This is a genomic window from Chryseobacterium sp. MYb328 (assembly GCF_037572595.1).
In the GTDB taxonomy this organism is placed as follows: Bacteria; Bacteroidota; Bacteroidia; order Flavobacteriales; family Weeksellaceae; genus Chryseobacterium; species Chryseobacterium pennae.
Genome location: NZ_JBBGZQ010000016.1, coordinates 1 through 57,671, shown reverse-complemented (window position 1 = coordinate 57,671; position 57,671 = coordinate 1). Strand labels below are relative to the sequence as shown.

The window sequence follows — 57,671 nt, the reverse complement described above, 5'->3', positions numbered from 1 at the left end:
AATTCTCAGCTTTGATCATACTATAGGCATTCGTAAACGCTTTATTATGATTTTTAGAAACCGGATTTGAGGATGCACCATCAGCAACCTTCGCTGTTCCGCAACTCATCATCAGAGTAAGGGCAAATAACGGAATAAGTAGTTTTTTCATACAGACATAAATTTCTTAAAAATAACATTTTTTATTGAATCTGAAACATATAATGCAATATCACGATAAAGAATACCGGTTTTTCAGGTATCGTTAATAAAATTCCCGTCTATTATTAAATGCTTCCCTGCCAATAGGAAATATTTAAAAAACCAAAACAAACATTAACATATTTTAAAATATACATCCAATACGATATCAATTTTTTATTACATTTGAACAAAAACAAAATAAATGAAAGAAATTTTCGGATTTACTCATTATTCCTTTTTTACAGAAATGTCTGAACTGGCTTTAAAACATGAGAGCTTTGATCTTTCTTTAGGCCTGCCTGATTTTGATATTGATGAACGCTTAAAATCCTTTTTAAAAGAATCTGCAGATCTGGACACTCATAACTACGAGCCTCTTGCAGGAAATCCTTTGCTGATTACAAATATTATCGGTTTTAATACAAAACGGAAAAACAGTATTCCCTTACAATCAAATGAAATTACTATTGTACCCTGCGCAACCTTTGCTTTATATACCGCACTCAAATCTATTTTAAATCAACATGATGAAGTTATCATCATCCAACCTTCCTATTACACTTATGCACCGGCCGTTGTGATGAACGGTGGCATTCCTGTTTATTATGACCTGGAGCCTGACTTTACCATAAACTGGGACCTCTTGAAGACCTGCATTTCTGAAAAAACGAAAGCAATTATCGTCAATTCTCCACAGAATCCAACCGGTAAAATATGGAAGCAGGAGGACTGGAATCGGTTATATGAACTGATAAAAGACCGGGATGCCTATCTGATTTCAGAAGAAATATATGACACGTATTGTTATGATGATGCTGAGCATTACAGTTCATTTATTCATCCTGAGCTCAAAGAAAGAACATTTTGCATTTTTTCTTTTGGTAAAATGTTTCACACCTCAGGATGGAAAGCCAGTTATATGCTTGCCTCTGAAAAATTAACTGCTTTATTCAGAATCCACCAGCAATATATTTCCTATAGTGCTAATGCTCCCGCTCAGTATGCACTGGCAAAGTATCTTGAAGTATTTGATCCTTCGGAAAATAAAGCAATGATGCAGAAAAAACGGGATATCTTTGATGAAATGCTTAAAGAAACCCCCTTACAAATTGAAAAACAAGCTGAAGGAAGTGTTTTTCAGGTAGTCAACTTCAGAAATGTTTCCAAAACAATGACTGATGTGGAGTTTTCAAAATGGCTGACCATTGATAAAAAAGTAGCCTGCCTCCCACTTTCTGCCTTCTATAACTCCAGACAGAATTCAGATTACATCCGGTTCAGCTTTGCTAAAAAGGATGAAGTGATCATCCAGGCACTGGAACATCTTAAAAAAAATCTATAATAATAAACTAACTTTTTTGGGCTGGACATATCCTAGGGATAAAAAGGTTCTCAGTAAAGGACACAATATATTTTTGCCAAGAATACCAAATAAAAAATTAGTGAATCCGTGGCAAATAAAATGATCATGTTAAAATTCAGGTTGTAATGACCTAAATCTTTGTCCAAAAAGCATAAAAAAAGCATCGCTCATGCGATGCTTTACTATTATCTATATTGACATTAAAGAGCCAGAACCCTTACATCAATTCTTCTATTTTTAGCCTTACATTCGTCAGTATCATTAGCTTCACAAACCGGATGTAGGGATCCATACCCTTCAGCTTCTATTCTATCTGCAGATACTCCCAATTCCAATAGCTTAAGTTTAGCTGTTTGTGCTCTCAGATTAGATAATTTTTGGTTACTTTCTTCATTACCACTATTATCAGTATATCCTCCTAATTTTATTTTCAGATCAGGATAAGCGTTCAGAATTTCTGTCAGATTATTCAGCTGTAGCTCGTACCCTGCTTTCAGGTCACTTGATCCTGTTTCAAAATAGAGGTTTTCAATCGTATACCATTTATTAGGATCCAGAACAGTTTTGTCTTTCTGATTAACAGCATTGTAAAGTTGATACAGCTGGCTGGTTTCTCCCAGTTCTATTATTTTCCCACCTTTCAGTTTTACTTTTTGCAGATTTCCGGTTTCATATACAAAGTCTCCGTTTTCATTTAAATGCCCTTTCACCTCACCGGGAGCTGCGGGAACTTTAAGATCTGAAGCTGTTCCAGCTGCTGCTGAAACTCCTGTTAAACTTTCTATTTTAGCTTTTCTGTTCGCTTCAATTTTATCTTTATGTAAAACGGCTAAAGTAGGTGCAATAACCAAGGAAACAATTGACATCAGCTTAATCAGAATATTCATTGACGGTCCTGAAGTATCTTTAAACGGATCTCCCACCGTATCTCCTGTTACTGAAGCTTTATGAGGCTCAGAACCTTTGTAATAGGTCTGACCATTGATATCAACACCTTTTTCAAATGATTTTTTCGCATTATCCCAAGCGCCACCCGCATTATTCTGGAACATTCCCATCAATACACCACACACGGTAGCTCCGGCAAGAAATCCACCAAGCACTTCAGGTCCAAAGATAAATCCGATCAATAATGGTGAAATAATGGCAATAGCTCCCGGTAGCATCATCTTCCGGATGGATGCATCGGTAGAAATGGCAACACATTTTTCGTATTCAGGCTGGGCTTTTCCTTCTAAAATTCCAGGGATTTCACGGAACTGTCTTCTTACTTCTTCCACCATGGCCATAGCCGCCTGTCCCACTGCAGTAATGGCTAATGAAGAGAATATAAACGGAATCATTCCACCAACGAACAGCCCTGCCAAAACATCTGCTCTGTAGATATCAATACCGTCAATACCTGCAATTCCAACAAAGGCTGCAAATAAGGCCAGAGCTGTTAATGCTGCAGAAGCAATCGCAAACCCTTTTCCCGTAGCAGCTGTTGTATTTCCTACAGCATCCAGGATATCTGTTCTTTCACGGACTTCTTTTGGGAGTTCACTCATTTCGGCAATACCTCCTGCATTATCTGCAATAGGTCCAAAGGCATCAATTGCCAGCTGCATGGCTGTTGTTGCCATCATTCCTGCTGCTGCAATAGCAACTCCGTAAAGCCCGGCACATAAATAAGATCCGTAGATTCCACCTGCCAGTACAATAATCGGAAGTAATGTTGATTCCATTCCCACGGAAAGTCCACCGATAATATTGGTAGCATGTCCGGTTGAAGACTGTCTCACAATACTGGAAACCGGTCTTTTTCCCATAGCGGTATAATATTCGGTGATAATACTCATGAGGGTTCCAACAACCAGACCAACCATTATGGCCCCAAACACACCCATTTTAGTAAATTCATGACCTCTTAGAATCATTTTTTCAGGGAGAATATAAGTAACCAGAAAATAAGAGGATATAGCTGTAATGACAATACTACCCCAGTTTCCTAAATTCAATGCATTCTGTACACTGGAAGTAGATGACCCTTCATTATCATTGATCTTCACAAATAAAGTTCCTATCATTGAAAAGATAATTCCTGTTCCTGCAATAAGCATAGGCAGAAGAATTGGAGCAAAACCTCCGAATGAATCATCAGAAATTGTTTCCCTTCCCAATACCATTGTTGCCAGCACGGTAGCTACATAAGATCCGAAAAGATCGGCTCCCATTCCTGCAACATCCCCTACATTATCTCCTACGTTGTCTGCAATAGTAGCAGGGTTTCTTGGATCATCCTCCGGAATTCCTGCTTCTACTTTTCCTACCAGGTCAGCTCCAACGTCTGCTGCTTTTGTATAAATACCACCACCTACTCTTGCAAAAAGAGCAATGGATTCAGCTCCAAGGGAAAATCCTGTAAGAATCTCTATGGTTGTTTCCATTTCGTGAGAGTCTACTGTGGCTTCCGGTGCAAAGATCTGTTTAATAATTAAAAACAAAGCTCCTAACCCTAACACCGCAAGTCCTGCAACTCCCATTCCCATAACGGAACCTCCTGTAAAAGAAACTTTAAGAGCCTTTGATAGCGAAGTTCTTGCTGCTTCTGCAGTTCTTACATTGGCTTTAGTCGCGATTTTCATCCCTATAAAACCAGCTGCTGCAGAAAAAATAGCTCCCATCACAAAGGCAAGCCCTATACTCCAGTGAGAATTGGCATTGCTTGATCCCATTACTGCCAAAAGAATGGCGACAATGACGACAAAATAGGCTAAGACTTTATATTCAGCTTTTAAGAAAGCCATGGCACCATCAGCAATATGTCCGCTGATTGTTTTCATTTTTTCATTTCCGGCATTCTGTTTACTTACCCAGTTGCTCTGAAGAAATGTATACACCAAAGCTACGACACCAAAAATTGGCACTAACACAAATAGATCCATAGTTTAATATTTTTTTGGTAATAGAAAATTAAATATAATAAATAATTACCATCAAAGCATCAAAAAAAACATGGACTTATCATTATCAATCAAAAGAATTTTAAATATGAATATTGATTTCTCTTAAAAATATGCAATATGAGAATCAATATAAAAGCTTATAGAATGAGGACTGAAAATGGTTTTGATTTTGTAAACAATTAAGGTTTAAGCAATAAAAAGCACTTCAAAGGGACAGCCTTTCATCATTAAATCCTTCAATAACTTCCTTCTTCCAGCCCCCAGTTTTCTTAATTAACAAAAAAGGATAAACAGTTTCCCGTTTATCCTTCTTGTATTATTTACATCAGAGAATCTTATCCTCCGAATTTATCTGCATAGTCTGTTTGAGAAGCTTTGATTACTTTTCTAGCATGCTCAGCACCGTAAACCTCCTGAATTCTGCATTTTGCAGGCTCGTCCGGCAGGTTTTTATAGGTTAGGAAATAGTGCATCAATCTTTTTACTTCTGCTTCCGGTAACTCAGTAATATCTCTGAAGTGTCCGAAAGCATGGTCATTGATCATTACAGCAACAATTTTATCATCAGCTTCACCACCGTCAATCATTTTAAAACCACCGATTGGAATAGCTTCCATCAATAAACCTCCAGCGTGGATATTGTGAGAACTTAAAACACAAATATCAAGCGGGTCATGATCTCCCATTGTTACATCAGTAGCCCCTGCTTCTACAGCAAGTCTCATCACTTCTTTATCACAATATGTTCTTGGAACAAAACCATACAAAGCCGGGATGATGTTAGAGAATTTCTGAGGCCTGTCTACTTTTAAATATCCTGTTTCTTTATCTACTTCATATTTAATAGTATCTGAAGGAACAATTTCCACAAATACGTTTACAACATTTGGCGCATCTTCTCCTGCAGAAATTCCATGCCATGGATGTGCTTTAAAATTTGGAATCATTATTTATCTGTTATTTTTAAGTTATTATTAAAATTTCTTTTCTTAAATCTTCAATTGTTTCAGCAACGTAATCATTGCTTTCCATATAATTCATGATGAAAATGGTTTTGAACTCATCCAGTTTCACTTCACCCTTCAACCCATCATAAGTCTTATGAAGAAGGTCAATAATGGCATTTTTAGAGTCTACAATATTCTTCCAGGAATTCTTCGTTATATAAAGCTGCTGAGAGGAATTGTATTCAAATTCTTCATTAATTGCTTTTTCTGTAAGGAAAATAAACTCATGAACCGCCAATCCTTTATCAAATCGCTGAATCAGGTTGGAAGGCTTTATCCTGTCCAGAAATAAAGTCATCCTCTCATAAGAGTGAGCTTTGTTTTCTGAATTAGATTTCACAGTAAGTAATTTGAGTTCCTGGTTTTTAAGAGTAATATACGAGTGTACAAATTGTCTCAGCAAAACCAGAAAAGGAATTGCAATAATTAATGCAAATGCATACGGTAGATATCCTGAAAGACTCGTCATAATTTTAGGATGCAAAATTACTAATATTTTCTGATATTACAGTTCAAATAATGCGGGTCTTTGTGTAACTTCATGGTAGCATACACTGTTTTCGTCAAAAAAGTGATATACCAGGCTTTTCCGGGTTCTGTTTTTATCAGTATGTGGCTCTCCCCCGTGAAGAATATTAGCATGCCAGATCAGCATATCTCCTTTTTTCGCCCTGAAAATTTCTTTTTTCAAACCCAATTCTTTGACTTTATTTTCAAGAAATTCTTCATATGCCTTATAGCTTTTCTTCCCTATTTTTAAAGCAGTTCCTTCATTATCATAGTCCGAGTTCAGGAAATAAGGCAGTTTATGGCTTCCCGGAATATAATGCAATGCGCCATTGGTTTCATCTACATCTTCTAATGCAATCCATACTCCTAAAAGTCCTCCCAAAGGAAATGTTGTCATGTGAATACTGTCGGAATGGGTCTTCTGCTGGCTTCCGTTAATAAAATTGATACTTTGAAACAATTTAGCCTTACCATCAAGCAAAACAGATAGAAATTCAAGGAAATTTTTATCGCTTCCGATATTTCTGAGAATTTCCGAATGGTGAATTGCAAACATCAGTTTCCCACCGTAACGAAATTTTAAGGTTCCGTCTTTCATCAGCTTTTCAATCTCAAGATTGATATTTTCTGCTGTTTCCGGGGTAATAAAGTTTCTCAGAATCATGTAGCCGTTATCATCATAATGAAGAGCACTTTCTTTATTTTCTTCTGATAGTTTTTTAAAAAAGGCAGTAGAAGAAAGCTTTTCTTCAGCAATACTTCTTTCTGTCTGCGGAAGGTGTGAAAAATCTTTACTTGAAATGCTCGAAAAATAGCTTTTGCTGATCCCGTATTTTTTATATAATGGAATATTATGCTTTAATTTACTTTTTTTAAAGAAATTATAAAGCATATAGGATAATTTATAATTACGAATTTGTTGTAACATGACGGTTATATAACTGTTATAAAGGTACGGAATAATACTACATTAGAACCAATCTAAACAATGCTTTTTATCATTAAAAAATCCTTCCTTTTAAAAATAAAGATCCTAATTTTTTAAAAAGGTCTTTTTTGGAACGCTCAATAATGGCATAAGGTTTCAGCTCTGGGCGAAATCCTCTGAAAAACTCTTCTATATTTGGAATATCTCCCCCTTCAAAATCAAAGATATGGGTTGCAATGGTTTCTTTAATCATCCGGTCAATCAGAACAGAAGCTCCGGATAGCTTTACATATTCTTTATCACTGAAATTCCCTAAAAGCGCCACCATACCACAGTCTGAATAAGTAGCAATAACATTGATGATTTTCCCTTGATAGTAGAAAGCTAGAAACTTCAGATATTTCAGACTGTAGAAAGTTTCATAGATATCCATAAATCCGGCTAGATCACTTTCTTTACTCAATCCTATAATATTGGATTCTATAAAAGGTTTCACTTCACCATAAGAAACGCTTCTCAGTTCCGAATGATCCCAAACTTCCTGATCCAGCCTCAGTTTTCTCTTCCTTTTGGGTGAATATCTTGTATAGACATCCTCATAGGCATCAGGATAAATCAAAAAATTTTTCTTTATTCTGAAAGGTGTACGAAGTTCATTGCCATCATTAAAAGGATATGCTCTTATCAGATAGTGACTTTCCAGATAATCTAAAAATTTCTCATTAAGATTCACATCATCCTTTTCGGAAAAAACTCCTAGCTGTTGACAAAGCTTAGGATTATGAACTATTTTGACACCATATTTCCTCACAAAAGGAATGGGCATTACTGCTTCATAATCGTTATATACAAGTATTTCCCACTGTTTCGGTGCAGTGGTATCCAAAAAGTCTTTTGCAGCAGAGTATTTTCTTTGTTCAGAACGGTCTAAACACTGAGAATATTTCACAAAATCAATTTCATTGTATTTCAATCTTCTAATCATAATAATCCTGCGTCTGAAAAGCTAAAATAGGAATTCTGTGTAATGATAATATGGTCTAAAAGCTGGATGCTTAATACTTTTCCCGCTTCTTTTATTTTTTGTGTAATGTTAATATCTTCTTTGCTTGGTTTAAGGCTTCCTGAAGGATGATTATGGGCGATAATTACTCCTGTTGAAAAATGTTCAAGGGCTGTTTTAAACAGCACCCTTACGTCTACAATAGACTGACTGATTCCTCCCTGGGTAAGCTGCGAAATATGTATCACCTTATTGCTGTTATTCAGAAAAATGGCCCAAAATTCTTCAGTTCTTAAATCTGATAATTGGTTTTTCAGAATTGCATAAGCATCATGACTGTTACCGATAATTGATTTTTCAGGAATTTCCTGTCCGGCTCTTCTTCTTCCGATTTCAAGCGCTGTAATAATAGAAATAGCTTTTGCCTCTCCTATGCCTTTGAATTTCATCAGATCCTGAACAGAAAGTAAGCTTAGCTGATGCCAGTTATTATTGACGGATGCTAAAATTTTCCTTGACAGTTCCAAAACGCTCTCTTCCCTATTTCCGCTTCCCATAATAATGGCTAAAAGTTCAGAATCGGAAAGTGCACTCTTACCTTTTTGCAAGAATTTTTCCCGGGGTCTGTCGTCTTCTGCCAAAAATTTCAAGGACATAGAATTAAGATAAATTATAGGTTAATAGAAAGTGTATAAGATAATAGGTTTCTCTGATTTGTCAATATATTTTGCTGTTTCTTTAAAAGCATTGATTGAAAGCATTGGGCATCCCAGGCTCAAAGTGGCAGGTTTTTCCGATTCTACATCAGAAACACTGCTAAAGGAATGCAGGACAATAGCTCTTAGCATCGCATTATCATTGGTAGGATCCAGTCCTTTTAAGCGGTAAGCTTTTCCAAATTGTCCAACATAGCTTCCTCCAACTGCATATTTCCCAAGGGAAGACTGATAAGACCCCTCAATATTACTGAATTTCAAAGCATTTGATCCGGAAATTACAGAACCGGAGCCATGAGCAACAATTGCTTTTTGTACTATTTTATTATTTTTCAGGTCGTAAATGAAGTAACGGTATTTTCCGGATGGAATTTTAAAGTTAATAAAAATGGCCAGATCCTGATTGTAGGCTTTATCTTTAATAAAAGTTTTAATTTCTGAAATTCTGGATTGGGGTATACCCAATACTTCTATCTGCTGAGATTCAGCTTTTGAGCAGGAAACTAAAAGTATAAAAAGAAAAATAAAGTGTTTCATCATATGTGTAAGAAGGCTATTCTATAATCATTCCATCTTTCATAACGAGTTTACGGTCGGTAATTTCAGCCAGATTCGGGTTGTGGGTTACAATCACAAAGGTTTGATTATACTTATCTCTAAGGTCAAAAAACAGCCTGTGAAGGTCATCCGCATTTTTTGAGTCCAGGTTTCCCGTAGGTTCATCAGCAAAGATAATTTTTGGTGAATTGATTAAAGCTCTTGCTACAGCTACCCTTTGTGCTTCTCCACCGGAAAGCTGATTGGGTTTATGATTCAGTCGTTGTTCAATTTTAAGATCCTCAAATAGGGCATATGCCTTCTCCATAGCCTCTCTTTCATTAGCTCCCGCAATTCTGGTAGGAAGTAAAACATTTTCCAAAGCAGTAAACTCAGGAAGCAGCTGATGAAACTGAAATACAAAGCCAATATTCTGGTTTCTGAATTTCGATAACTGTTTGTCATTCATATTGATAAATGATTCTCCTGCGATCTCAATTTCGGTATCATATTTCCCGGATTGAGTAGGATGATCCAAAGTTCCCAGAATCTGCAGCAATGTTGATTTACCTGCACCGGATTCTCCTACAATAGAAACCACTTCCCCTACTTTGATGTGAATATCAACTCCTTTCAGTACTTCTAAATTCCCATAAGATTTATGGATATTTCTCGCTTTAATCATGAGTCAAAAATAGTAACATATTGTTGATTTTACAACAAATTGTCATAACATTATTTGTATTAAAACAAAAAACCTCCCAAATTGGGAGGTTTTATTATTTTCATTCTAGAAATTACAGTAACAAAGTTAATGGATTTTCTAAATATGTTCTTAAAGTTTGTAAGAATTGAGCCCCTGTAGCTCCATCTACCACTCTGTGGTCACACGCTAATGAAAGCTTCATTGTGTTACCCACTACAATCTGACCATCCTTAACGATTGGCTTCTCAATGATTGCTCCTACTGAAAGGATTGCAGAGTTTGGTTGGTTAATGATACTTGTAAACGTTTCAATTCCGAACATTCCAAGGTTAGAGATAGAGAATGTAGATCCTTCCATTTCATTAGCCTTAAGACCTTTGCTCTTAGCTCTTGAAGCCATATCTTTTACAGATGCAGAGATCTGAGTGTAAGACATCTGGTCAGTATTCTTCAATACAGGAACTACCAGTCCATCAGGAATAGCTACAGCCACTCCAACGTTAATATTTCCTCTGTGAATGATCTTATCACCTGCCCAGCTTGAATTTACCTGAGGGTGCTTTCTTAAAGCAATAGCTGTTGCTTTAATGATCATATCGTTGAATGAAATCTTCGTATCTGGAATAGAATTGATCTCTTTTCTAGCTTCGATCGCTTTATCCATGTTGATTTCAACCATAAGATAATAGTGCGGAGCAGAGAACTTACTTTCAGAAAGACGTTTTGCAATAATATTTCTTACCTGAGAGTTTTGAGTCTCTGTATCTTCTCCCTGTACGAAGTTTACCGCAACCTGAGCAGCAGCGCTTGCAGCCGGAGCTGAAGCAGCTGGTTTTGCAACTGGCTGATAGTTTTCAATATCTTTTTTAACGATTCTTCCATTTTCACCTGAGCCTTGAACAGCATTGATGTCAACTCCTTTATCCTGAGCCATTTTCTTAGCCAATGGAGAAATTGCCACTCTGTCAGAAGATGAAGTGTTAGCAGCCGGAGCAGCTTTTTCTTCGGTTTTAGCTTCCGCTTTCTGTTCAGCTGGTTTTTCTGATGCCGGAGCTGCTGCTTTAGGAGCTCCTACTGCTGAAACATCTGTTCCTGCAGGGCCAATAATTGCCAATACTGCATCAACCGGAGAAGCACCACCTTCTTCCACACCTTGCTTCAATAGTACTCCATTGAACTCAGATTCGAAATCCTGTACTGCTTTATCTGTTTCGATTTCAGCAAGAAGATCACCTTCTTTTACTGTATCTCCAACATTTTTGTGCCATTTAGCAACCTTCCCTTCTGTCATAGTATCAGAAAGTCTAGGCATTGTAATCACTTCTACTCCTGCCGGAACTTCTGCGGAAACAGTTTCCACAGCTTCTGCTTTAGGCTGTTCTTCTGATTTTGTTTCTTCAGCACCTGCAGCCGGAGCAGCAGCTCCACCTGTTAATCCTGAAATATCTTCTCCTTCATTACCGATAATTGCTAAAACTGAATCTACAGCAGCTGCAGCACCTTCTTCTACACCAATGTATAAAAGGGTTCCTTCTATTTCAGATTCGAAATCCTGAACTGCTTTGTCAGTTTCAATTTCAGCTAAAATATCTCCTTCCTTTATTTTATCTCCTACTTTTTTATGCCATTTCGCCACCTTACCTTCCGTCATAGTGTCGGAAAGGCGGGGCATCGTAATTACTTCTGCCATAATCTATATTGATTTGAGATTCGAGATTTGAGATTTGAGATTTCAGAAATTTCAAACTTCAAATTTCAAATTAATTTTATTTTTTAGTTTTCTAATTTGTCTAAGAATGGATAATCTTCCTGAGCATACACGTACTCATAAATTTTCTCAGCATCCGGATATGGAGAATTTTCCATGAATTCGATGCACTCTTCAACAAAGTCTCTTGACTTGTTATCCATAACTTCCAATTCAGCTTCTGTAGCCCATCCGTTTTCAAGAATTCTGTGTTTCACCAATTCGATTGGGTCATCATTCTTGTGAACAGCTACTTCTTCTTTAGATCTATAAGGCTCAGCGTCAGACATAGAGTGTCCTCTGTAACGGTAAGTTCTTGCTTCGATAAACGTTGGTCCGTCTCCTCTTCTTGCTCTTTCGATAGCTTCGTAAGCAGCTTCCGCTACTTTTACAGGATCCATTGCATCTACAGCAAGACAAGGCATTTCGTATCCTAATCCTAATTTATAGATATCTTCGTGGTTGGCTGTTCTTTTTACAGAAGTTCCCATGGCGTATTGGTTGTTTTCTACCACAAATACTACAGGAAGCTTCCAGTTCATTGCCATGTTGAATGTTTCATGTAATGAACCTTGTCTTGCAGCACCATCTCCGAAGAAACAGATATTTACAGCTTTTCTGTCAAAATATTTATCTGCAAAAGCAATACCTGCTCCCAAAGGAATTTGTCCTCCAACAATACCATGACCTCCGTAGAAACGGTGCTCTTTACTGAAAATGTGCATAGATCCACCCATACCTCCGGATGTCCCTGTAGCTTTACCACAAAGTTCAGCCATGATTCTCTTAGGATCTACTCCCATCGCCATTGGATGAATGTGACATCTGTAAGCAGTAATCATACTGTCTTTAGTAAGGTCCATTGCATGTGTAAATCCGGCAGGGATTGCTTCCTGACCATTATACAAATGTAAAAATCCTCTGATCTTTTGTTTTAGGTAAAGAGAACGGCATTTGTCTTCAAACCTTCTCCACATTGTCATATCTTCATACCACTTCAGGTATACCTCTTTAGAAAATTCTTTCATGTGTTAGCTCTTGCTTTTTTATGATGAAATAGTTGAGCAAAATTATGAAAAAAACTTTGTTTTTATTGTATGCATAAGTAACTTTTCCTTTTTTCTCTAAAATCTATTTGCAGGCGGAACAGATTATTCTTAATTTTCGACCCTTAGAACCCCCCATAAAACAGCAATTTGTCTGTTATTTTCTTATTGCAATACATAAGAAATCAGCCTGTCAGTATAGTCTTCCGGGCATCATGAATGAAACAGACTATCAAAAAACCACTTGATTTTATTCTCTTCCTCTTTCCTCTTTAATTATTGTTAACATATCTTTTGGTTATTTCAACAGCTTCTTTTCCGGTGAAAAATCTGTAAGCTTCAGTGTTCTGTCTTCAATATTATTGACAAAATCACCATGTAGTTTTGCAGTCTGAGCCTTAATCTCTTTCCATTCTTTATCTGCCATAAAACCCTTCCATGCTATTTTCATTGTGTTTTCATCCTTCCATTCCAGCAAATAGACAAACTCTGTTTTTTTTTCAGACTCTGACTCCCAGATTGACACAATATTGAATCCATACTTTTTCATAATTCTCAAGGCATGATCTCTGAACCGGTCTAAAAACACCTGTCTGTTTTCTTTTGGAATTTCATAAATTCTCAACTGGTGAACAGGAAGTAGTGAGGGCGGAGAATCTGTTGAAGAATAAGTTTGTCCGAAAACAAATCCACCCAGAACAAATATGAATAATGTAAATAGTTGTTTCATTATATATATAAGTATTGATATTAGTTTATTAATCCTTTGTATCAGCCTTTATTATATCTGATATTTCAAAAAATATTCAATGAAAAATCATTCCTTTTATCTTCAAAAACAGAAGTGATTAAAATTAAATATTTCCGGAAATAAAGCGGATTATTTTCAAAAAAAAACAAAAAAAACATTCTGTATAATAAGAAGCGTCAGCACTTATCTGCATTTTCAGTATCTCAAAAACGTAATCATCATCCGGTCTTCGTTTGTTTTTTGGGCTTATAATCTTATATTTGGTCTTTAAACTTAAATATGGAAGAAAAAAAGTCTTCGCTTCTTCACAAAATCTCAAAGGTTATCTCAGATTTCTTCAATCCACTGGTTTCTCTGATTATCTTTTTTGTGTATATGAGCACCAGGGAGTATACTTTTAAGGAATCTCTGCTTTATTTTCTGCCTATATTATTAATGATTATTGCTCCAGTTGTTATCTGGCTGATATGGAATGTGAAAACCGGAAGATACACCAATATGGATGTTTCTAACCGGGTACAGCGAAAAACACTGTATGTATTTATTGCTGCCTGTGTTGTTGTTTATCTTATTTTCCATTATATCAGAAACGGGTATATTGATCTGGTAATGCTTTTTATTTTAATCCTGCTTTTTGCCCTTCAGATCAGCAATTTTTTCATTAAAAGTTCGATGCACACTGCATTTAATATATTTGTAGCTGCATTATTTTTCACTTTAGACTGGAAAATGGGTCTTGTATGGTTAGGGATCGCCAGCCTGGTGGGACTCACCAGAATTATTTTAAAAAGGCATACGGTAAAAGAAGTATTTATGGGAGCTGGAATAGCTTTTATGGTATCTTTTATTTATCTTTATTGCAATATACAATTTCAACATTAGAAGAATATATGAAAATCAATCATCTTACTGCCGCAGAAGAAAACTTTATGAAGCTGTTTTGGACAATGGAATCTTTCTATCTGAAGGACGTTATGGAGCAGCACCCGGAACCCAAACCACACCAAAATACGGTTTCCACATATTTGAAAATATTGGTTGAAAAGGGCTATTTATCTACTGTAAAAGAAGGGAGAATCTTCAAGTATACGGTACTTGTTCCGTCTGAGGAATACAGGAAGTTTTTATTAAAAGAACTTACACACAATTTTTTCAATGATTCAGGAAAGGAAATCCTTGAGTTTTTGTTCAGTGAGAAGCTGCTTACACAGAACGATCTTAAGGGTTATTTTGATCTTAAAATTGAAATCAAACCTGCGAAAGTTGAAGAACCGAAATTTGAGGTTGCTGACGAGATATTAAATCCGAAGAAAGAAAAAGACAAAAAGGCAAAAATCAGCAAAGAAAAAGATAAGGATAAAGAAAAGAAGAAAAAGAAAAAGAAACCATAAAAAAAGCGGCTTAAAAAGCCGCTTCATATTTTTTACCAACGATTTCCGCCGCCGTTACCACCACGGTTTCCACCGCCGTAGCCACCGCCACCATTTCCACGGTTGTTACCACCGTAACCTCCGCCTCTGTTGTTATCGAAGCTTCTTCTTGGCTTCTCTTCTCTTGGCTTAGCTTCAGATACGTTTAATGTTTTTCCGTTGAATTCTTTTTGATTAAGAGCTTCAATAGCCTGCTGTCCTTCTTCATCACCCATCTCGATGAAACCAAAACCTCTAGAACGGCCAGTTTCTCTGTCTGTTACGATTTTAGCTGATGATACATCACCAAATTCTGCAAATAGATCGTGCAACTCATACTCTTTAGTTGCGTAATTGATGTTTGAAACAAAAATGTTCATTTTAAAATAAATTAAAAAATTAATAAAAATTTGGTATATAAAAGAAAAGCAACATAAATTAATGAACAAATATTGATTCCAAATATAAACGTATGCAAGATACAATTAAAAACGTTAAATCAAAGCTTTTTTTATCTCTTTCTCACATTGGTTTGAATTTAATGTTTAAATTCTAATAAAATTAAACATTAAAAAACTGATTATCAATAAATTAACTCTGAAACATGTTAAAAAGTTAAAGTTAGTTAACATAATAAAATTCTTTTAGTATTATATATAAATAAGGTGTAATTGTTTGGAATAATCACATCCCATATAAGACTCATTGGCTGCCGGCAACCTATATTTTAGAATACAAACATATATTAGTATATTTATAATCCTTTTTTAACATTACATTCATGAAGCCTTTAATGGGATTTTATTATGAAACAACATAGCACCAATTACACGAATACTTTCATAGAAGTTGCCGAAGACTGCCCCGTCTCCCATGCACAGGTTCCCCCTGATAAGAAAGAAAAAACCCTGGCGAACCTTCAATATGAAAAGATCAGTAATCATCCTTATCAATATTCATCAGATGATATTGTTTTTGATGGCTATGCCTTTAAAAATGATATTTCAGAAAATGAAAAACAGAAAGTAAGAGAGCAATTCTTTTCCAAAGGTCAAGCCTGCCTCCGCTCTTCTCCCCTCGCCAAAAGATATGGATTCGGGTTTCATCATAATAAGGAGGGGAAAGTAGCAATATTCCCCGTAGAAAGTGAAGAATACCAAAAATTCTTAAACGATCCCCACATCGCAAAAACGAAAGCAATGCGCTCCAAAAGAAAATAATTGAGAAAATGAATAATTCTCTTCAGATCCATAAATGCAATTCTTTTGATAACACCAGCTTTTAACACTAAATTTGTACTGTAAATTATTAAGAATATGAACTACCATACAAGAAAATGGGTAAAACCCGAAGATTTAAATCCTAATCATTCACTATTCGGAGGAAGACTATTACAATGGATTGATGAAGAAGCAGCATTATATGCAATCATCCAGCTTGAAAACACCAAAGTAGTAACTAAATTTATTTCTGAGATCAACTTTGTAAGTTCCGCAAAACAGGGAGACATTATAGAAATTGGTATTGAAGCCAATCACTTTGGATCCTCCTCTATTACTTTAAGATGTGATGTCCGTAATAAAATGACCCATCAGACAATCATTACCGTAGATAAAATCGTCATGGTTAATCTAGACAGTGACGGAAACCCAGCTCCTCATGGCAAAACCAAGATTGAGTTTGTAAAAGACAGGTTAAACAGCGAACTATGAAGATATTCATAAAGAATATGGTCTGCAGCAGATGTATTTCCGCTGTAGAAACCATCTTCAATAATGCAAATGTAAACACAAGTTCTGTTATCTTGGGAGAAGTAGAAACAGAGTCGGATGTTTCTGCAACGATCATGCGGTCTATTGAAGAAAAACTGCTTGAAACCGGTTTTGAAAGAATCATGGATTCTGCCCATCAACTTATTGAGAAAATTAAAAATCTTATTATTATAAAAGTCAGTGACCTTGACATTGATGAGAATTTTCTTCTTTCTGAATTTTTAAGTTCAAAACTTCATAAAGATTACAGTTCCCTTTCAAAAACATTCTCCCAGAATGAAAACATCACACTGGAACAGTTTTTTATTCTTCAAAAAATAGAAAAGGTAAAGGAACTTCTTTTATATAATGAATTTAATCTTACGGAAATTGCAGGAAAACTTGGCTATAAAAGTGTTCAGCATCTTTCTACCCAATTCCGTAACGTTACCGGATTCACACCTACTGAGTTTAAAAAATTAAAAGACCATCATAGAAAACCCCTCGATACTCTTTAATTGAGTTGGAGAGTATTTGAGTATGAGTGTCAGAATATTTGATATTATAATAATGTATCAATTCCCTGCTCCTCTAATACTCTCCCACTCTCAAACCTAAATTCTATAACTATTATCCTTAAATTTATAACAGCCTTAGATTTTCATTTTGGAAATTTGTAGTATAAATTTAAGAATCATGGACCAACAGTATAAAATACTCGGAATGACCTGTTCCGGTTGCCAGAAAAAGATCTCTAACCAACTGAACAGTATTGAAGGCGTTACTGCCGATGTAAATCTGGAAAACAACACGGCTACGATCACTTCTGATCACGCAATTGCCCTTTCAGTTTTAAACGATTCCCTGACAGAAATAGGAAAGTACAGACTTGAAGACCCAAACAATCCTGAAAAAGCTTTTGTAAAACCTCAGGATCGTGTATCCCCATCTTCAGTATATTATTGTCCTATGGAATGTGAAGGGGATAAAGTATATTTCAAACAGGGAGAAAGATGTCCTGACTGCAATATGTATCTGGTTCCGATTGAAGAAAAACTTGCAAAAGATCCTAATCATAAGCCCACTTACTCATCTACCCATCTTCCTGAAAGCTTTAAAGACAGTATTGGCAAATACTATTGCCCGATGTTCTGCGAAGGAGATAAAGTATATGATGAAAAAGGAGATTGCCCTGTATGTCATATGCGTTTAGAGGAAATCTCCGATGACATGGCTAAAAACGCAGTTTCACACCACAATCATTCACACTCACATTCACATAATCACAACCATCATGAAGCCCCTAAGGTCACTGATGAAATGGCAGGAAGATACTACTGTCCGATGTACTGTGAAGGAGACAAAACCTATGATTCCAACGTGGGATGTCCGGTTTGTGGAATGGACCTGGTAAAATACCCGGAGAAGAAAACCGCAAAATACACTTGTCCGATGCATCCTGAAATCATCAGTGATGAACCGGGAAGCTGCTCAATTTGTGGAATGGATCTGGTAAGAATGCCCGACAGTGGAGAAGATGATGAAGATGAAACCTACAACATTCTGAAAAGAAAATTTCTGATTTCACTGGCATTCACCATTCCTGTTTTCATTCTCTCTATGGGTGGAATGTTTATAGACTTTCCGTTTTCACATCAGATACAGGGATTTATTGAGCTTGCCTTAACACTTCCTGTGATGTTTTATTCCGGTTGGTTTCTGTTAAAAAGAGGTTGGGTTTCCTTCAAAACCTGGAATCTGAATATGTTTAGCTTAATTGCACTGGGTGTGGCTGCTGCCTTTATTTTCAGTATTGCGGCATTAGCTTTCCCTGACATTATCCCTCATGAAATTCGTGGACATAATCATGAAATCCCACTGTATTTTGAAGCAGTCTGTGTGATTCTTACCCTTGTTATTCTTGGACAGCTGATGGAAGCCGCTGCACATAAAAAAACAGGAAATGCCATCAAGGAATTGATGAACCTTTCACCGGATGAAGCGAATCTTATCGTGAATGGCGAAGAAAAAAAAGTATTGCTTTCTCAGGTAAAAATCGGAGATCTTTTAAAGGTAAAACCGGGTGAAAAAATTCCGGTTGACGGAAAAATTACAGAAGGAAACTCTATCGTAGATGAAAGTATGATTACAGGCGAGCCTGTTCCCGTTGAAAAAACCGTTGATGACAAAGTTTCTTCAGGAACAATTAACGGAAATCAGGTATTCATCATGAAAGCCGAAAAAGTAGGTGATGAAACATTGCTTTCACAAATCATTAAAATGGTGAATGAAGCCAGCCGAAGCAGAGCACCTATCCAAAAACTGACAGATAAAGTATCAAAGGTTTTTGTTCCCGTAGTAATCCTTATTGCTGTTCTTACTTTTGTTTTATGGCAGTTCTTTGGCCCGGAAGGGAAAAGAAGTTTATTCGCTTTCGTGAATGCTGTAGCAGTTCTAATTGTAGCATGTCCCTGTGCTTTAGGACTGGCTACTCCAATGTCCTTGATGGTAGGCATCGGAAAAGGAGCTAAAAACGGTATTCTGATCAAAAACGCAGAAGCTCTTGAACAAATGAATAAGGTAAACGTTCTGATCACCGACAAAACGGGAACTTTAACGGAAGGAAAACCTTCTGTAGAGCATATAGAGACAGTAAATAACGAAGATAAAAATCATATTTTAAAACTTGCCTTTTCACTGAATCAAAATTCGGAACACCCACTTTCAAACGCTGTTATCAAGAAAGCAAAGGATGAAAATGTATCCGCTGAAAAAGTAGATCAGTTTGAAAACATTTCAGGAAAAGGGGTAAAAGGAAACGTCAATGGGAAAACAGCCTATCTTGGAAATGAAAATCTATTAATCTCCCATCAGATCCAGATTCCTGCAACATTAAAGCAGAAAGCTACAGAAGTACAGTCAAAAGCACATACTATTTCTTATATTGCTCAGGATCAGAAAGTATTAGGGTTCATCAGCTTTACGGATAAAATTAAAGCAAGTTCAAAAAAAGCAATAGATAGATTAATGAGCGAAGGTGTTGACATTATTATGATGACCGGAGATAATGAACATACCGCCAAAGCTGTTGCTGAAGAATTAGGAATCAAACATTTTAAAGCCAATTGCCTTCCTGAAGATAAGCTGAATGAAGTAAAAAAACTACAGCAACAAGGTAAAGTTGTAGCGATGACCGGTGATGGAATCAACGACTCCCCTGCCCTTGCCCAGTCGGATATAGGAATTGCTATGGGAACCGGTACCGATGTTGCTATTGAAAGCGCTGAAATCACCTTATTAAAAGGAGATATTTTAGGAGTAGCAAAAGCAAAATTATTAAGTGAAAAACTTCTTAAAAATATTAAAGAGAATCTGTTCTTTGCCTTTATTTATAATGTTCTGGGAATTCCGGTTGCGGCAGGATTATTGTATCCATTTTTTGGAATCCTCTTATCACCGATGATTGCAGCAGCAGCAATGAGCGTAAGTTCATTATCCGTGATTTTAAATTCATTAAGATTAAATTCGGTGGATCTGGATATAAAATAACAGCATGAAAAAAGAAAATCTTTACATAGGATGCTCAGGGTTTTATAATAATGACTGGAAAGGGTCTTTATATCCTGAGAATACCCCCGGTAAAGATTTTCTTTCCTTATATACCAGAACTTTTAATGCCGTAGAGATCAATTCTACATTCTATAGAATACCCACTGCCAAGACACTCTTAAAATGGCATAACGAAACACACGGATCGTTCAGGTTTTTTATTAAAATTCCTAAAACAATTACCCATCAAAAACGTCTTGCAGATTCAAAAGATGAGATCACCGTCTTCTGCAGACATATTCATAAACATCTTCAACAAAAACTTTCCGGCTTCCTTTATCAGTTTCCACCCTCTTTTAAACATACTCAGGAAAATATAGATTTGATCATTAACAATATTGACAATCGATTTTTAAATGTTATTGAGTTTCGTCACGAATCCTGGTGGGAGAAGGAGATTTTTGATCTTTTAAAAAGCAATAATATTGTATTCTCAGGAGTAAGTTTTCCCGGAAATCTTCCTGAAGACATTATCATTAATCATTCTGAGGTAATATACTATAGACTTCATGGAAAACCAGTTCTCTACAAATCTGCTTATACCGAAGGTTTTCTTAATCATCTTGCAGAAAGTACAGCAAGTACCCAACAGACTGTATTTATATTCTTTAATAATACATGGGGAACTGCTGCCATTGAAAATGCTTTGTACCTGAAAAGCATTTTAAAATAAATATCATACTGTCAAAATCGTTCTCATAATATGTCTTACGTTTGTTAAAATAAAATAATTCCCAAGTAAAGGAAGAATATTATTACTTCAACATAAATAGAAAAAGACTATCGCTTTAATATTTATAAATGTTAAGAATTACAGAAAACAAAACCATCTCACAACAATCAGTAATTTTACGGAAATCACCTTTAAAATAAAGTTCTTAAAATAAACTTAAAAAGAAAAATTACTGAGAAATATGGCATATAATTTGTTAACATTCTACCGTTATTTTTAACGATTTTTAACAATTTAAATTTCCATTACCTTTATGAGAAAAATTTTTGCGGGAAAGTCAAAAAACAGGACTTTTCTCGGGATGTTTGCATTGATGAGTGCAACTTCAGTAGTATTAAACAGCTGTAATTTTAAAAGTGACGTGAACGACACTATGAGTTCACCGGAACATCCTACCGCAAAAACAGTTCCCACGATGGACGATGAAAACGTAGATCCGGATAAAAGAGTGATCTACCTTACCTTCGACGATGGCCCCAATCAGGGAACAGAAAATCTTTTAAAGATCCTTGATAAAAGAAATGTATGTGCCACAGCTTTTTTAGTGGGAAAACACGCCTATGGAAGCACAAAACAAAAAAATGACTTTACCCTTTTAAAGGAAAATCCTAGGATTGAGCTGGCCAATCACAGTTTTACCCATGCCCATAACAAATACAGTGATTTTTATAAGAATGCTGATGCCGTGGTTCATGATTTTGATATTGCCAAAGACAGTCTGAAACTTCATGATAAAATAGCAAGAACTCCGGGAAGAAATATCTGGAGACTGAACAATATTAATGTAACGGATATTAAAAGTTCCACTGCAGCAGCAGATGGTCTTAAAAGAGCAGGTTATAAAGTCATTGGTTGGGATCTTGAATGGAGACCTTCTCAAAAAATGACCTTAAAAGGAAGCCATGAAGCCATGCTGAAAAAAGTAGACAGCATCTTTCTGAACGATCTTGAAAAAACATCAAGACATCTGGTTTTCCTTACTCATGACCAATACCTTAGAGACACTGATTCTATCAATGAGCTGGATCTGTTTATTGAGAAACTACAGAAAAGCAACAAGTTTGTTTTCAGAAAGATCTCTCAGTATCCGAAGATCAATGAGATCCTGAATTAATTCAGGCATTAAAGTGAAGCCAAAAAAATTCGTAAAAAGCATATACCTATAGGAAAACATCTGTTTTTCCACCACTTTCAACTTAAAGCTTTGAACCTTGAACTAAATTTCGGAAATTTGCATGTATGAGTATTAAGGAAAATTATAAAGCAATACAAGGTCAGCTTACATCAGATGTTCAACTGGTTGCCGTTTCAAAAACGCATCCGGTTGCTTCTATTCAGGAGGTGTATGATCTTGGGCAAAGAGTTTTTGGAGAAAACAAAGTTCAGGAACTGATGGAAAAGGCTCCTCTCATGCCTGAAGATATCCAATGGCATCTGATCGGACACCTACAGACCAATAAAGTAAAATACATCGCTCCGTTTATAGATACCATCCAAAGTGTGGATTCAGAAAAATTATTGACTGAAATCAATAAGGAAGCTGGTAAAAACAATAGAAGCATTAAAGTTTTGCTTCAGGTAAAAATTGCTGCAGAGGAAAGTAAATTTGGGCTTGAAATTTCTGAAGCCAAAGCGCTTTTCCAACAGTATATTGATGGAAATTATCCACATATTGCAATTACCGGTTTGATGGGAATGGCTACTTTTACGGATAATGAGTCCCAGATCAGAAAAGAATTTTTAACTCTAAAAGTGCTTTTTGATGAATTAAATCAACTAAAATCTTTAAAAACCTTATCAATGGGAATGAGTGATGATTTCCCTGTGGCTATTGAATGTGGTGCCAACTCTGTGAGAGTGGGATCTGCAATTTTTGGAAGAAGAGACTATTCTCAATAGAATATTTAGGTATGGTTTTTGCTAATAATTGAAACAAAAAATTTAAATTTGCAACTATGCAAAAAATCCTTATAGTAGAAGACGAAAAAGCAATCTCAGGAGTACTTCACAGTATTCTTTCTGACGAACTTACAGATTATGAATTTGTTATTGCCGAAGACGGCCTTGAAGGTTACAAACAGGTAGAAAAAGAAGATTTCGCGTTGGTGATTTCTGATATCAAAATGCCTAAACTTTCAGGAACCGAGCTTTTGAAGCAGAGTCTGTTATTAAAGCCTGAAACTACTTTTATCATGATTTCAGGTCACGCAGACATTGATTCTGCCGTTTCCTGCCTGAAAGAAGGTGCATACGACTTTATCTCTAAGCCAATTGATATCAACAGGCTTATTACAAGTGTAAAGAATGCTTTAGTAAAAGAAACCCTGAAGAAAGAAAACAAAAACCTTCAGACAGAAAATAAAACGCTAAAGAGAAAAGTAAATAAAAAATACCAGATGATCGGAAATTCTCCTGCTTTGCAGAAGATTCAGGATATGATCGAAAAGGTAGCTGTTTCTGATGCCAGAGTTCTGATTACAGGGCCTAACGGTGCGGGAAAAGAATTGGTAGCTCATGCTATTCACAATCAAAGTGAGCGTGCAAGAGGACCAATGATAGAGGTAAACTGCGCGGCGATCCCATCTGAACTTATTGAATCTGAACTTTTCGGACACGTAAAAGGTTCTTTTACAGGTGCAATTAAAGATAAGCAGGGAAAATTTGAACAGGCTAACGGAGGAACTATTTTCCTTGATGAGATCGGAGACATGAGCCTTATCGCTCAGGCTAAGGTATTAAGAGCACTTCAGGAAAGTAAAGTATCTCCTGTAGGAAGCGATAAAGAAATAAAAGTTGATGTGAGAGTAATTGCAGCAACGAATAAAAATATGCAGAAAGAGATCGAAGAAGGGAAATTCAGAGAAGACCTTTACCACAGACTTTCTGTAATTGAAATCTATGTTCCGCCATTGGATGACAGAAAAGACGATATCAAATTGCTGGTTGAGCATTTCTCTGGTATGATTGCTGATGAGCATGGTACTGCTATGAAAAAGTTTGAAGATAAAGCTATTGACGCTTTAAAAGCTCTTTCGTGGACTGGAAATATCAGGGAGTTAAGGAATGTTGTGGAAAGATTGATTATTCTTGGTGGAAATACTGTTTCTGAAAGTGACGTTGCAAGTTTTGTAAGGAAATAATAAAGCTATTATTACAATATTATAAAAATTTGCAGTACACTACTGCAAATTTTTTTTTTGGACTATTTTGAATGATAAACTATATGAATCTTAAAATATTATGAAATTTTTAAACAAAAACTACACAAAAGAATGCCTGACTTTGGCTCTACCTGTAATGCTTACCCAGGTAGGGCAAGTTTCAGTGAATTTATTTGACAATATTATTGTTGGAAAACTTTTAGGCGCTGATGCATTAGCGTCCGTTTCATTAGGTAATGCAGTGTTCTTCTCTATATTTGTATTGGCTCTTGGATTTTCATTTGCGATACCACCATTGGTTTCGGAAGCACATTCAAAGGAGGATCATGCTACTATTAATTCTGTTTTTAGTCATGGTTTTATCATCAATATGGCTGTGGGTGTTATTCTTATGTTGGTATTATTCGCAGTAATGCCACTACTCTATCATTCCGGGCAGCCAGAGAAGATCATTCCTGATACGATAGGCTTTTTAAGTATTATGGTGGTCAGTATGATACCTATTATGGCTTTTCAGACACTTCGTGAGGTTTCAGAAGGCTTATCTTATACAATTGGAGTTACCAAGGCTACCATTATTGCTAACATCATCAATATTGTTCTAAACTACGTTTTTATCAAAGGACTTTGGGGAATTCCGCCAATGGGAGTACAAGGTTCTGCTTTAGCAACTTTAATCTCTAGAATCTTCATGGTAGTTTTCCTTTATTTTGTATTGTTGAAGGAAAAGAGAACGAGACGTTATATCAAGGATTTTTCATTAAAAATCCAAAGTTTCTCAAAAGCGATGTTTGATAAAATGGTAAGACTGGGACTGCCTACCGCATTACAGATGTTTTTCGAAGTAACAGCTTTTGCAGGAGCAGCATTTATCTGCGGATTAATTTCGGCACACGATATTGCCTCTCACCAGATTGCTTTGAGTATGGCTTCATTCACCTTCAACCTTTGTGTTGGATTCAGTGTAGCTTCTACCGTAATGATCGGAAGAAAACTGGGTGAACAAAACTTTGTGGAACTCAGAAAAGTAGGGATCAATAATTTAAAGATCGCTTTTATTTTCATGTGCATCTGTGGATTGGTCTTCATTCTTGGAAGAAATATACTGCCTACTTTCTTTACGAAAAAAGAAGAAGTAGAAGTGATCACCCTGGCTTCAAAGCTGATGATCATTGCAGCTTTATTCCAGCTTTCTGATGGAATCCAGGTAACAGCTTTAGGAATGCTGAGAGGGTTACAGGATGTGAAAATTCCATCAATCTACACCTTTATTGCCTATTGGGTGATTACCATTCCACTGGGATATTTCTTCTGTGTAACATTGGAAATGGGAGCTTTCGGAATGTGGATCGCTCTAGGATTGGGATTAACGATTTCAGCCGTATTCCTTGTTAAACGGTTCTTAAATATGTCAGCAAAGAGAATCAAACAAAATATTGAGGTTAAAGCATAATAATAAAAAAACGCAGAGATAAAAACTCTGCGTTTTTTTATTATTTTTGACGACATTAATTAATAAGCATGAAAAAAACACTGATCATCTTCGCTCTGTATGCAGGTGCTCTATATCAATCTCAAACGAACAGATTCACTTACGAACTTCGATACCGAAACGATTCTTCCCAGGAATACATCACCAACCTGATGAATCTGGATGTAAGCCCCAGATCTGTTAAATTTTATGATAAAAGTTTTGCCGACTATGATGTAAAAAATAAAGAAAACAACCAATCAATATCGCATTACAGTACAAGAACAGACCAGGTAATTGAAAGAAAACCCGAATCTTTCAAAAATAATTGGTACAGAGATTTTTTTGACTATTTTGTGGTAAAAACAAATGATGAAATGAAATGGCAGGTCATCCCTGAAACCAAAGAATACAATGGTTATAAACTTCAAAAAGCTACCACAGAATTTGGAGGCAGAAGCTGGATTGCATGGTTTTCTAATGAGATCAACATCAAAGAAGGCCCCTATAAATTCAGAGGACTTCCCGGCCTCATCTTTATGCTGGAAGATCTAGATCAGAATTTTGTGTATAAGCTTATCAACAATGAAAAACTAAGTTCAGATTATGATACTCAGGATTTCGTAGAAACCCATTATGGAAAACAGGCTATTCCTATCACCAATGAGAAGTTCAATAAGTATATCGAAGATATTTATCAAAACCCTACAAGGATGTTTTCGGAAGGAATAAAGAACGGGCAAAAATCAACCTTTAAGAATGAAACGATAGAATCTATTGAAGCTCTTAACAGTAAAAAAGAAATGCTTCAGAAAGGAATCAAAGGCCGATATGTTTATATTGAAAAAGATAAGCAGCCTGCCTTCTGAGACTCAATGTAATACTAATCATAAAAGCGATCCTAACAAGGTCGCTTTTTATTTAAAAATCTTTTTCCCCAATATTACAAGGCTTCTTTCTATTCCATCCAGAACGGCTACATTAGGAAGGTTTCCCCAATCTTCAAATCCAAAGTACCTGAACAGCTTTAAACTCGGTTTATTATGAAGAAAAATAAGTGCAACCAGGTTATTCACCCCAAATTTTCCTGCATTATCTATACAATATTGAAGAATCATTTTGCCATACCCTTTTCCTCTACAGCTCTCATCCAGATAAATACTCACTTCCACAGTACCACTGTAAGCCGACCTTTCATGGAACGAACTGAAACTCACCCAGCCTATCATTTGACCATCTGTATCTTCTACAACCCAAAGTGGTCTTGTTTCAGTATTATGCTCACTGAACCATTGTACTTTACTTTCTACAGAAACTTCTTCAACGTCTGCAGTCACCATTCTCGAAGCAATTGTTGAGTTGTAAATCGCTACAATTTTATTTAAATCGGCTAATTCTGCATTTCTGAATTTTAAATTCCCCATTGGTATTGTATTCAATTTTATTATGCAAAAATAATAAATTTAAAAACACCCCCTATTTAATTAAACAGTTTATTTAAATTTAATTAATAAAAACCACCCAACCCCTATAAAAACCAACAAAAACAATAGACTGACCTTATTTTTCATAATAGAATACGAAAAGGCACAATAAAATGTAAGACTGGATATTTTTTAAGGTATAATGATTTTATCTTCAATACAATTATGTACTGCTAAAATATATTGTTAGAATGAATAGTTTTATGGATTAATAAAAACTATAAGCTGATGTACTTAAAATCCATTTTAAAGTTCCATAGAGACTTAGAATATTGTAATAGAAAAAAAAGTTGAAAGTATTTTTCCTGCTGAGAATCTTTGATTCTCTTGCCTCTTAAATAGATATAAAGTTGGTTTAAAATCTTTGCACTTACCAACAACTATTTATTTCAAATCTTTCAAAATTCTGTTCAGGCTTCGTACTGTGATCCCTAAATATGCAGCCATATCTTCTTTGGAAATCTGAATATTCTGTTTAGACTGCATTTTAAGTAACTGCGTCAATGTGTGTTCTACAGTATAAAGCTGCTGATATGAAGCTCTGCTGGAAGTATTGATAATACGTTCTGCAAAGGAATTCAATAATAGGTTATTTAAAATAAGATCTTTTTGAATCAACTCATTAAAATATGACAGGCTGATCGTATATACCACAACTTCCGTTAATGCTTCAATACCGCATAGACAAGGGATATTTTTAATCAGTTCCACTTCTCCCATGATTTCACCACTTCCCAGAAATTCAACAATGTATTCTTTTCCATTTTCTTCTTCAAAGTAGCATTTCGTAATTCCTTCTTTAATAAGCATTACTTTAGAAACAGAGTGATCCTGGATTAATAATTTCTGACCTATGAAGAATGATTCCAGAACTATATTTTCTCCGGATTGTTTTTGATAAAGTGTTTCCAGATGGCTTAAAAAAGATTGATTTGTTCGTAACATAGGTCTTCGGGACAATTGTCCTTTGCTGATTTATTTTTTATACAGAAATTTGAACCAGAAATTTACAAAACAAAAATGAATAATCATATTACAACAATAGCTTTCGATGCGGATGATACACTTTGGATCAATGAGCCTTATTTTCAGGAAGCCGAAAAAGAATTCTGTATACTGCTTGAAGACTATCTTCCTCAGCATTCTGTCTCTCAGGAATTGTTTAAAACAGAGATGAAAAATCTCCATTTATATGGTTATGGAGTCAAAGGATTTATGCTGTGTATGGTTGAAACTATCGGAAGAGTGTCTGACAATACTGCTTCTCTCCGACTGGTCAACAAAGCTATTGAATTGGGACAGGAGCTTCTTCAGAAACCGATTGAGCTTTTAGACGGAGTAACAGAAACCCTGGAAAGTCTAAAGGGAAAATACAGGCTGGTTGTTGCCACCAAAGGAGACCTTCTGGATCAGGAACGCAAGCTTAAAAATTCAGGATTACAGGAGTATTTCCACCATATTGAGATCATGAGTGATAAAAAGGAAAATGATTACAAAAAATTACTGAAGCATCTTGACTGCCAGCCGGAAAATTTCCTTATGCTCGGAAATTCAATTAAGTCTGATATTCTGCCTGTATTGGAAATCGGAGGATCAGCAGCTCATATTCCTTACCATGTGACCTGGAGTCATGAACAACATGATCCAAACCTTGAACATGACCGTTTTATGGAATTAAAAAATATTGATGAGATCTTAGAATTTCTTTAATCCTCCAATTAACTTTCATTGTCATTCTGTAAAAATAAAGGCTGTCCCAGAAATGGGACAGCCTTTAATATTATTTTTTCAGACATTTTTCTAGGAACTGATCCTGTTCCCATAAAACGTGAAATATATTCTCTTTAGCCTGATATCCGTGTGATTCTTTCGGAAGAAGAACCATTCTTACTGATGCTCCAAGGTTTTTCAAAGCCTGGAAATACCTTTCCGTCTGCAATGTAAAAGTTCCCGGATTGTTATCTGCATCACCATGAATCAGAAGCAATGGAGTTTTCATTTTATCTGCGTTCATAAACGGAGACATGGTATTATAGATCTCCGGAACATCCCAATAGTTTCTTTGCTCAGTTTGGAATCCAAATGGGGTAAGTGTTCTGTTGTAAGCACCACTTCTTGCAATTCCACATGCAAAAAGATTAGAGTGTGTCAATAAGTTAGCCGTCATAAATGCCCCATATGAGTGACCTCCAACAGCAGCTTTCTTTTTATCGATATACCCTAACTTATCTACTGCATTAATCGCAGCATCAGCATCAGCTACCAATTGCGTAATAAAGGTATCATTGGGTTCTGTTTTTCCTTCTCCGATGATCGGGAATGCAGCATTATCTAAAACAGCATATCCTTTAGTCACCCAGTACACGAAAGAGCCATAATAAGGGAAAGTAAAGTCATTATCATTCTGAGTACTCTGCCCTGCTGTATTCTTATCCTTAAATTCTCTTGGATAAGCCCAGATCAATAAAGGTAATTTTTCTTTCTTCGCCTTTCTGTCATAGTTTGCCGGCAGATAAAGAGTTCCCGTTAATGTAACACCATCATTTCTTTTGTAAGTAATTACTTCTTTGTGAACATCTTTGATACTTTCAAAAGGATTGGTAAAATGAGTTACCGCTTCAGCTTTGCTAGATTTGATATTCTTTTTGAAAAAGTTCGGATATTGACTTGAAGATTCCTGCGTTGTTAAGATTTCTCCTTTTGACGGATTTAAAATATCTACAATATTTTCTTTAGCGCCTTTAAGATTAGAGGTGTATAACCTTTTCTTTTTCAAAGATTTAATATCCATCTCATCAATAAACGGATGCTGACCTTCTTTGGTAAATCCTTCTCCTATCAGAAAAGCTTTACCTCCTTTCATATCAACAACAGATCTACCATATTGGTTTTTCACTGTATTGAATTTTCCCGGATCGCTGTAAACGTCCTGAGAATTTCTGTCATCAATTATCTTTGATTCACCATTGTTAAGATCAACCAGGAATGTTTTGGTATTTCTTGTATCATACCATTCTTCAGACACTAAGGCATAGTGGTCATTCGTCCAATCTACATCCTCAAATCTCTGTTTGATTTTGAAGAATGATTTAGGAGCAGCTGTAAATGGTGCATCCCAGGTAAAAATTTCATCTCTGTATTCTGAAGTTTTATATTGATCTCCACCATCAAGAGCTTCTGTAAAGACTAATGTAGCCGGAGCATCATTTCTCCAGGACATTTCTCTCTTTCCTGTTCTTACTGATGAAAAGCCTTTAGGCATAATTTCATTCAGAGGAATTTCATTGACAACTTTTACCGTATTTCCTTTTGTATCAGATACCGTTGTGGTCATAGGAAATCTGTTCAGCGGAACAATATAAGAAAATGGCTTTTTAATGACTGAAGACAACAGGTAATTTCCATCAGGAGAAAAACTTAATCCTGTATACATATCCTGGTCCATTACCTTTTTAAGGTTTCCGTTCAGATCTACATTGAATACTTCAGAAGTTACTAATGTCTCGAAGTTCTTTTCATCCTGCGGATTCTTTAAAAGATCCTGGTATGTTCTGTTTTGGGATACTTTTCCATCTGCTGTAGAGACAATGGGTCCTGTGGGAAGATCTTTTCCTGAATCAATCAAAGCAGGTCTGTTTTGAGGCAGCGTTCTGATTAATAAACTTTGGGAATCATTATACCAAAGATACGGAGTACCTAAATTGGCATTCAGAATGTCTCCTGTAATCTTTTTGGCTGTAGCTGTTTCCATATCTACAATCCACAACTCTACTCCCTTGTTCGTTGTATTGGTAAAAGTGAGTTTTTTTTCGTCCGGTGAAAACTGCACATAGGCAATTTTGGCACCTGCAGGCAGATTCTTCACCTGAACCTCATTTTTATCACTGAACTTTCTTACTTTAAGATTGTTGAAATAAGTAACAGTGCTTGCTATATTGGTAACCGGATTGATCCTTAATCCACCCAGCTTCATTTCCTGCTGATTAAGATCATCCAACGTTTTGTAAGTTGGACGGTAAGTAAACACCACCCAATCTTTTTTATTGTTCATTAGAACTGATGGTGGTCTTTCATAATCTGCCAGTTTTAAAATTTCGGCAGAGGGTTTCTGATAGGTAATATTCTCCTGTGCATCATAAAAATTGAGAAATGCCAGAAGGCAGATTGTCAGTTTTATCTTCATATAGATTCATTTTCTACGAATGTAGTGATTTTTGAGATAAATTCGGTATAAAAAACCACCTATAAACCCTAATAATAAAGAGATTTATAAAAATAACTCCAATAAAAAAGAGCATCTTAAGATGCTCTTTTGATTATATATTGTAATGTTTTTACCAGTCTGAAGCCCTTTTTCTTCTCTCAATCAAATGATCTACAGAAACTTTTCCGGCTCCTGTCATCATCAGAAGAAGGTATACCGAAAGATAAATAAGGCTCATTTCTCTTTTTTCAAAAGGATCTGCTCCATGAACTACAAATCCGGCGATGATCATTGTAAAGATCAGGAAACCTAAGGAAACCCTTGTGAAAAGCCCTAATATCAGCAGAATTGAACAAACAAATTCGGCAAGTACTGTAAGAATCAGAGTAATCTGAGGTCCCATGCCCAGAAAATCAAAGAATTCGATTTTTCCACCTGCCAACAACATTTGTAGTTTCGGGTATCCGTGAGATAGCATTGCAAAACCCACAAATACTCTTACTACTAATAAAATAATATCTTTAGGTATTGAGCTCGAATTTGAATTATTATAGTTCATCTACTAAAAAATTTAGACTAAGGTAATAAAAATCTTTTAATACAAGGGCTTTTACAGCATTTTTAGTCTATCTGTAGCCAAAATTCTTAAGGTCTCTATCGTTCTTTCTCCAGTCTTTTTTCACCTTAACAAATAAATTTAAGTGAATTTTCTTGGAAAAGAACTTCTCCAGGTCTAATCTTGCTTCTGTTCCTACTTTTTTGATAGCTTCTCCTTTATGTCCGATAATGATCCCTTTTTGGGTATCTCTTTCCACATAAATAATAGAATCAATGAAGATAATTCCTTCTTTTTCTTTAAACTGTTCCGTCACTACTTCCACAGAATATGGAATTTCCTTATCATAGTTTAAAAGGATTTTCTCACGGATTGCTTCATTTACGAAGAACCTTTCTGGTTTATCCGTATACTGATCCTTATCATAATAAGGTGGATTTTCAGGCAATAAAGATTTTAGTTTAGGTAAAATAACCTCAGTATTAAAGGCATTCAGAGCAGAAATAGGAAGTATTTCCGCTTTTGGAATCCTATTATGCCAGGTTTCTACTAATGTTTCAAGCCCTGCCTGATCAGTCTGATCTACTTTATTCAATAGTAAAAGTACAGGAACAGGGATTTTATTTAATTTATCAATTAAAAATTCGGAAGGTTCAGCTTTATCGGTTACATCAACAATAAACAGGAATACATCCGCATCCTGTAGGGAATCTTTTACAAAATCCATCATCTTCTCCTGCAATCCGTATTTTGGATCCAATACTCCGGGAGTATCTGAAAATACAATCTGAAGGTCCTCTTCATTATAAATACCAAAAATTCGGTGACGGGTTGTCTGGGCTTTCTGCGTTACAATCGCCAGTTTCTCTCCCATTAATTGGTTGAGTAGTGTTGATTTTCCGGCATTGGGCTTTCCAACTATATTTACAAATCCAGCTTTGTGCATAAAAATAATATTACGAACTGCAAAGTTAGTAAAACAAAATTGGTCTTTACGGTTAATATCAATATTTAAAAGAAAAAAGAGAGTTATTTGTTTCTCAAAAAGATTTTTGAAGAAAGTTGGGCCTCCAGGTTTTTAAACTTTTATATCTGAACCATAAAGCCCCAAAAGTTTTTTGAACACTTAAGTTCACTTTAGAAAGCTTAAAATGATGCTATAAGATAAGGGCACTTAAGTTTTGAAAATCTAAGATTTTCATAGATATACAACAGAATATCAAAAACTTAATATGATTCTTATTTAATCAAGGCATACATTGATGAACAACTCTCTTTCTTCCTTTCTCGCAAAAACTGCAAAATAATTTTGTATTGCATTGTCTAAAACTGATATTTTTGAATATTAGAATTCATCTTTTATGAATATAGACCAGATTCTTGACCAGATTTATACACTTCCGGAAGATTCGAAAAATCGTTTAAAAGCATATATCTCCGAAGTTTCCCATCCCAAGGGATACTGCCTGATGGAAGCCAATAAGGTCATTCCTTACGTTTATTTTATCCGGAAAGGAATTGCCCGCGCCTATTCATCCACATCGGATAATGATATTACATTCTGGTTTGGAAGTGAAGGTCAATGCGTCCTTTCTATGAAAAGCTATGTGGAAGACAAACCGGGTTATGAAAGCATTGAATTACTGGAAGACTGTGATCTGTACAGACTGGAAACGGATAATCTCAAAAAGCTGTTTAATGAAGATATTCATATTGCCAACTGGGGAAGAAAACTGGCTGAAGCAGAAATGATAAAATCTGAAGAACTGATTATTTCAAGACAATTCAAAACGTCTCTGGAGCGATACAAAGATATTATCCAGTATCAACCTGATCTGCTTAAAAGAGTTCAGCTTGGGCATATTGCGTCTTATCTTGGAATTACACAGGTGAGTTTGAGCAGAATCCGGGCGGAGATTAAATAATTTATGTGTTTGAGGATGGAAGCTGGAAGAGGGAGGATGGAAGTTTATGGCAGTCTGTAAAGGCACCTCTGGTTTATTAATTGATCTAAAGGTCATTTTAAGTTTTGGCTAAAGCCGAAGGAATGGTTATTTATATTGAGAGCGGACTTTAGTCCGCTTCTATTGATATTATATTGTACATGATCTCAATATTGATGATTATTTACTGAAATAAAAGGAAGCAGTAATAGCTTTTATCTAAAAAGCTCTCATTAGTTAAGCAACAGAATACACTCATTCCAACTGCCATAATTTCCCTCTCCCAGCTCCGAGCTTCCTATGAAAAAAGCCTCCTATTGATTAAATATCAGAACACCCCCCATTCCAACTACCATAACCTCCCGCTTCCAGCTTCCCTTCAAATAACAACTCCATTAATTAAACATCAGAACATGCCCTATTCCAACTACCATAAACATCCCTCTCCCAGCCTCCAAGCTTCCCTCTTATATAAAACATCATTTTTTAACAATTGTAAAATGTTTTCTCCATTCAAATCCTGAAATTTGCAGTAGAAAAATTTTAAAAAATGAATTGGATAATATTAGTTATCGCAGGATTATTTGAGGTTGCCTTTGCCTCTTGTTTAGGAAAGGCAAAAGAGACATCAGGAACGGAAATGTATCTTTGGTACATCGGTTTTCTGATAACGATGACTATCAGTATGCTTCTTCTGATTAAAGCAACACAAACGTTACCTATTGGAACTGCTTATGCGGTATGGACAGGAATTGGAGCGGTAGGAACTGCTTTAATGGGAATCATCTTCTTTAAAGACCCTGTAAGCTTCTGGAGAGTATTCTTTATTATGACTCTTATTGGTTCTGTTGTAGGATTAAAAGCTGTGTCTTCATCACACTAAGATAAAAATATAAACTTCTATCTATATTTAAAAATGAAACCGCCTTCGATATGAAGACGGTTTTGTTTTTTGATTATATTTCAGGATACTTTGCAGCCTTAGCTTTGTTTGTATCCATATTTATATTTCTTATTATTTTTTGAAGACTAAAGGTAAGATTTCATTGCTTCTCAACCCGTACTTCTTTATTTCTTCTTCAGAAAATTTCTGCGAATAGAAGTTCGCATCTGTTTCAAAGCCGACTTTTTTTAAACGGTCAAAATAATCCATTCCGTACCAACGAACGTGATCATATTGGCCAAAATGTTTCTGGCGTTCCTTTGGATCTTTGATGGTAAAATCTTCATAGGTTTTTTCCAGTGAATTTTTCATCGGAACCTGAAGGATTCCCCATCCACCTGGCTTCATTACTCTGTATAGTTCACTCATTGCTTTTGCATCATCTTCAATGTGTTCCAGAACGTGGTTACAGAAAATGATATCAAAACTGTTATCCTCAAAAGGTAAATCAAGAATATCAGCTTTTACATCAACAATGGGAGAATATAAATCTGCTGATATATAATTCAGATTGCTCATTCTCTTGAATTTCCTTAAAAATTCCTGTTCGGGAGCAATATGCAGAACTTTATAACTTTTAATGAAGAAATCGGTTTCATTCTGAAGATACAACCACATCTGGCGGTGTCTCTCCAGACTCAGGGTTCCCGGAGAAAGGGCATTTTCTCTTTGCTTCCCGTACCCATAAGGCAGAAACTTCCGGTAAGATCTTCCATCGATAGGATCATAAAACTGATCTCCTTTGAAAAACTGATAAATAAGCGGTCTTGCCCAGATGCTCATTTTAATAAGCATCGGACGTGGAATTTTGTTCAGTAAAAGCTTAGTTATCTTTTTCATTAAAAGTCCAGTTGGAAAGCTTTTTCTTCATCACTTACAATCCCTAATGCTTCATACACATAATCAAATGTGGAAAGCAATACCGGCTTACCATTAATTACTGCTACATCATGCTCGAAGTGTGCAGAAGGAAGGTTATCTAAAGTAGTTACCGTCCAGCCATCGCTGTGGAACTTTACTTTTTCTGTTCCAAGGTTGATCATAGGTTCAATAGCAATAGCCAAACCGTCTTTAATCACCTTTCCACTTCCTTGTCTTCCATAGTTAGGAACCTGAGGATCTTCATGCATCTGTCTTCCCAATCCATGTCCTACCAATTCTTTTACCACTCCGTATCCTTCTTTTTCACAATGTTTCTGGATAGCATGAGAAATATCTCCGATTCTTTTTCCTCTTACACACTGCTCAATACCTTTATAAAGAGATTCTTTAGCAACTTTCAATAGTTTTTTAACCTCTGGTTTTACTTCTCCGATTTCGAAAGTATAAGCGTGGTCTCCCACAAATCCGTTAAGGATTACTCCGCAGTCTACTGAAAGAACGTCTCCTTCTTTTACCACTTCATTATTCGGGAAGCCGTGAACTACCTGCTCATTCGGAGAGATACACAGAGAATTCGGGAAACCTCCATATCCTAAGAATGCAGGGTGAGCACCATGATCTTTAATAAAATCGTGTGCTAACTTATCTAAATATAAAGTCGTAATTCCCGGTTTAATTTCTTTTGCCAACATTCCCAATGTTTTAGAAACCAATCGGGCGCTCTCCTTCATCAGACGCAGTTCGTCTATTGTTTTTAATTGAATCATTGTATTAATTTACCAATGTATTAATATATCAGTGTAACAATATGATTGCTCAATCGGTGCACTGTTAAATTGTTATTTTTTATTCTACCAGAAAAGACCTTTTTTCTTTTCTTTTTTAAGTTTTGAATAGGCTAAAACTTCTTTTCCTTCTACACGGAATTCTATTCTTTCCTGAATGATATTGTAAATTTCACCCCATCCAGGGAATCCGCCTAAATTTCTATCATCAATGAACCAGTCTGCATCCAACTTTCTGGATTGGTTTTCAGAATCAAAAACTTCTCCTTCGAAACTTGAGTTCACTGCATAAAATTCTACTCCATTCTTTTTGCAGAATTCTATTGCATCTTCTAATGTTTCTCCGTGTCTGTATGTCCAAAGAATAAGCCTGTATCCTTCTGCCTGCAATCTTTTCAAGGTCTCGAAAGCGAAGATCTTTGCCTTCCCAATCCCCGGATAAGCATCATCAACAATAGTTCCGTCAAAGTCAACAGCAATCTTTTTATTATTTAACATTTTGTTCTTTTTTTAGCTTTGCAAAGATAAGAAATAAAAAAGAGTGCCAAAAAGAAAGGCACTCAATACTTTTATAATTTAAAATAATAATATGGGCTACTAGCTCTTAACCCAGTTAAACTGGAACTGAAGATCCGGAGTAGAAACTCTGTCGGTAATCTTCTGTAGTCTTCCAGGAAGCTTCATCAGGTATTCCTGAGCTTTTTCAGCTTTTTCTGTAAGACCTTTTACGTGCTCAATCTTCCATTCATCTAACAAATCTTTCATAATATTGATATAATCCTGACCGGTATATACCATACATCTTTGTGCAGCATCTGAGAAATGCCCCCAAAGTTCACCTGCTTTCTGTCCTGACTGTCTCATCAGGTGAGCTGGCATTACGATCTTCTTACGCATCATATCTTCGAAGGCAAGAATCATTTCTGATGGATCTACTTCAAGGATTTTAGCTACGAAATGCTTGTAAGCTTTTGCATGTCTTGCTTCATCAGCAGCAATTACACCACACATTTTAGCTAATTTTCCGTTTCCGGACTGTTTAGCCAATGTGCCTACTCTTCTGTGAGAGATATTGGTTGCTGTTTCCTGGAAACTTGTATAAATGAAGTTTCTGTATGGATCCATGCTTGTTCCCAAGTCGAATCCATCATTAATAAGATATTGAGTGGTAATTTCTACCTCTCTCATATTTACTCTACCACATAGGTAAAGGTATTTATTTAATAAGTCTCCGTGTCTGTTCTCTTCTGCAGTCCAGGCTCTTACCCAGTTTGCCCAGCCTACTTTTTCTTCCTGATTAATTCCGTCAACACCCATTAACCAAGATTCATAAGAAGGAAGAGCTTCTTCCGTAATACAGTCTCCAATCAATGTTACAAAAAGATCGTAAGGCATTTCACGGGCAAAAGTCTGAATTTCTTCCAGATCATGTTTAAATTCGTCGCTTGAAGGGTCTGGTAAATAATCAGAAGGCTGCCAAATTTTTTCAATTGGAGTTAAAAATTTATCAAGAAAAGAACCTACTTCCTTTTCCAATAATCCCATTACTTCTTTCCTAACAAGCTTTTGATACATTTTTATATTCAGTTTTAATTAACAAAGATATGATTTATTTATTATTTAGCGCATAATAAAGTATGCAACTCATACTTTATCTGACATAAATCATAAAAAAATGCCGATATATAACTATAACGGCATTTTTTTAACAATATTATTGAATTTTAGCTAACTAAAATATCTCCTGTCATTGCATTTGGTATTTCAACCCCCATTACATTAAGGATTGTAGGGGCTACATCCCCCAATTTACCGGGCTTTAAGCTCCATGTATGATCTTTATCCATCACAATAAAAGGGACAAGATTTGTTGAGTGCTGGGTATTAGGAGTTCCATCAGGATTCAGCATAACATCTGAATTTCCGTGGTCTGCCAGAATGAACACTGCATATCCATTTTCATAGGCTGCTGTAGCTACTTTTTCGATACATGCATCAACTGTTTCTGCAGCTTTTACTGCAGCTTCAAACACACCTGTATGCCCTACCATATCTGTATTGGCAAAGTTCAGGCATACAAAATCTGCTGTTCCCTGCTCCAGTTCCGGAACAATAGCATTAGTAATATCGTACGCAGACATTTCAGGTTTTAAATCATAGGTAGGAACGTCTTTTGGACTTGGGCACAATAATCTTTTCTCCCCATTGTATTCCTCTTCCCTTCCTCCTGAGAAGAAGAATGTAACGTGGGGATATTTTTCGGTTTCAGCAATTCTGATCTGAGTTTTCCCATTCTTCTCCAAAACTTCACCCATTGTTTCCGTTAAAATATTCTCATCAAAAACAACCTGAACATTCTGGAATGTTTTATCGTAGTTGGTTAACGTAATATAGTTAAGGTTCAATTTTTTCATTGAATATTCCGGGAAATCCTTTTGGGAAAGAACTTCTGTAATTTCTCTTCCTCTGTCTGTACGGAAGTTGAAGCAGATCACTACATCATTATCAATAATTTTTGCTACCGGTACAATGTTTCCTGTAGCTGTTGTATTCATTAAGATGACAGGTTTCAGAAATTCATCCGTTACCTTATTGTCATAAGAAGCACGGATAGATGCCAATGCATCTGTACTCTGCTCTCCTACTCCTTCTACAAGAGCATCATAAGCCAGCTTTACACGCTCCCATCTCTTATCCCTGTCCATTGCGTAATACCTTCCTACGATGGTAGCCAGTTTTCCGGTGGTTGCTTCCATATGGTCCTGAAGTTCTTCAATGAAACCTAAACCGGAATGCGGATCACAGTCTCTTCCGTCAGTGAATGCATGTACAAATACATTTTCATTCAAGCCGAATTCTTTTGCAGCAGTCAGTAAACCTTTCAGATGATTGATATGTGAGTGTACTCCTCCATTGGAAACCAATCCGATGAAATGTATTTTTTTATTTTCTTTTTTAGCGTATTCGAAAGCATCCTGGATCACTTTTTCCTGTCCCAGTGTTCCATTTTCAACAGCCATATTCAGTTTTACCAGATTTTGATAAACAACTCTTCCGGCTCCAAGGTTCATATGTCCTACTTCGGAATTTCCCATCTGCCCCGCAGGAAGACCAACAGCCAAGCCGCTTGCTTCAAGGGTTGTGTGTGGAAATTTTTGATAACAGCTATCTATAAATGGTGTATTTGCTTTGTCTATGGCAGAAACTTCAGGGTTTGTTCCCAGTCCCCATCCGTCAAGGATTGCTAATATTGCTTTTTTTGACATTTTGTAAAACTTTAGTACACAAATTTACCTAATTTCCGATGAATAGAAGAATTTGAAACCTTGAAATTTCTTTCTACTCATCTATTCCGAATAAAAAGAAAAAAACAGTGAACGATTTTATGTTCCCACAGATCCCACAGATTTACACGGATGTTTATGGATAGGAAAATCGGAGATTTTCAAAAAACCTATGTATGATTACAAAGGCTTTCACTCTAATTTAAGGGAAATTATTCTTTAAAAAAGTCTTCGAACTTCATATTGTTTTTCTTTGTATATTCTTTGATATAAGAATCTAAGAAGCCACTTTCTTTTAAGAACAATAAAGGATCGTTAATATTTAAAATATCCCGAATTGCTTTATGCTTATCTGTCTGTTTATTGAAATAGGCTTCAGAAATTTTATATCCCATCCAATATCCGAGGTCATTGGGACGGTCATCTTTTTTAGTGGTCCCGTAAAGCCAATCCATGGGACTGCTTGTTTTTAATACCGTTACAAATTCTCTGTATAATTTGTCGGAATGAGCCTCACCATACTGATAAAATGGACTGTTATTAGTTTCTCCTGAAACCAGCTCACTGATAAAATCTGCACTCCCTTCCATAAGGCAATATTTCAGCAAATTATCTTTCCCTTTAATATCCTGCTGAAAATGAACCTGCTCATGGGAAATAAGGCCTACAATGCCATCCAGATTTCTAAGGTTTTCAGTTCCGATCATCACACCGTCTTTGGAGAATGTACCTCCGGCATTGAATCTTCCGTATACAAAATAGATGGGTGGAAACTTAGCTTCAGGATACCAGTACTTCATTCCTGCGTAAATGGATCGGATTCTTTTTTCTTTTTGTTTTAACCCTGATAAAATATTGCGGCTTTCCAGGTAATCTGCTTTTCTCTTTTTTACCATTGTGTGTAAAGAGTCTGCATTGATGATTCTGTTTTCGGTGAAGCCCTTCACTCCGGGAGAACCATTTTTCATATAGTCTATGAATGGATTTTGTTTTGAGGTATCCATTTTATCAAATGCTTTCCAGAAGTTTTCAGTATCTTTTGTTTCAAAAATAGCATTCAATGGATCTGTGGAAAAACCGGTTTGAGCGTTTGTCATCCCGAAAGCTAAAAGTAAAGCAGGAAGAATGTGATTGGTCTTCATATTAGTTTTTAAACGTAACGATCAAAAATATAAAAAATTGTACCGGATCTAAGTTTGAAACTATATTTTTCGATATCCAACCTCATCTTTAGAATTTGATGAAATATATTTCTCTAAAAAAGGTTTACAATTTCAGAAACAGATTTTTTATAAATCCATAAATCTTTTTTAATTTTGCAGTATGGACTTACGTGATCAATTGAAGAATCTTTTTCCTGCACATGAAGAGCAGGATTTTGAAATGCCTGAAGAAGAATTCAAGCAGAAAGAACCATTGGTATGCAAATTTGAGAAGAAGGGAAGAAACGGAAAGCCTGTAACGGTAGTTGAGGGTTGGGAAGGCAGTGAAGAAGACCTTAAAAAAATCTCAAAGAAAATAAAAACCACCTTAGGAATAGGCGGTTCTGAGAAGGATGGAACGATTATCATCCAGGGTGACAACCGTGATAAAATAATGGCTATCCTTAAAGATATGGGTTATAAAACCAAACGTGTTGGCGGATAGGCCTAGAAATAGACCTGGGTTTCCGGAAGTAAGGTTTTTAACTTTTCAATTCTGGATTTTTCTATAGGATTTCCTGTAAGAATCAAAGTTTTCAGATTTTTAAGCTGACTGATTTCTACAGGAATATCTTTCAGATTATTGTTAGCCAGATTCATGCTTACAATGTTCTTTAATCCTTTTACTTTGGATGAAATTTCAGTGATATTGTTATCACTTGCATTCAGAAATTCAAGTTCCCGGGCTTTAAAAAGATTTTCCGGAAGCCTGCCAATTGCATTCTGCTGTAATTCAAGATATTTTAAATTTTGGGGAAATGATAGGTCTCCCATATCATTGATCTGATTATTTGCCAGGTTTAAAAACTTCAGATTTTTGATCTGATATAACCGGTCGGCAATAAAACTTATCTGATTTCCCTGTAAATTTATTTCTTCCAAGGCAGGAATTTTCATAAGTGCCTCGGGAAAAGTATTAAGATTATTGGCATCAAAATGAACTACCTTAAGATTTTGCAGCTTTGCTATATTAGGATTGATGCTTGTCAGACTATTCAAATTCATAGAGAATGTGGTGAGTTTTCTGAGCTGACTGATTTCATCGGGAATATATTTGATGCTGTTTTCGTTCACATTCAAAAATTCTAGTTCTTTTAACCTAAAGAGCTCCTGATCCATTTTCTCAAGCTTATTTGCCATTACATTTAAAAAGAACAATGAATCCAGTTTTACGATTTGAGGAGGAAGATTAAACATTCCTTTTTCCCTAAAGCTCATACTGTAAACAGCTTTTTTGCTGTTCAGAGCGTCTTCAATATTTGTAAAAGTAGGATATTTAACTGGGTCAATCTGAGCATTAACCTTGGACAAAGATAAAATGGAAATAAACAGGATAAGCTTTTTCATATGAAGATGTTGATAGTTTTTTAAAAGCCATAGGAAATCACATCATTCTGACGTATGTTTGTGTTTGCAAGTCATGGCGATTTCATAAACAGAAAATGCCTGCCAGTAACTTTCGTCACCAACAGGCGGAATTATAAATAATTTATTTCTTTAAAAGTTTTATCGTTTTCTGGAATCCTCCTTCTGCTTCAATATTCAGAATTAAAACTCTAGACCCTTCCAATTGCTGTGTAAAATCAAGGTCTAATGCTTTGTTCGTTCCATTGAACTTCTTGCTATAAACAATTTTTCCGTCCATACTATAAGCAGTTACAGAAATATCTTTTAAGCCTTTTGGCGAATTGATTTTCACCATTCCTGAGGTTGGGTTCGGCGCTACTGTTACTGTATTTTCAGAAGCTAAGTTTTCAATTGTTCCTAAAGAACCTTGTGTTCCTAGGTTTCCTTTAAGAGCAATAACTATTGTAGCTGATTTCCCTCTATAGTCAATCGTATTTCCTGTAGCATCAACATCTGTAGAGATGGTAGAATCCGGATGCTGGATAGAGAAGAACCCGAATTTATGGTCAGGGGTAAATGTTAATCCTGTAGGTTCAGATCCTGCCGGCATAGATGCAAATAATTTTACTTTCGGATTGGCCTGTGTATGATCCGGAGCAATTACCCAGATATAGTTTTTACCACCATCCTGAAGCACCCAAAGGTTTCCAAGTTCATCAAAAGTAAGGTTGTCATTTCCATCGCCCCATGCTTCAGATTTTAAACCTTGTGCTGTTTCAAAAGAGTATACAGAGTTAGCACCTCCTACGAATGTCTCCACCTGAGAAGCTGTTGCTCCGTTATCCTGTAAACGGTAAACCTTATCTAACCCTTTTGCCGTGAAATAGATTTTCCCATCCAGAGGGCTGATATCTACATCTTCTACTCCATTAAACCTTGTTCCTCCTAATGACTGAGCAAGTGATGCTGTATTATTTTGATCTGCTTTCGTTTTGTTAGGAACCTGAATCCATGTTGCTGTAGTTCCAGCCGGATCTCCTGCTGCTGTTAATCCCTGATCCAGTTTTAATACATAAAGATTTCCTGAAGCAAGATTATTTGGTGTATCCATCACATATTTATACACCATGTGAGTTCCACCATCCTCGCCATAATACGCAGTAGTTCCTGCGTTATTAATCACCACATTTTCATGGTTCATAATTCCCATCTGCCAAAGTTTCCCTTTAGAACCGTCAGTATTTTTAGAAATAACCTGAGCTGTTGCAGGATCAATTTCTACCAACCATCCGTAATCCTTGTATCCGTCACTGTTTGAATCATTAGAAGTTACAGATTCTTCTGCTGTTACTACAGTTCCCCAAGGAGTAACTCCTCCCGAACAGTTTCTGATTGTTTGCACTAAACTAGGATCTGAGAAACTTACCGCTCTTGATCTTGTCAACTGCCAAAGCTTTGTACCAACATTATAATTAACCTCAGCCATAGTAACCCCACCCGGATTGGTTTCATGGTTTACTGAAAGGTAACCATTTGTACTGCTTCCTGATTTGGCAACATATGCTGTAAAGTCGTTCTGACCGCCTACTAAACCTCCACCTTCAGTATAGTTATCACCTTCTTTTAAAATAAGCTGATATTTATGCTCTGCAGGAATAATAAGTTTATTGGTTTGTGCAGTAGGAACAATTGAAGTAAAGCAGCTAATGTGTGATCCGTTACATACAACAGGTGTAGGTGTAGTATTAGATGTTGTTTTCAGGTAAGCATCAATTCTAAGATCTGAACTGCTTACACTTCTGTTATGTAATTCAACAGAAATTCTGTTAACACCGTTGATAAATTTTGATTTTGGAATAGAGAAAATATTATATACATTCTCAGCTGCACCATCAATTGTTGTACTTGAGAAAGTATTGTATGTAATCGTACCTGCAGGCATATTATCTCTTACTACCTCCTCTCCATTAAGATAAACTACAATACCATCATCTCTCATTACTCCAAGCTCCATATTATCGGAAAGTGTTGAAAGGTTTACGGTAAAATCCTTTGCAAAATATGCTGTAATCAGACCAGTAGTACCGCCATGAATGGTAGTAGTAACAGGATCACCATATCCTAATGGGCTATTACCAGCAGGCCAGGAAGAGATATCGTAGGTCTTGGTCTTCCATGCATCAGGTTGTGCCTGCTCAAGGTCTTGGTAGCTCCAGGATGTTCCTTTATCAAAAATAATGGTCTGCGCCTGAATGGTTGACCCAGCAAATAGAGCCAAAGCTCCAATTGTTAGTAGTTTTTTCTTCATTTTTAATTTGATTTATTAGACCTTGCAAAACTATTTTTTAAAGAGCACGTTCCTGTTAATAGGACTTTAAATATGGGTGGGAGAATATTAATTAATTTAAAACCTAATGTTAAGGGGATTAAATTTCTGTTAAATAATCAGCGTCTATTTTTAGTGATGCGGGTGTGGGAATAGAAAAAGCCTTTTGTTTTCGGGAATACTCTTACTTCATAGACAAGAAAACCTAACAGGTTTTAGAAATCTGTTAGGTTTAATTAGATATGGTAAAATTCTAGCTTCTCTATCCTGAAATTCGCTTACTTCGCTTTACTCACATCCGTAAGAGCATTCAGAAAGGCAATAATCTGGTTCATTTCCGTCTGGGTAAGGTTTAATTTATCCGGCGCAAGGGTCTGATTCTTCATTTTTAGTCCTAACCCTTCTCCACCACCTTCATTGTAAAAATCCAGAACCTCTTCCAGAGTACTGAAAGCTCCATTATGGAAATAAGGTTTTGTAAGCGCAATATTTCTGACAGTAACCGTTTTGAATGAATAATCATAGATCCATGATTTTTCCTTTTTCACCGGACTATTTCCCCTTCCGGGATCCTGATCCAGTTCTATAGGAAGTTGTTTAATAGGTTTTGCAGTCACCCCAAGAACCTCAGACTCATTTTCATTAAAAAATGGAGGAACCAACCCTGAAAAATGAGGAGCAAAATGGCAGGTGGCACAATTCGCTTTTCCCATGAACAGGTTGAACCCTTTTTTCACCTCTTCAGAAACATTCTTTTCATTTCTCATAAAACGGTCAAAATCACTGTCAAAAGAATACAACGAGGCTACATAAGAGCTCAAGGCCTTTGAAAAGTTTTCTTTATTGATCTTACCATCTTTGAAGGCAGTACGGAAAGCCTTTTTATATTCAGGTTTTGTTTTTAGCTTCTGAACAATACTTTCATAGCTTGTATTAAACTCATCTTCATTATAAATTACGTGTTCGGCCTGCTGTTCGAGATAAAAAGCACGCAGATCATAGAAAAATCTTTTTGCAAAAACAGCATTATACAGAGACGGTGAATTTCTCAGTACAGTTTTCCCTTCCACATTGCTTGGAGACTTGGTTTTAAGATCAGTAAAAGCATTTTCCTGAAGGTGGCAGGTTGCACAGCTCATTTTACCGTTACCGCTTAGATTCTCATCATAGAAAATTGATTTCCCAAGGCTTCTAAGATCCGGATTATCTTCCGAAGACTTCAGCAATGAATAAAAATAAGGATCCAGAAAATCACTGCTGAAAAAATTTTTATTGCTGGCATTCCAGCCGGAAAACTCTTTCAGGTCATCAGCTTTTCCGTCCCATTTTCCCAGTTCTTCATACAAAGGCTGAATATATTTTTTATAAAATTCAATCCGGTCAAAGGCTTCAAAATCTTTATTTTTTGAAAGATAGCTGATGGCTTGCGTTAGGGTCTGATCTGCTTTTTGGGTATTATAATTTTTAAAATAAGGATCATCATTAATATATTTCTGCATTCCTGAAAACGCGTGACTGGCTTCTTCGGAAATATTTAAGGAACCCGGAGTATCGAAACCTGTTACCCCAAGGGAATATATTCTGATTAATTCTATACGCAAGGGCAAAGTCTTGTTGTTTCCTTTACTCATTCCATTTTTCATGGCACTCAGGTAGAACCCTGAATAACTGTTATATAAAAAATCGGTAATGGTTTTGATCTTTTCTTTTTCATTTCCCGCTTCTTCAGAAAATATCAGTTCATCTAAAACCTGTAATCCTTCAGGCGGAAGTGTATAGGCAGAGGTACCTGCTGCCTCAATATGAAAAAGAGGAGCCGCATTAAGGTGGGTTTTGGTAAATTCAGGATAATGATAGGCAATATAGAACTCTATTTCCTTAAATGAATTTCTCGTATTCTTCAATGATGCCTGCAATTCTTCCAGAGAAATACGATCTTCAGAGAACTCCCGTACATCCGACTTCAGCTGCTCGAGCTTACCTTTAAAATCAGTTAAGCCTTTATTAATATATGTATTCTCACTTTCTTTTCCTTTGTAAACAGGATTAAAGGACATTACTGCGAATCCTATTAAAAGGATGACCACAAGCAGTGGATAAGATCTCATGAATTTTTAGCGGCAAAGCTATTAATCTGATATTATCTTAACTTTAATAGCAGATTAAATAATGTTTATATTTCTGATACAATATTTTTCACTAATTTTAAACCCCGAAATCAGATTCATTATTCTTTAAGGAACGGTTTATTCTAAAATACCGGCAATAATAATGGCGAGAGGTTATTGGGAGAGGAGTTTTTTAATTAAATTCAACACATCAAAACTAAAACAGAAGTATGAAAACAAAACTATTGTTGGCTGTTACAGCAAGTTTTCTTTCTCTTACTGCATTTTCACAAAAGAAAAAGCAAGCAGAAAAACAACCCTTAAAACAGCAGGAAATGGCTGTATATGCAGAAAAAAAAGGCAGTGATTACTATCTGATCCGCCTGGAAAAAGATAAAGAGATCCCCAACGTTTATGTGTATTCCAATGGAGTAACCAGACCTTACAAAACCTATACAGAACTTAAAGACATTGTTATAGAGTTTCCGGGAATGATGACTTCCAATAATTCTACTAAAGAAGAACTGATCTCTGTTCTTAAAAAAGATAATCATTTCTATGAGATCACTTCACAGAGAAAAGATCCTAAAAATATTGAAAAGACCATTGTTACAGTATATGAAGTAATCAATGGGCAAAAAAGGATTATTGAAGAATATGACTCTATTTACCAACTCATGGCTTCGCCTTATAAGGAAGCAATTTTCATTAATTAAAAACAAAAAAATATAAATTATGCTAAACAAGCTTGCTGACTCAGAACTTATTCTGAATGAAGACGGAAGTGTATACCACCTGAACCTTTTACCTGAAGATATCGCAGATAAAATCATCCTTGTAGGTGATCCGGACAGAGTAGCAAAGGTTTCAAAATATTTTGACACCGTAGAGATCAAAAAAAATAAAAGAGAATTCTACACCCATACGGGGACACTTAGAGGGGAAAGAATCACAGTAATGTCTACCGGTATCGGAACTGAGAACATCGATATCGTTATGAACGAACTGGATGCTCTGGTAAATATCGATCTTAAAAACAAGGAGTTCAAAACGGAGCACAAAGCACTTGAATTATTCCGTATGGGAACTTGTGGAAGTGTGAATCCTGATGTACAGGTTGATAATATGCTGGTTACTCAAAACGTAGTAGGATTAGATGGCTTAATGCACTTCTACCAGGATTACAGCTTCGAAAATGAGTTTTCAAAAAGCTTCGTGGAAAGATTCCCTTACGAAAAGATCAAACCAATGCTTTACTTCTCAGACTGGGCAGAAGAAATGGGTGAATATTACAAAGATGCCAAATACCACGGAAATACAGCTACATTTCCTGGGTTCTATGCACCACAGGGAAGACAGCTTCGTTTAAAGGCTGTGGATGATAAATTCCTTGAAACATTGAATGACCTTGGAGTAACCAACTTTGAAATGGAAACTTCTGCCATCTATGCATTTTCAAAATTATTAGGCCACAAAGCTATTACGGTAAATAATGTAGTTGCTAACAGAAGACGTGGAGAGTTCTCTACAGACCACCACAATTCTGAGAAAAACCTGATCACTTGGGTTCTTGACAGAATTATTAAATAAATCTTTATAGGACAATTCACCTCCTGTTTCATACCGATCAGCAGATTGAATTGAGGTAAAGGAATATTTTTAGATAAAATTAAATGGCAAATGCCGTTTCTATTGAATACAAGCCTCTGGAAATTATTTTCGGGGGCTTTTTTATAAGTTTGGCTAAAGCCAATGGAATCTTGATAAAAAAGAACGGACTAAAGCCCGTTCCTATTGAATTTATAATTAAGATTTTAAGAATATTAAGATGAGCCTCGCTTGAAAAAGCCCTGTCTTAAGGGATCTTTTTGATATTGTTGATGAAAATTAATTTATTCAAGCTAATTATTATGAAATGTCCGTGGATCAGGATATTGAAAATCATATCCCAGTTCTGAAACCAATTTTGAAGACAGGACTTTCTTTCCTTTTACTTCAAGGGCACCTTTCCTATCCTCTATATTTTTCTGGGCATTGATTACCTGAGACTTTGACGGATGTAACGGAGCTGTTACATTATACAGACATCCTTCTGTTTCATTTTCGATCATATTTAAGAGAATACCCGCAATATCTACATAGTGAATATGATTAACAGCTGCTTCCAGGTTACTGATATTATAATTCTTCAGCAGCCTATTGTCTCCCATCAACCCTCCAAGTCTCAGAATATTTACCTGTGAATATTTGCTTTTTATCATTCGTTCTCCTGAAATTTTTTCAACAGGAATATCAACTTCGGTAAACTCTTTATCTAGATCGGGATAAACACCTGTAGAACTCATTAAAAATATCTGTCCTTTAAAGTCGCCAACAAATGCTGCTAAATTTTGAATTCTGTTGTAAAGAGAGCTTACACAACAACTTTTCTCCGAAATCGGAATGGTAATAATTAAAACGTCAAGGCTTTCCATCATATCCCATTTGGGATAAGGTCCGGAAAGCTGATAATCCGGAAAGCTGGCAATTATAGCATGCAGTCCTTTAGCATTAAGTTTTTCAGCTTTTTCTTCAGTGGTAGTGGTGGTATATATTTCATAGTGAGCTGATAAGGCGGGTACAATTCTCTCTCCAAGCCAGCCATAGCCTATAATTCCTATTTTCTTCATATTTTGGAAATGGATTGTGTTGATAATATTTCGTCCAGCGCAGACATTAATTGATTCTTTTTTTCTTCATCCAGATGAAAACACTCCTGAACAGCTTCCGGAATATGCCTCGCTTTATCTTTCAGGGATTCTCCATTTTCGGTAAGGCTGATAAGCACTACTCTCTCATCATTCACACTGCGGGTTCTGCTTAAAAGACCATGTTTTTCCATGCGTTTAAGTAATGGAGTCAAAGTTCCATTATCCAAATGAAGATGTTCACCGATCTTCCCTATGTTCATTCCTCCATTTTCCCATAAGACCAGCATTACCAGATATTGAGGATAAGTTAATGAAATTTCATCCAGATAAGGTTTGTATAAGCCTGTAATATATCTTGAAACAGCATAGGTCTTAAAGCATAAGTGTTCTGAAAGAGCCATCACAATTTATTTTTAAAAACAAAAATACTTATTTTATTTTGCACACAATATATTTGTTTAAAATATTAATTTTGTATGAGCAATCAATTAATAATCTGCAAGAGGCATGATAGGTATTTTTATAAAAAAAGCCCTCCGAAACCGGAGAGCTTTAACACCATATCAACTATAATAAAACTTATTATCAAATTTAAAACTCGTTGATCATCACATAAAAGTGACCAGAGTTTAGACTGTTGGCACTTCCGGAAATATTGGTAAGGTTAATCACAATACTTGAAGTGGAAGTCATTCTTGGATTAGAAATGGAGAATGTTGAATTCCCTGCAAAATCTCCGGCTGGAGAGACAACAACAACGGCCCTTGTAGAACTTGGTTGAAATCCTGATGGAACTGCAATTTCCAATGTAGCAGATTTTCCCGAAGGCATATTATTAATGGAAACTCCCGGCCATACTTCAAAACTGATCTGGTTTTTCTGTACACTGCCTTTTTCACCAAGCTTATACTGCCCATTCACATCCAATCTTGCAGAAGTATTTGGAGCCCCTGTGCCAATGCCTACATTCGCATTATTATTCCCCAACACAACAGCATTGGCCTGAGAGGTATTTGCTCCATATCCTATGGCAGTAGAAAATTGTCCCAGAGCATTAGCTCCTGAACCTACTGCTGTAGAGTTTTCTTTATTAGTAACAGTATTATATCCTAAAGCGGTTTCACTGTTTGTATTTGTTTTTGCATTATATCCCAATGCAATAGATTGGAAACCTCCTGCTGAAGCATTGTTTCCAATGGCTGTGGATTCATTTTTACTGGTTTGTGCATTATATCCAATAGCTGTTGACTTAAAAGCGCCAGCTGTTGATTTATTTCCTATTGCTAATGCATCATTTGCTGAGACTGCAGCAGCACTACCAATGGAAATCCCCTGAAATGCAGAACTTGAACTTCCGATAGCAATCCCGTTCTGGCCAGCATTAGCCCCTAAACCAAAACTTACAGAGTTGTCTACTCCTAATCTTCCTGCTGTGGCAGCATTTACTTTAAAGACCAGGTCATCCATTGTTTTTGTTCCTAATGACAAAGCAGTATTGGCTCCACTATATGTTCCTGCATTCTCTCCCATAGTATTCCATCCAGCACCATCAATTCCTTTATTGGTATTAGCAGACGTTGACAGTCTATTCCATTTGGAAGCAAACCAATAATAAAATCCAGCTTCCGCTAATCCAGCTTTTCCGTTATTCCATACAATAAGACCATCTGCGGGAGAAGAAACTGTAGTAATATCCGTATCCGAAATCAGGGCAACGCTTGGAAGCAATACTCCTTTATCTTTAGCACTTACATGAAGCATAGCAGAAGTATCAGGATTTGGCGTACCAATTCCAACCTGCGCAAACGTAAAAAAAGTAAAGAGTAAAAAGAGAAGACTAAATCTTAATTTATAATTTCCTTGCATCACCTATTTTTTCGGAGGTGCAAATATACAAACTTTTTAATAAATACATGGTTTTATTAAAAATTCAATAATTTAAAACACATTAAAGTGACTAAAACAGTCTCTATTCACTTTAAAATGAAAAAACTTCTAATTAACAATAGTTTACACAACACATTATTCATTAATATTTAGTGAATTAAAATCAAATAAACCAGATAAATCACTTACACAATAAATAAAAAACATCACATAAAATTGAATAAAATATAATTTATCACTTTCTAATGAAACAAGTTTCAATATGATCATTCACCATACCCGTGGCCTGCATATGAGCATAAATAACTGTTGAACCCACGAATTTAAATCCTCTTTTCTTAAGATCTTTAGAAATGGTATCGGAAATTTCAGTTGTTGCCGGGACATCTGATAAAGTTTTTGGTTTATTATCGATGGGTTTTCCATCTATAAATCCCCAGATGTATTTTGAAAAGCTTCCGAATTCTGTCTGCACTTCCATAAATTTCTGTGCATTGATTATTGTAGCTAATATTTTAAGCTTATTTCGGATAATTCCGGCATTATTCATTAACTCTTCTATTTTCTGGTCAGAATAAGCAGCCATTTTTTTATAATCAAAATGGTCAAAAGCTTTTCTGAAGTTGTTTCTTTTAGACAAAATGGTATACCAGCTCAAACCTGCCTGAAAGCTTTCCAGAATAAGAAATTCAAATATAGTTTCATCATCATACACAGGTTTCCCCCACTCTTCATCATGATATTTTTTGTAGAGATCATCTTTTTCGCACCATGCACAGCGTACTTTTTCCATAATTTTCATATTATAGAGATAAAGGTAAACTGATTTAGAAAAGTATAACAAAAGATTATGAAAAGTTTAACAAAGCCATCTTGATTTAGGAATGGTTATTGTTTATTCAATAGTACCAAACCAAATTTATAGTATTATGAACAATTCAGATTACAACAAAGCGGAAAATGCAGTAAACAATGTAGAAAATTCTTTACAGAATGCAACGGAAAATGCCAAATGGAAAATCAATGAATTGGCAGACAGAGCCAAGGACTATATTAATGAAAAACGGAATAATGACGAAGAAGCCAAACAGGAAGACTGGCTAGACAGGGTAAAAGCTAATGTATCCGATGCATGGGAAGATATTAAAGATAAAGCAGATGAAGCTTGGGAAAAAACTAAAGATGCAGCAGAGGATGTGAAGGCAGAATGGAACAAGAAAACCAATTAAAATTTCAGTCATATAAATATTTTCAAGAAAATGGGGCCTTATAATTGATAAGGCTCCATTTTTATTATGTCATAACCACAATTATTGCTACATTTGTATTTCAATAAACATTAAAAAATTATGTCATACGGTTTACTTAAAGGCAAAAAGGGAATTATATTTGGAGCCCTTAATGAACAATCTATCGCATGGAAAGTTGCTGAGAGATGTCATGAGGAAGGTGCAGAATTCATCTTATCTAACGCTCCTATCGCTTTGAGAATGGGAGAACTTAATGGTTTAGCCGAAAAAACAGGTTCTGAAGTGATTGCTGCAGATGCTACTTCTATCGAAGATCTTGAAAAACTTTTTGATGCTGCGGTTGCAAAATTTGGTAAAATCGACTTTATCCTTCATTCTATCGGAATGTCTATCAATGTAAGAAAAGGAAAACATTATACGGAAATGAACTACGATTGGTTGGAAAAAGGCTGGGATATTTCAGCGGTTTCTTTCCATAAAGTAATGCGTGTGGCTTGGGAAAAAGACTGTATGAATGAGTGGGGAAGCATCCTTGCACTTACTTATATTGCAGCTCAGAGAACATTCCCTGATTACAATGATATGTCTGATAACAAGGCTTACCTTGAAAGTATCGCAAGAACTTTCGGAAACTATTGGGGAGAGAGAAAAGTACGTGTAAACACGGTTTCTCAGTCTCCAACAATGACTACTGCCGGTAGTGGTGTAAAAGGTTTCGGTGGATTCCTTGGTTATGCTGAAGATATGTCTCCACTAGGAAACGCTACAGCTCTTGAATGTGCAGACTATTGTGTAACTTTATTCTCTGATCTTACTAAAAAAGTAACCATGCAGAATCTTTTCCATGATGGAGGTTTCAGCAGCTCGGGAGTTACTCAAAAAGTGATTGGTAAATATGATACTGAATAACAGTATTTAATATATGATAAATCAAATCGGCGGCCTCGTAGAGGCCGCCGATCTTGTTAGAATCGCAACACCTCATTATTGATGTGTTGCGATTTTGTTTTATGGCCCTTTCCTATTAAAGACCAATTGAAGATTGTTATTTATCTACTATTTCAAATATAAATAAAAGACAGATTACAAGATATCTATTAAATTATTTGATAACATATACTCATAGTTCTACTACAATTTTTAAAATAGTACTGAAAAAAAACTATTTTGGCATTGTTTTTATCTATATATGGTGATATAATTAAAAACACACATGATCTTATGAAAAAAAATATCTCAAACTCAGAGAAGATTTCTGAGAACCATATTTCGGGCATCAATCGGGTCATTAAGCTTGATATTGTGGTTGGGAGAAAGCTCATTAATCATTTTAAACATTTCCGTTTACAACAGAGTGCTAAAACACATCATAGTTTTGAGCTTATTCTTGCTCATGATTCTTTGAATGAAACCCAAAACTACAATCTTGAACAAGCAAGGCAGTTCATGGGAAAACGGCTGACTGTAACGTTCAAATACAAAGATCCAGAACACGAAAACCCAGAGAGAACATTTGTAGGAATTATTACAAATGTATCATTCAGCAAGGAAAAGATGAGCTTAGGAAATATTGTACTCAAAGGCTACAGTCCAACCATTCTAATGGATTCTGCTCCACATACTCAAAGTTTTGGGGGTGGGCAGTCTGTTAATACTTCCATCATTGCAGACAGGATTATTAAGGAAGTATTAGGAACGAATGACTTTGATTTTAGAGTAGAAACTCAAAACAATAGCTACATCAACTACAGTGCACAGTATTGTGAGACTCATTATAACTATCTTGCCAGAATTGCAGAAGCTTATGGAGAACAGTTTTATTATGACGGTGAAGTACTCCACTTTGGGAAGCTCCCACCTAATGAAAAGTCTATTAAACTTATTGATGGCAGTAATATAAATGATGTAACAATAGAACTGAAGGCAGTACATACAAAGCCTGAATACTTTGGCTATAACAGCAGCAGTCATACAAAAATGTTAGGTATTGATAGTCGGATTAAGCATTTAGGTGAATTATCAGCCAAAGCTTATGAATTGAATGATAGCATCTTTAAAACCCGTTCATTAACCCCTACTCCCATTAATGCCAATATGTTTCGTGATGTGGATGATTCTCAAAAGAGCGCAAGAGGAAGTAAGGCAGTAGATGTTTTTACCGTGTCAGGAGAAACAACAGTTCCATTTCTATATATTGGTTGTGTAGCAGATTTAGCCATGAGGAAACCTGACAGCAATCAAACCTCACATTTTACCGCTTTAATGATTACTGAAGTAAGTCACGAAGTTGATGCCAGAGGATACTATACAGGAAGTTTTGAAGCGATTGCTGAAGGAACAGGTTTTATGCCAAAGCCTCATTTTGCAATACCTAAAGCAGAGCCACAAATCGCAACTGTCATCTCCAATGTTGATCCTTTAAACCAGGGAAGAATACAGGTACAATTCGATTGGCAACTAAATGACACAACAAGTTTTATCAGAATGATGAGTCCAGATGCAGGAGGAACAGATGCAATAAGCCAAAACAGAGGATTTGTAGCCATTCCTGAAATTGGAGATCAAGTAATGGTAGGTTTTGAATATCATCATCCAGATTTCCCTTTTGCAATGGGCGGAATGTTCCATGGAAATGTCGCACTGGGTGGCGGAGTCAATAATCACCTAAAATCCATTCAAACCAGAAGCGGAATCCGTATTTTGATGAATGATGCTGAAGGAAGTGTAAATATTATTGATCCAAGTGGTAATACTTATTTTATGGATGGACAAGGAAATATTTCAGTGACAGCACCAAAGAATATGACTTTCAATGCTGGAGAAAACGTAAGTATTAATGCAGGGCAAAACGTAAGTGTAATAGCAGGTACTAATATTATGACTTCTGCAACCTTGAATTATACTCAAACAGTAGGTATCAACTATATAAGCTCTATAGCAGGAAATGCAAGCCATTTCATAACTGGTAAACTGATGGAAATGATTGATGGGGATGTAATATCAGAATCTAAAAAAGACAGAAAAGAGTACAGTACTCAGGATATGGAGGTTCAGTCAGAAGGTAATATAAAAAAGTATTCTCAAAAAACAGTATACAATAACGGAGGTGACAAATCTAATTCCCATTAAAAATGAGCAGAATAAGAATTGTAAAAGGAAAGTATACCAAGATAACAGGTGGAGACCATCTGATGTTTTCTGATGGTAATATTATCTCGTCAGCAGGAGAAAAATATCAAGAATTGGGTGAAGAAGGAGGAATTGTTTTTGATGATCCTAAAGTCTATGAACCATGGAAATCCCACCCCAGATATGACTGGTATCAATGTGTATTTGGGCATACCACTAATAAAAAAATGCCAATTACAGATTTGGGAGTTAGTAACTTCAATGTAGAAATGTGTCTTACAGGGATCACTTCCATCATTCGTTTTGAAGCCTATGATTTAAATTCTACGGATAAATACAAATTTCATAATTGGGTGTATTTGTTGAATATTTACATCAATAACCGGGGAGAACTTGTAGAAGGAGGAATGGATCTAATTACTTACAAAACGGACAGAAAAATTGGTTCCCAGGAAAGGAATATTGAAAAATCAGGAAATAGTGATAAAGCTATATTTCAGAGAACTCGATATGATTTAAAATCAAAAGGAAAAGATCTTCATGATGAAGTTATTCTGGATCATAAACTTATCTTTTCCAATGGAATGAAAAGAAACATCAACTTTGGAACTAAAACAACAGAGTCTCACATGTTTTATGATATTTTTGGAGATTTCGTAAAAGAAGTGAGTCGTCTCAATCGTCGAGCTGATATTTCCTATGTATTTGCAGGAACAGAAAGTGCAGAAAGTTTCCTGAGCAAAATAAATGAAACAGCTGATAAAATTGCACTTGAAGTCGATAGTCCTCTTCTAGCTAACTCTTTTGATAAATACAAGGGTGCATCTATTTTTAAAGAGATATTTGGAGTGTTAAGTTATTTAACGGGTATTATTGATGATGGACAGGTATTAGCAGATAGAGTACGAAAAATCAGAGGTCCAATACAGCTTACAAATGTACAATGTGCTAGAATGAATGAGAGCAAAGAATTTCTAAAATTCACAGATGATAAAATCTATTTTGTAACCAGTGAATTTGAGTTATTAGGAGAAACATTACAAAAAACAAGAAAGAAAAAAACACAAAGCGATGAGTAACAAGATATATTTACCTGAAAAACTGGTTTTAGGACAAGAAGAAAAAGATTTATATCCTTATCACAGACGGGTTAGTAATTCATTTTGTATTGCATTTACATTGAATGAGTCTATTCAAATGTATACAGGAAACAAGTATACAGATAGTTTAGATGCTTGCCTTACTGCTATAAGCTGGGTGGAAGATAATTATTGTGAATATGAAACAACTGGTATAGGTAATAATATACCTAATCACGATCGTATTGTTAAAACATGTACTATATATATGGACAGAGGTGGATATATTGTTTCAGGACATTTTCAGGAAATGAAATATAGTGCCCACTCAATAGATAACAATATGCCTAAAAAAAATACATTAATTCATAATTTTAGACGTAAGTTCCTTAGTGGTACTAAGGATAATTTGTTACATAAAGAGATATTTATAAATAAGGTATTCAATATAGAAAGTTTTTCTGAATTTAAAATTAATCCTGAATCTGAGTTTTTTAAGCTCTTACAGCAGGTTTCTATTTACAACCGAAGTATGGAAATGTCATTTGTCTATTCCATTGCTCAAGAGAAAAAAATACAGTTAGACAATTTTAAAAAAATTGTAGGGTTTGTATCTATTCCCATAACAATTGAAGCTTATGCATGGGTAAAAGCATTACAGGGTGGTATATCTCTTATTAATTATCTTTGTACAACTGATGATGTTATGAAGCTGTCAGATAATCTGTTTGAGTTTAGAGGACCTTTAGTGATTTCAGATGTTTTTATTACTAATTTTATTAATAGATATTTTGATACTCAAAAAGGTATAATCCCCAAACCTAAAAAAGAAGATTTAGGAGTAGATCTACGAAATGATACTATAAAAAAGCAAAGTGCATTGAATGATTTTATAGAAATAAAAACACTTCTGAGAGAACAAATAAAAAAGATAAAAGAACCTGATACTGAAATAAAATGAAAGGAAAAATTATAATTTATATAATATTAAAT

Annotated in this window: 55 protein-coding genes (1 of these 55 running past the window's edge); 24 read left to right on the top strand and 31 right to left on the bottom strand. The window is 35.7% G+C overall.

What is annotated here, in order from left to right; all coding sequences use genetic code 11:
• Nucleotides 1-151, bottom strand: partial view of a M28 family metallopeptidase gene (locus WH267_RS15860; protein ID WP_340009604.1) — the beginning only. 890 nt of this gene lie to the left of the window's left edge; only the first 151 of its 1,041 coding nucleotides appear in the window; the start codon lies at nt 149-151; its stop codon lies beyond the left edge, outside the window.
• Between the two features lie 234 nt (nt 152-385).
• Here WH267_RS15860 and WH267_RS15855 point away from each other — a divergent pair, with 234 nt between their 5' ends.
• Nucleotides 386-1,525: an aminotransferase class I/II-fold pyridoxal phosphate-dependent enzyme gene (locus WH267_RS15855; RefSeq protein ID WP_340009602.1), complete on the top strand. Its 1,140-nt coding sequence runs from the start codon at nt 386-388 to the stop codon at nt 1,523-1,525.
• A 221-nt stretch (nt 1,526-1,746) separates the two neighbouring features.
• Here WH267_RS15855 and WH267_RS15850 read toward each other — a convergent pair whose 3' ends face one another.
• The 11 genes from WH267_RS15850 to WH267_RS15800 all read right to left on the bottom strand — a co-directional run bounded on the left by WH267_RS15850 (nt 1,747) and on the right by WH267_RS15800 (nt 13,424).
• Complete coding sequence (locus WH267_RS15850; RefSeq protein WP_123319350.1) at nt 1,747-4,473, bottom strand: sodium-translocating pyrophosphatase; 2,727 nt, start codon at nt 4,471-4,473, stop codon at nt 1,747-1,749.
• Between the two features lie 356 nt (nt 4,474-4,829).
• Nucleotides 4,830-5,441, bottom strand: a complete 612-nt coding sequence (locus tag WH267_RS15845; protein WP_045496234.1) for an inorganic pyrophosphatase — start codon at nt 5,439-5,441, stop codon at nt 4,830-4,832.
• Between the two features lie 16 nt (nt 5,442-5,457).
• A complete protein-coding gene (locus WH267_RS15840; protein ID WP_123319351.1) occupies nt 5,458-5,970 on the bottom strand; it encodes a DUF7935 family protein in 513 nt (170 codons plus the stop codon).
• Nucleotides 5,971-6,006: 36 nt separating this feature from the next.
• The gene (locus WH267_RS15835) at nt 6,007-6,903 is read right to left on the bottom strand and encodes a phytanoyl-CoA dioxygenase family protein (RefSeq protein ID WP_228455701.1); all 897 of its coding nucleotides are present in this window, start codon (nt 6,901-6,903) and stop codon (nt 6,007-6,009) included.
• Nucleotides 6,904-7,012: 109 nt separating this feature from the next.
• Complete coding sequence (locus tag WH267_RS15830; RefSeq protein WP_340009598.1) at nt 7,013-7,924, bottom strand: hypothetical protein; 912 nt, start codon at nt 7,922-7,924, stop codon at nt 7,013-7,015.
• The gene (radC, locus tag WH267_RS15825) at nt 7,921-8,598 is read right to left on the bottom strand and encodes a RadC family protein (RefSeq protein ID WP_115968895.1); all 678 of its coding nucleotides are present in this window, start codon (nt 8,596-8,598) and stop codon (nt 7,921-7,923) included. The genes WH267_RS15830 and radC overlap by 4 nt, the downstream gene beginning before the upstream one ends.
• Before the next feature lie 21 nt (nt 8,599-8,619).
• The gene (locus WH267_RS15820; RefSeq protein WP_340009595.1) at nt 8,620-9,198 is read right to left on the bottom strand and encodes a murein L,D-transpeptidase catalytic domain-containing protein; all 579 of its coding nucleotides are present in this window, start codon (nt 9,196-9,198) and stop codon (nt 8,620-8,622) included.
• Between the two features lie 13 nt (nt 9,199-9,211).
• On the bottom strand, nt 9,212-9,880 hold the full coding sequence (locus WH267_RS15815; protein WP_115968897.1) for an ABC transporter ATP-binding protein: 669 nt from the start codon (nt 9,878-9,880) through the stop codon (nt 9,212-9,214).
• A 112-nt stretch (nt 9,881-9,992) separates the two neighbouring features.
• Nucleotides 9,993-11,591 (bottom strand): 2-oxo acid dehydrogenase subunit E2, encoded by a 1,599-nt coding sequence (locus tag WH267_RS15810; protein WP_340009594.1) that lies wholly within the window; start codon nt 11,589-11,591, stop codon nt 9,993-9,995.
• An 83-nt stretch (nt 11,592-11,674) separates the two neighbouring features.
• Entirely contained in the window at nt 11,675-12,676 is a 1,002-nt protein-coding gene (gene pdhA / locus WH267_RS15805; RefSeq protein WP_045496217.1) for a pyruvate dehydrogenase (acetyl-transferring) E1 component subunit alpha, read from the bottom strand.
• A gap of 316 nt (nt 12,677-12,992) precedes the next feature.
• Nucleotides 12,993-13,424, bottom strand: coding sequence for an NIPSNAP family protein (locus WH267_RS15800; protein ID WP_340009592.1), 432 nt, complete (start codon nt 13,422-13,424; stop codon nt 12,993-12,995).
• Between the two features lie 300 nt (nt 13,425-13,724).
• On the opposite strand from WH267_RS15800, the gene WH267_RS15795 reads away from it, so the two are divergent.
• Together WH267_RS15795 and WH267_RS15790 are read left to right on the top strand one after the other, a co-directional pair.
• Nucleotides 13,725-14,327 (top strand): phosphatase PAP2 family protein, encoded by a 603-nt coding sequence (locus WH267_RS15795; RefSeq protein WP_123319357.1) that lies wholly within the window; start codon nt 13,725-13,727, stop codon nt 14,325-14,327.
• A gap of 8 nt (nt 14,328-14,335) precedes the next feature.
• Nucleotides 14,336-14,836, top strand: a complete 501-nt coding sequence (locus tag WH267_RS15790) for a BlaI/MecI/CopY family transcriptional regulator (protein ID WP_123320086.1) — start codon at nt 14,336-14,338, stop codon at nt 14,834-14,836.
• 32 nt (nt 14,837-14,868) lie between these two features.
• On the opposite strand, the gene WH267_RS15785 is transcribed toward WH267_RS15790, so the two are convergent.
• On the bottom strand, nt 14,869-15,234 hold the full coding sequence (locus WH267_RS15785) for an RNA recognition motif domain-containing protein (RefSeq protein ID WP_045496213.1): 366 nt from the start codon (nt 15,232-15,234) through the stop codon (nt 14,869-14,871).
• Nucleotides 15,235-15,660: 426 nt separating this feature from the next.
• On the opposite strand from WH267_RS15785, the gene WH267_RS15780 reads away from it, so the two are divergent.
• From WH267_RS15780 to WH267_RS15735, 10 genes are all read left to right on the top strand, one after another.
• Nucleotides 15,661-16,074, top strand: a complete 414-nt coding sequence (locus WH267_RS15780) for a DUF6157 family protein (RefSeq protein WP_340009588.1) — start codon at nt 15,661-15,663, stop codon at nt 16,072-16,074.
• A 96-nt stretch (nt 16,075-16,170) separates the two neighbouring features.
• Nucleotides 16,171-16,566: an acyl-CoA thioesterase gene (locus WH267_RS15775; RefSeq protein WP_115968902.1), complete on the top strand. Its 396-nt coding sequence runs from the start codon at nt 16,171-16,173 to the stop codon at nt 16,564-16,566.
• A complete protein-coding gene (locus WH267_RS15770; protein ID WP_340009585.1) occupies nt 16,563-17,123 on the top strand; it encodes a helix-turn-helix domain-containing protein in 561 nt (186 codons plus the stop codon). Before WH267_RS15775 ends, WH267_RS15770 begins: the two co-directional genes overlap by 4 nt.
• A 178-nt stretch (nt 17,124-17,301) precedes the next feature.
• Nucleotides 17,302-20,154, top strand: coding sequence for a heavy metal translocating P-type ATPase (locus WH267_RS15765; RefSeq protein WP_340009583.1), 2,853 nt, complete (start codon nt 17,302-17,304; stop codon nt 20,152-20,154).
• Between the two features lie 4 nt (nt 20,155-20,158).
• Nucleotides 20,159-20,887 (top strand): DUF72 domain-containing protein, encoded by a 729-nt coding sequence (locus tag WH267_RS15760; protein WP_340009581.1) that lies wholly within the window; start codon nt 20,159-20,161, stop codon nt 20,885-20,887.
• A 313-nt stretch (nt 20,888-21,200) separates the two neighbouring features.
• Entirely contained in the window at nt 21,201-22,061 is an 861-nt protein-coding gene (locus WH267_RS15755) for a polysaccharide deacetylase family protein (RefSeq protein ID WP_340009579.1), read from the top strand.
• 125 nt (nt 22,062-22,186) lie between these two features.
• Nucleotides 22,187-22,846, top strand: coding sequence for a YggS family pyridoxal phosphate-dependent enzyme (locus WH267_RS15750; RefSeq protein WP_115968907.1), 660 nt, complete (start codon nt 22,187-22,189; stop codon nt 22,844-22,846).
• 56 nt (nt 22,847-22,902) lie between these two features.
• Entirely contained in the window at nt 22,903-24,087 is a 1,185-nt protein-coding gene (locus WH267_RS15745) for a sigma-54-dependent transcriptional regulator (RefSeq protein ID WP_115968908.1), read from the top strand.
• Between the two features lie 100 nt (nt 24,088-24,187).
• Nucleotides 24,188-25,561 carry an MATE family efflux transporter gene (locus WH267_RS15740; RefSeq protein WP_340009576.1) on the top strand — a complete coding sequence of 458 codons (1,374 nt, stop codon included), beginning with the start codon at nt 24,188-24,190 and terminating at the stop codon, nt 25,559-25,561.
• 68 nt (nt 25,562-25,629) lie between these two features.
• Nucleotides 25,630-26,448: a GLPGLI family protein gene (locus tag WH267_RS15735; protein WP_340009574.1), complete on the top strand. Its 819-nt coding sequence runs from the start codon at nt 25,630-25,632 to the stop codon at nt 26,446-26,448.
• Nucleotides 26,449-26,496: 48 nt separating this feature from the next.
• On the opposite strand, the gene WH267_RS15730 is transcribed toward WH267_RS15735, so the two are convergent.
• Nucleotides 26,497-27,003, bottom strand: a complete 507-nt coding sequence (locus tag WH267_RS15730) for a GNAT family N-acetyltransferase (RefSeq protein ID WP_340009572.1) — start codon at nt 27,001-27,003, stop codon at nt 26,497-26,499.
• 444 nt (nt 27,004-27,447) lie between these two features.
• The gene (locus WH267_RS15725; protein WP_115968912.1) at nt 27,448-28,008 is read right to left on the bottom strand and encodes a Crp/Fnr family transcriptional regulator; all 561 of its coding nucleotides are present in this window, start codon (nt 28,006-28,008) and stop codon (nt 27,448-27,450) included.
• Nucleotides 28,009-28,083: 75 nt separating this feature from the next.
• Here WH267_RS15725 and WH267_RS15720 point away from each other — a divergent pair, with 75 nt between their 5' ends.
• Nucleotides 28,084-28,773, top strand: coding sequence for an HAD family hydrolase (locus tag WH267_RS15720; protein WP_340009569.1), 690 nt, complete (start codon nt 28,084-28,086; stop codon nt 28,771-28,773).
• Between the two features lie 70 nt (nt 28,774-28,843).
• On the opposite strand, the gene WH267_RS15715 is transcribed toward WH267_RS15720, so the two are convergent.
• The 3 genes from WH267_RS15715 to era form a co-directional block, all read right to left on the bottom strand.
• Nucleotides 28,844-31,246, bottom strand: coding sequence for an alpha/beta hydrolase family protein (locus tag WH267_RS15715; RefSeq protein WP_340009567.1), 2,403 nt, complete (start codon nt 31,244-31,246; stop codon nt 28,844-28,846).
• 151 nt (nt 31,247-31,397) lie between these two features.
• The gene (locus WH267_RS15710; protein WP_340009565.1) at nt 31,398-31,826 is read right to left on the bottom strand and encodes a DoxX family protein; all 429 of its coding nucleotides are present in this window, start codon (nt 31,824-31,826) and stop codon (nt 31,398-31,400) included.
• A 67-nt stretch (nt 31,827-31,893) separates the two neighbouring features.
• Nucleotides 31,894-32,769 (bottom strand): GTPase Era, encoded by an 876-nt coding sequence (gene era / locus WH267_RS15705; protein WP_068943071.1) that lies wholly within the window; start codon nt 32,767-32,769, stop codon nt 31,894-31,896.
• A 415-nt stretch (nt 32,770-33,184) separates the two neighbouring features.
• On the opposite strand from era, the gene WH267_RS15700 reads away from it, so the two are divergent.
• Together WH267_RS15700 and WH267_RS15695 are read left to right on the top strand one after the other, a co-directional pair.
• Nucleotides 33,185-33,748, top strand: coding sequence for a Crp/Fnr family transcriptional regulator (locus tag WH267_RS15700; protein ID WP_340009561.1), 564 nt, complete (start codon nt 33,185-33,187; stop codon nt 33,746-33,748).
• 568 nt (nt 33,749-34,316) lie between these two features.
• Nucleotides 34,317-34,649, top strand: coding sequence for a DMT family transporter (locus tag WH267_RS15695; RefSeq protein ID WP_340009559.1), 333 nt, complete (start codon nt 34,317-34,319; stop codon nt 34,647-34,649).
• 132 nt (nt 34,650-34,781) lie between these two features.
• Here the strand turns inward: WH267_RS15695 and WH267_RS15690 are convergent, their stop codons facing one another.
• The 6 genes from WH267_RS15690 to WH267_RS15665 form a co-directional block, all read right to left on the bottom strand.
• Nucleotides 34,782-35,549 carry a class I SAM-dependent methyltransferase gene (locus WH267_RS15690; protein WP_115968917.1) on the bottom strand — a complete coding sequence of 256 codons (768 nt, stop codon included), beginning with the start codon at nt 35,547-35,549 and terminating at the stop codon, nt 34,782-34,784.
• Nucleotides 35,549-36,358 (bottom strand): type I methionyl aminopeptidase, encoded by an 810-nt coding sequence (gene map, locus WH267_RS15685; protein ID WP_340009557.1) that lies wholly within the window; start codon nt 36,356-36,358, stop codon nt 35,549-35,551. The genes WH267_RS15690 and map overlap by 1 nt, the downstream gene beginning before the upstream one ends.
• Nucleotides 36,359-36,442: 84 nt before the next feature.
• A complete protein-coding gene (locus WH267_RS15680; protein WP_115968919.1) occupies nt 36,443-36,874 on the bottom strand; it encodes a BT0820 family HAD-type phosphatase in 432 nt (143 codons plus the stop codon).
• Between the two features lie 99 nt (nt 36,875-36,973).
• Nucleotides 36,974-37,951 (bottom strand): acyl-ACP desaturase, encoded by a 978-nt coding sequence (locus tag WH267_RS15675; protein ID WP_123319370.1) that lies wholly within the window; start codon nt 37,949-37,951, stop codon nt 36,974-36,976.
• A 149-nt stretch (nt 37,952-38,100) separates the two neighbouring features.
• Nucleotides 38,101-39,642: a 2,3-bisphosphoglycerate-independent phosphoglycerate mutase gene (gene gpmI / locus WH267_RS15670; protein WP_115968921.1), complete on the bottom strand. Its 1,542-nt coding sequence runs from the start codon at nt 39,640-39,642 to the stop codon at nt 38,101-38,103.
• Nucleotides 39,643-39,872: 230 nt separating this feature from the next.
• Complete coding sequence (locus WH267_RS15665; protein WP_123319372.1) at nt 39,873-40,802, bottom strand: DUF2268 domain-containing putative Zn-dependent protease; 930 nt, start codon at nt 40,800-40,802, stop codon at nt 39,873-39,875.
• Between the two features lie 181 nt (nt 40,803-40,983).
• Here WH267_RS15665 and WH267_RS15660 point away from each other — a divergent pair, with 181 nt between their 5' ends.
• The gene (locus WH267_RS15660; RefSeq protein ID WP_115968927.1) at nt 40,984-41,307 is read left to right on the top strand and encodes a translation initiation factor; all 324 of its coding nucleotides are present in this window, start codon (nt 40,984-40,986) and stop codon (nt 41,305-41,307) included.
• 2 nt (nt 41,308-41,309) lie between these two features.
• Here the strand turns inward: WH267_RS15660 and WH267_RS15655 are convergent, their stop codons facing one another.
• From WH267_RS15655 to WH267_RS15645, 3 genes are all read right to left on the bottom strand, one after another.
• Nucleotides 41,310-42,209, bottom strand: a complete 900-nt coding sequence (locus WH267_RS15655) for a leucine-rich repeat domain-containing protein (RefSeq protein ID WP_340009553.1) — start codon at nt 42,207-42,209, stop codon at nt 41,310-41,312.
• Between the two features lie 142 nt (nt 42,210-42,351).
• Nucleotides 42,352-44,517, bottom strand: coding sequence for an alkaline phosphatase PhoX (locus WH267_RS15650; RefSeq protein WP_340009551.1), 2,166 nt, complete (start codon nt 44,515-44,517; stop codon nt 42,352-42,354).
• Nucleotides 44,518-44,813: 296 nt separating this feature from the next.
• On the bottom strand, nt 44,814-46,643 hold the full coding sequence (locus WH267_RS15645) for a cytochrome-c peroxidase (RefSeq protein ID WP_340009549.1): 1,830 nt from the start codon (nt 46,641-46,643) through the stop codon (nt 44,814-44,816).
• 230 nt (nt 46,644-46,873) lie between these two features.
• On the opposite strand from WH267_RS15645, the gene WH267_RS15640 reads away from it, so the two are divergent.
• The gene (locus WH267_RS15640; protein WP_340009547.1) at nt 46,874-47,359 is read left to right on the top strand and encodes a hypothetical protein; all 486 of its coding nucleotides are present in this window, start codon (nt 46,874-46,876) and stop codon (nt 47,357-47,359) included.
• A gap of 19 nt (nt 47,360-47,378) precedes the next feature.
• On the top strand, nt 47,379-48,233 hold the full coding sequence (locus tag WH267_RS15635; RefSeq protein ID WP_340009545.1) for a nucleoside phosphorylase: 855 nt from the start codon (nt 47,379-47,381) through the stop codon (nt 48,231-48,233).
• Between the two features lie 311 nt (nt 48,234-48,544).
• Here the strand turns inward: WH267_RS15635 and WH267_RS15630 are convergent, their stop codons facing one another.
• The 4 genes from WH267_RS15630 to WH267_RS15615 all read right to left on the bottom strand — a co-directional run bounded on the left by WH267_RS15630 (nt 48,545) and on the right by WH267_RS15615 (nt 52,013).
• Nucleotides 48,545-49,312 carry a hypothetical protein gene (locus tag WH267_RS15630; RefSeq protein WP_340009544.1) on the bottom strand — a complete coding sequence of 256 codons (768 nt, stop codon included), beginning with the start codon at nt 49,310-49,312 and terminating at the stop codon, nt 48,545-48,547.
• Nucleotides 49,309-49,734 carry a MarR family winged helix-turn-helix transcriptional regulator gene (locus WH267_RS15625; RefSeq protein WP_340009542.1) on the bottom strand — a complete coding sequence of 142 codons (426 nt, stop codon included), beginning with the start codon at nt 49,732-49,734 and terminating at the stop codon, nt 49,309-49,311. Before WH267_RS15625 ends, WH267_RS15630 begins: the two co-directional genes overlap by 4 nt.
• 190 nt (nt 49,735-49,924) lie before the next feature.
• Nucleotides 49,925-51,199, bottom strand: coding sequence for a hypothetical protein (locus WH267_RS15620; RefSeq protein ID WP_340009540.1), 1,275 nt, complete (start codon nt 51,197-51,199; stop codon nt 49,925-49,927).
• A gap of 256 nt (nt 51,200-51,455) precedes the next feature.
• Nucleotides 51,456-52,013, bottom strand: a complete 558-nt coding sequence (locus WH267_RS15615) for a DNA-3-methyladenine glycosylase I (RefSeq protein ID WP_340009538.1) — start codon at nt 52,011-52,013, stop codon at nt 51,456-51,458.
• Nucleotides 52,014-52,149: 136 nt separating this feature from the next.
• On the opposite strand from WH267_RS15615, the gene WH267_RS15610 reads away from it, so the two are divergent.
• From WH267_RS15610 to WH267_RS15590, 5 genes are all read left to right on the top strand, one after another.
• The gene (locus WH267_RS15610; protein ID WP_115968936.1) at nt 52,150-52,449 is read left to right on the top strand and encodes a hypothetical protein; all 300 of its coding nucleotides are present in this window, start codon (nt 52,150-52,152) and stop codon (nt 52,447-52,449) included.
• A 120-nt stretch (nt 52,450-52,569) separates the two neighbouring features.
• Nucleotides 52,570-53,379, top strand: a complete 810-nt coding sequence (locus WH267_RS15605; RefSeq protein WP_089733984.1) for an enoyl-ACP reductase FabI — start codon at nt 52,570-52,572, stop codon at nt 53,377-53,379.
• A gap of 312 nt (nt 53,380-53,691) precedes the next feature.
• Complete coding sequence (locus WH267_RS15600; RefSeq protein ID WP_340009534.1) at nt 53,692-55,599, top strand: type VI secretion system Vgr family protein; 1,908 nt, start codon at nt 53,692-53,694, stop codon at nt 55,597-55,599.
• Between the two features lie 2 nt (nt 55,600-55,601).
• Nucleotides 55,602-56,678, top strand: coding sequence for a hypothetical protein (locus WH267_RS15595; protein WP_340009532.1), 1,077 nt, complete (start codon nt 55,602-55,604; stop codon nt 56,676-56,678).
• Nucleotides 56,671-57,639 carry a hypothetical protein gene (locus WH267_RS15590; RefSeq protein ID WP_340009530.1) on the top strand — a complete coding sequence of 323 codons (969 nt, stop codon included), beginning with the start codon at nt 56,671-56,673 and terminating at the stop codon, nt 57,637-57,639. Before WH267_RS15595 ends, WH267_RS15590 begins: the two co-directional genes overlap by 8 nt.
• Nucleotides 57,640-57,671 lie beyond the last annotated feature (32 nt).

Coding starts and splice junctions, on each gene's coding strand:
- WH267_RS15780 (WP_340009588.1), top strand. CDS start 15,661: ATGAAACAACATAGCACCAATTACACGAATACTTTCATAGAAGTTGCC.
- WH267_RS15770 (WP_340009585.1), top strand. CDS start 16,563: ATGAAGATATTCATAAAGAATATGGTCTGCAGCAGATGTATTTCCGCT.
- gpmI (WP_115968921.1), bottom strand. CDS start 39,642: ATGTCAAAAAAAGCAATATTAGCAATCCTTGACGGATGGGGACTGGGA.
- WH267_RS15715 (WP_340009567.1), bottom strand. CDS start 31,246: ATGAAGATAAAACTGACAATCTGCCTTCTGGCATTTCTCAATTTTTAT.
- map (WP_340009557.1), bottom strand. CDS start 36,358: ATGATTCAATTAAAAACAATAGACGAACTGCGTCTGATGAAGGAGAGC.
- WH267_RS15735 (WP_340009574.1), top strand. CDS start 25,630: ATGAAAAAAACACTGATCATCTTCGCTCTGTATGCAGGTGCTCTATAT.
- WH267_RS15835 (WP_228455701.1), bottom strand. CDS start 6,903: ATGCTTTATAATTTCTTTAAAAAAAGTAAATTAAAGCATAATATTCCA.
- WH267_RS15650 (WP_340009551.1), bottom strand. CDS start 44,517: ATGAAGAAAAAACTACTAACAATTGGAGCTTTGGCTCTATTTGCTGGG.
- WH267_RS15745 (WP_115968908.1), top strand. CDS start 22,903: ATGCAAAAAATCCTTATAGTAGAAGACGAAAAAGCAATCTCAGGAGTA.
- WH267_RS15855 (WP_340009602.1), top strand. CDS start 386: ATGAAAGAAATTTTCGGATTTACTCATTATTCCTTTTTTACAGAAATG.
- WH267_RS15830 (WP_340009598.1), bottom strand. CDS start 7,924: ATGATTAGAAGATTGAAATACAATGAAATTGATTTTGTGAAATATTCT.
- WH267_RS15790 (WP_123320086.1), top strand. CDS start 14,336: ATGAAAATCAATCATCTTACTGCCGCAGAAGAAAACTTTATGAAGCTG.
- radC (WP_115968895.1), bottom strand. CDS start 8,598: ATGTCCTTGAAATTTTTGGCAGAAGACGACAGACCCCGGGAAAAATTC.
- WH267_RS15755 (WP_340009579.1), top strand. CDS start 21,201: ATGAGAAAAATTTTTGCGGGAAAGTCAAAAAACAGGACTTTTCTCGGG.
- WH267_RS15750 (WP_115968907.1), top strand. CDS start 22,187: ATGAGTATTAAGGAAAATTATAAAGCAATACAAGGTCAGCTTACATCA.
- WH267_RS15615 (WP_340009538.1), bottom strand. CDS start 52,013: ATGGAAAAAGTACGCTGTGCATGGTGCGAAAAAGATGATCTCTACAAA.
- WH267_RS15850 (WP_123319350.1), bottom strand. CDS start 4,473: ATGGATCTATTTGTGTTAGTGCCAATTTTTGGTGTCGTAGCTTTGGTG.
- WH267_RS15620 (WP_340009540.1), bottom strand. CDS start 51,199: ATGCAAGGAAATTATAAATTAAGATTTAGTCTTCTCTTTTTACTCTTT.
- WH267_RS15595 (WP_340009532.1), top strand. CDS start 55,602: ATGAGCAGAATAAGAATTGTAAAAGGAAAGTATACCAAGATAACAGGT.
- WH267_RS15725 (WP_115968912.1), bottom strand. CDS start 28,008: ATGTTACGAACAAATCAATCTTTTTTAAGCCATCTGGAAACACTTTAT.
- WH267_RS15665 (WP_123319372.1), bottom strand. CDS start 40,802: ATGAAGACCAATCACATTCTTCCTGCTTTACTTTTAGCTTTCGGGATG.
- era (WP_068943071.1), bottom strand. CDS start 32,769: ATGCACAAAGCTGGATTTGTAAATATAGTTGGAAAGCCCAATGCCGGA.
- pdhA (WP_045496217.1), bottom strand. CDS start 12,676: ATGAAAGAATTTTCTAAAGAGGTATACCTGAAGTGGTATGAAGATATG.
- WH267_RS15700 (WP_340009561.1), top strand. CDS start 33,185: ATGAATATAGACCAGATTCTTGACCAGATTTATACACTTCCGGAAGAT.
- WH267_RS15785 (WP_045496213.1), bottom strand. CDS start 15,234: ATGAACATTTTTGTTTCAAACATCAATTACGCAACTAAAGAGTATGAG.
- WH267_RS15775 (WP_115968902.1), top strand. CDS start 16,171: ATGAACTACCATACAAGAAAATGGGTAAAACCCGAAGATTTAAATCCT.
- WH267_RS15730 (WP_340009572.1), bottom strand. CDS start 27,003: ATGGGGAATTTAAAATTCAGAAATGCAGAATTAGCCGATTTAAATAAA.
- WH267_RS15635 (WP_340009545.1), top strand. CDS start 47,379: ATGCTAAACAAGCTTGCTGACTCAGAACTTATTCTGAATGAAGACGGA.
- WH267_RS15740 (WP_340009576.1), top strand. CDS start 24,188: ATGAAATTTTTAAACAAAAACTACACAAAAGAATGCCTGACTTTGGCT.
- WH267_RS15720 (WP_340009569.1), top strand. CDS start 28,084: ATGAATAATCATATTACAACAATAGCTTTCGATGCGGATGATACACTT.
- WH267_RS15800 (WP_340009592.1), bottom strand. CDS start 13,424: ATGAAACAACTATTTACATTATTCATATTTGTTCTGGGTGGATTTGTT.
- WH267_RS15590 (WP_340009530.1), top strand. CDS start 56,671: ATGAGTAACAAGATATATTTACCTGAAAAACTGGTTTTAGGACAAGAA.
- WH267_RS15625 (WP_340009542.1), bottom strand. CDS start 49,734: ATGGCTCTTTCAGAACACTTATGCTTTAAGACCTATGCTGTTTCAAGA.
- WH267_RS15630 (WP_340009544.1), bottom strand. CDS start 49,312: ATGAAGAAAATAGGAATTATAGGCTATGGCTGGCTTGGAGAGAGAATT.
- WH267_RS15675 (WP_123319370.1), bottom strand. CDS start 37,951: ATGTATCAAAAGCTTGTTAGGAAAGAAGTAATGGGATTATTGGAAAAG.
- WH267_RS15820 (WP_340009595.1), bottom strand. CDS start 9,198: ATGATGAAACACTTTATTTTTCTTTTTATACTTTTAGTTTCCTGCTCA.
- WH267_RS15660 (WP_115968927.1), top strand. CDS start 40,984: ATGGACTTACGTGATCAATTGAAGAATCTTTTTCCTGCACATGAAGAG.
- WH267_RS15840 (WP_123319351.1), bottom strand. CDS start 5,970: ATGACGAGTCTTTCAGGATATCTACCGTATGCATTTGCATTAATTATT.
- WH267_RS15710 (WP_340009565.1), bottom strand. CDS start 31,826: ATGAACTATAATAATTCAAATTCGAGCTCAATACCTAAAGATATTATT.
- WH267_RS15845 (WP_045496234.1), bottom strand. CDS start 5,441: ATGATTCCAAATTTTAAAGCACATCCATGGCATGGAATTTCTGCAGGA.
- WH267_RS15765 (WP_340009583.1), top strand. CDS start 17,302: ATGGACCAACAGTATAAAATACTCGGAATGACCTGTTCCGGTTGCCAG.
- WH267_RS15810 (WP_340009594.1), bottom strand. CDS start 11,591: ATGGCAGAAGTAATTACGATGCCCCGCCTTTCCGACACTATGACGGAA.
- WH267_RS15690 (WP_115968917.1), bottom strand. CDS start 35,549: ATGAAAAAGATAACTAAGCTTTTACTGAACAAAATTCCACGTCCGATG.
- WH267_RS15680 (WP_115968919.1), bottom strand. CDS start 36,874: ATGTTAAATAATAAAAAGATTGCTGTTGACTTTGACGGAACTATTGTT.
- WH267_RS15605 (WP_089733984.1), top strand. CDS start 52,570: ATGTCATACGGTTTACTTAAAGGCAAAAAGGGAATTATATTTGGAGCC.
- WH267_RS15695 (WP_340009559.1), top strand. CDS start 34,317: ATGAATTGGATAATATTAGTTATCGCAGGATTATTTGAGGTTGCCTTT.
- WH267_RS15645 (WP_340009549.1), bottom strand. CDS start 46,643: ATGAGATCTTATCCACTGCTTGTGGTCATCCTTTTAATAGGATTCGCA.
- WH267_RS15640 (WP_340009547.1), top strand. CDS start 46,874: ATGAAAACAAAACTATTGTTGGCTGTTACAGCAAGTTTTCTTTCTCTT.
- WH267_RS15655 (WP_340009553.1), bottom strand. CDS start 42,209: ATGAAAAAGCTTATCCTGTTTATTTCCATTTTATCTTTGTCCAAGGTT.
- WH267_RS15600 (WP_340009534.1), top strand. CDS start 53,692: ATGAAAAAAAATATCTCAAACTCAGAGAAGATTTCTGAGAACCATATT.
- WH267_RS15815 (WP_115968897.1), bottom strand. CDS start 9,880: ATGATTAAAGCGAGAAATATCCATAAATCTTATGGGAATTTAGAAGTA.
- WH267_RS15760 (WP_340009581.1), top strand. CDS start 20,159: ATGAAAAAAGAAAATCTTTACATAGGATGCTCAGGGTTTTATAATAAT.
- WH267_RS15795 (WP_123319357.1), top strand. CDS start 13,725: ATGGAAGAAAAAAAGTCTTCGCTTCTTCACAAAATCTCAAAGGTTATC.
- WH267_RS15610 (WP_115968936.1), top strand. CDS start 52,150: ATGAACAATTCAGATTACAACAAAGCGGAAAATGCAGTAAACAATGTA.